Origin of the sequence: Oceanobacillus sp. FSL K6-0118 (assembly GCF_038006665.1) — a bacterium.
In the GTDB taxonomy this organism is placed as follows: domain Bacteria; phylum Bacillota; class Bacilli; order Bacillales; family Amphibacillaceae; genus Oceanobacillus; species Oceanobacillus caeni.
Genome location: NZ_JBBOVR010000001.1, coordinates 2,677,299 through 2,734,969, shown reverse-complemented (window position 1 = coordinate 2,734,969; position 57,671 = coordinate 2,677,299). Strand labels below are relative to the sequence as shown.

The following is a 57,671-nucleotide window of genomic DNA, read 5'->3' as shown; positions in this document are numbered from 1 at the left end:
AAAAAGGCTGAATGGATTGGCTGGTGGGGAGCATTAGTTGCATTTGTAATTGGAACCTATTATTCCGTAATCATTGCTTGGGCTATGTCTTATTCTGTATTCTCACTCAATTTAAATTGGGGATCAGATACAGAAGCGTTCTTATTTAATGATTATTTAGGATTAACAGTTGATCTGGGTAAAACAGGGAGTTTTGTCCCAAGTGTACTTATCCCACTTATTATTGTTTGGGCGATTGTATTTGTCATTTTATTTAGAGGTGTGAAGAAAGGCATTGAAATTGCTAACCGAATTTTTATTCCTTTATTAGTGGTATTATTCTTCATTCTTGTTGTGCGTGCAATTACCTTACCTGGAGCGCTTACAGGGCTTAATGCATTCTTCCAACCCGATTTTAGTGCCATTATGTCATCTGATGTTTGGGTTGCAGCTTATGGACAAATTTTCTTTAGTTTATCGATTGCATTTGCGATCATGATTGCTTATTCAAGTTATTTGCCTAAAAGATCCGACATTACGAATAATGCCTTTATTGTCGGCTTTGGAAATTCTGGTTTTGAGTTATTAGCCGGTATTGGGGTCTTCTCCATTCTAGGATTTATGGCCGGTCAAGCTGGGGTAGGAATTGATGAAGTTGTTGCGGGTGGAGTTGGTCTAGCATTTGTAGTATTCCCGCAGATTATTAATGAAATTCCGGCGTTCAGTGAATTCTTTGGTGTGTTGTTCTTCGTGTCATTAGTTCTAGCTGGTTTGACCTCCTTAATTTCTATTTGTGAAGCTTATATTTCTGCTATAATCGATAAATTTAACCTAACTAGAACGAAAGCTGTTACGTTTGCCGGGGGACTTTCAGCCATCATATCCCTTCTATATGCTACACAAGGTGGATTATTCTTCTTAGATACGGTGGATTACTTTATTAACCAATTTGGCGTTGCGTTTATCGGCTTAGTTGAAGTAATCGCAGTGAGTTGGGTTATGAAACAATTGAAAGATTTAAAAGAGCATGCAAATGGTATTTCTGATATTCGTCTAGGTTCCTGGTGGACGTTTAGTTTAGGTGTGATTACACCAATTGTTCTTGGTTATATGATGTTTGATTTGTTTAGACTTAACCTATTAAGATTATTCCCAACAGATACAGGAAACTATGAAGGATATCCAGATATATTTATTGCCACAGCAGGTTGGGGTGTTGCTGCAGGTGCTTTAATAATCGGTATCCTGTTTACATTTACTAAATGGAAGAACGAAGAACCTTCTGAAGATCTAAAACAATCGGAGGAGGCTAAATAAATGACCGGTGGGGCTATTGTCGTAATGATTATTGGTATTGTAATTATCTGGGGGGGCCTTGGCTTAAGTATTGCTCATGCTATGAAAAGTTCAAAAAAAGTTGATTAGAAGACTCGGTATATCGCTAGGTTTCTGGGCGGATGCCTCAGTTGCACTTATGTAAATCTTTACGGCGGGCGATTAATCGGAGCTCCGCCGTAAAGATTTTTATGCTTTCTACCTGCAGGAATACGGAAAAGGGCGCTTTTCTTTTAATCTTTCGCCATCCGTTCCCATTTTCTTAAAAAAGGATAAGGGTCGAAAGAAAATTCATTTACTCCGTTATCTTTGTACATACCATAATGTAAATGTGGAGGGAATTTTCCTGAAGTCCCGGGAGGTCCATATCCAGTTGATCCTACACTGCCAAGTACATCACCTGGTTGTACGACTTGTCCAATTTTTACATCGTCATTAAAACCGCTCATATGTGCGTAATAGTGGTAAATATTGTAAATATCACGAATACCAATACGCCAACCACCATATAAATTCCAACCCATCATTTCAACAACACCATAAGTTGTTGATTTTACAGGTGTTCCATAATCGGCAAATATATCCGTACCTTCATGGATACGTAAACCTCCAAAACCTCTTCTATCTCCCCAGGTGCTACGATAACTATAATTGTAATTTGTTGCTACAGGGAAATCTCTATTGGTTAAGTTAATGTCTTGAAACTTTCGAAACACTTTCGCTGTATTCTTGATGGTTTGTACGGTTAAGTCGCGTTGATAGTAATTCCACAATCCAATTTTAATATCGTCTTCCGTTGGTCCGGATTCAAGAAGTATATTTCCCATCGTGTATAAAATATCTTCCGGATCATTAGGGTCAGCTTGGCCATCCCCATTTCCATCTTTTCCTTTTCCATCGTGCATTTCAACTATTCCAATGTCTTTGTTTTTCCCTATATTCCCAATTCCAAACCAAATTTCATCTGGTATATCAATGGAAACAACTTGTTCAGGCTCATTGCTATCTAATATATTTCGCTCAAAGTTATCAATAGCAGCAAAATAATACCAAGGTATTTGAGTTAATGCTTCTGTTTTTTTAAATAAGCCCATTCTTTCTTCATAAATGGTATTTTTATCTTCTTCCTCTTCTGCTGCTGCACTAATCGTTGAAACGGAAACGATGAGCACTATCAAATAGAGCATTGGAATGATTCGTTTCTTCAAGTATTTTTCACCTCCTAAAAATACAGGTTCAAAAGAAGGATAAAAAGGATCGACTCGGCTAAAGTCGAACATCCTGAGATTTCGATTACTCATTTCACCCCACCGTAAAGATTTGTTTGAACATCATCTAAAATAGACATTAGCTATCGCCAGGTATTATGGCGATAGCAAAATAAAATGAATTATTCATGTTCGTATGGTTTTTCCATGTCATTAATTAACTTTTGAATCAACTTATCGTAATTACGATTCGTATTTGAGTTATGAAGACTTTGGATATCATACATTAAAGATTTGTTATCACTTACATATACCTTGTAAAAACGTGGCATGACAGATTCAGCAGTTTTTTGGGCAACCTCTTTTGTTAACTTGGAATCACTATTGTTATCTCTATCATAAGCAATAAGCACTTCTTGATCTGTAACAAGTGTTGCCACTTCATTAAATCCATTATTGTTTAAAATTAAACGAGTAATCATGTCAGCCATTTCTCTTCTATCAATTCTAGCTTCATGATTGTCCAGATTTTGTGTATCGATTTCATCTTTTGAATATCGGACATATCCTAATTGATGATTAATATCTTGATTGGATGGGGTTTGAATTTTATGATTTGGATTCAGCTGGTCTTGAATTTGATTTCTATTTTGCATATCTTGTGTCGCGTTGTCTGTATCATCGTTTGTGTTACATGCACTTATTACGATCAACATATATATTGCAATAATGGAAGCGAAGACTTTTTTCATGGTAAACCACCTTTTTTCATATAGTTCGTGTTCAAAAAGGAGGATGAAAAGGACCGATGTTGGCTAAATGCGCAACATCCTAATGTAACGCTGTCTCTATACAGGGGAATGTCTTTTTCACCGGACTTTTTGAACAATCTCATATATCTCAATTATAGTGTGGTAATAAAATAGGAAATAATGCACTGAATTAGGTGGTTTCTATTCAGCAAGATATGGTAAAATATATTCAATTAGGTGAGGTGACTGATACATTGATCGAGTTACATGGAAAGCATTATGAGATCGTAGAAAATATTAAGAATGGTTTTGAAGAAAATGCAATAAAGGAACGGTATTCGGATATCTTGAGTAAATATGATTACATTGTTGGGGATTGGGGATATAACCAGCTTCGTTTAAAAGGTTTTTATCACGATCGAAACGCAAAAGCGCAGGTAGATACTAAAATCAGTGCGTTAGATGATTACATTTACGAATACTGTAATTTTGGTTGTGCTTATTTCGTATTGAAAAAGGTGAAAAAATAGGAGCAGTAATCCTAACACTGCTCCAATTCATTCAAGTCTAGCTCCAGCGCCTAGCGAGACTTCCTTCACCTCTGTCCGTCATTTAAATGGGCGCTTGCGCCTTTGTTATTCATCATGTAAGGGGTGTGCTCCTGGGAATTGTCTTGGCAGATCATCATGTTGATCTTCATCAGGGTAAACATACGCACTCATTCGTTTTTGCCCTTCTTTCCATTCTGTTGATTTGCTTGATACCGTTTCTTCTTTATTTATAGCAGAACCAACAGCACCCTCAGGAAATTCCTCTGGTATTAACTCATTTTTCATTTTTTCGACATTTGAAAAGTTGGAATACTTTTTATTATGATCTTTTGGCATGTTTTTTCCTCCCTTTAGAATTAGCTTTCTCAGAAGTAAAGCATAATATGTTTAGGAGTGAAACGTGTATTCATAAAAGTTTAGGAAAGGGAGTGTAGATCGTTGAATATTTCAACTATATTGAAGTGGATAAGCGGTGGTCTTGAAGCGTTTTGGGGAATACCGTTTATCGGTGGAGTTATTATTATTAGTTATGCGTGGTTACCATTAGCGGTAATGTTTATTTTGCATTTAGTGACCCTGATTTTTTCGGTTTACGAAAAGAAAAAAATCCACGGAAGTATTCTTGGAATTATAACATCATGTATCGGATGGATTCCGATTGTTGGTATGATTATGCATATTATTACAGCAGTATTTCTCCTTATCGATGCCTATAAATCATCACAAATAACAGGCTTTGAAGAGAATTAAATGAACAAGAAGCAACCTTTTGAGGCGAAGGTTGCTTCTTTAAATTTAGTGTAAAGGATAAAACTTTCTTCTTATTAAATGCCAAGGTTTTAATCATAATAAGAACAACGGGCATATCCTCTAAACCGTTTTTCAATTAATCTTCCAAGGCGGAATATGGCATCTTCATTTCCTATACTACTCATAATTTGGATGCTAATCGGCATCTGTTTATCATCCACCCCAATTGGTATGGTTAATGAGGGGAGCCCCCAAACATTAGCATAAGTTACATATGGCATATATTGTAAAAAGGTCTTACGTATCGAAAAAATATCATGATATACTTTTCCATGTTCCTTGGCAGCTTGATAATACACAGGAAAAATAAGTAGACGGTTTTTCAAATACTCCGCTAATCTTTTATCTCCCTTTTCAATTATTTCCTTCACTTCTAATGTTCGTTTACCATTTGGCTTAAATAATTTCGAACCAAAAATTCCCCAGGACAACGAAGGGCGAATGGAGGTTCTTTCTGTTAATTTTTCTCTAAAAAAGGCTTTGAAAACTCCTGAACGATCATTGTTATATGCCTCTTGTTCTAAGATATGATTATGATCACTTGCAAGAATATCTTGCCAAAGTTTAGCACTATCTTCAAAGAAAGGGGGAACGGTACGTTTTATAGAGAAGAACTTTTCTAAGTAGGTCTCTACGGTATCAAGCATTTCTTTCATGTTTTCCGAAAGAGGGTATTCGATTGTTCCAGGTAGGATTTCGACTTTATAATTTTGTAAATGTTTAGTTTTTAAACTTTTATTAGATATGATTTCATATAAAAATCGCATATCCTGCACAGATTTACCCATTGGGCCAATCGATAGCATTCTTTCTGCGAATGTATTCAAAACTGATGGAAAATGACCTTCTTGTGAGACTTGATTCATTCCTGGTTTAAAACCGATAACACCATTAAAGTGAGCTGGAATGCGAATGGACCCACCAATATCCGAGCCAATTCCTGCTGCTGCACCGCCTACAGCAAGTAAAGCTCCTTCTCCACCACTTGAACCACCCGCTGTTTTTGTGAGATCCCAAGGGTTGTTCGTTCTGCCATATAATTTATTTTCCGTCTCTTGGCTAAAACAAAGAGCAGGTGTATTTGTTTTCCCTAAAATGATTGCCCCTGCTGCTTTTAATTTAGTAATTACCTCTGCGTCCTGCCTAGCTATTAAATCTTGTCGATGTTGCAGTCCACCTGTAGTTTTCATGTTAGAAACATTGATTGATTCTTTTACACTAATAGGAACCCCATATAAAGCACCTTTATTGTTATTATGTAATGATTGTTCATCTAATTCCTTCGCTTCTTTTAAAGCCTCTTCAAAACGTTTTTCAATCATTGCATTGATACTTAGATTTGCCACATTAATATGCTTTATGTATGCCGTAACTGCTTCCGTACTAGTTAGTTCCCCTTTTCTAATCGCAGAAGCAGTTGATGATGCATCCATTTTAATTATTGCTGTAGTATCCATACCTAGTTCCCTCTTTATTTTTGTGATGTTTTTTTCAGTTTTCCCACTTATGATATAAATATAATGATATGGTAAAATGGAGGAAAGTCAATTAGGGGGAGACGAAAACAATGTATTTTGTTGATAGAAATAATATAGAAATTACTTTAAAAAATATGGATCAATTACTAAATGAGCTATCTAATAATAAAATTGAAAATTATATAAGTCAATTAGCCCAGGAAAGAATTGCGCATATCTTAATTGAATCTATCCTCGACGTTGGAAACATGATGATTGATGGATTTATTATGAGAGATCCTGGGAGCTATGATGATATCATTGACATATTAGTAGATGAGAAAGTGATACCTCAATTGGAAGAAAAAGGATATAAAGAAGTAATCAGCTTACGTAAGATGCTTGTCAATGATTATCAAAATGTAGACCATGAACAATTAAACGCTGTTCTTTCAAAAAATAAAGCGCTATTAGAACAGTTCAGTACTCATATTAGAACATACCTAAAAAATGAATTAGGGGTTGCTAATGCTTTTTCTAATCATGTCTAACTTCAGCGCCCAGCGACTAGCGAGACTTCCTTCACCTCCGTACGATAAAGAAGACTTGCCGATTGGTGAAACCAGAGGCTTAGTCGCACTTATACCCTTGTGGTGAAAGTCAACATCGGCTCGCTTACGCTCACCGTGTTTCCTTTATCTCCTACGGCTCAGTCCAGTCCGTACGTCGCTAAACGGGCGCTTATGTTTTTCTAATCATAAATAAGGGTGATGTAAATGGGTAAAAAGATGCCTCCAAAACAAAGAATTTTACATCTTTTAAAGAAGAATCATTCCATGGCGATAGGGGAAATCATGGAATATTTTACGATTTCAGAAGTAGCAGTTCGAAAGCATATTCATGAACTAGAAAAACAAGGACTCCTTACTAAAAAAGCCTATAGTCAAAGTATTGGAAGACCTTACTATCAATATACATTAACTAAAGCAGGTCATGAAACTTTTCCAAATCAGTTAAAAACATTGCCATTAGATTTATTAAAGGATTTAGAGGAACTTCAAGGTTCAGAAATTGTCAATGATTTGTTTAAAAAACGGATGCAAAGAGAAACGGATTATTATGAATCATGCATTACTTCTGAAACGCTGCCCGATAGAATCAATCAAGTCGTCCAAGTTCAAAATGACAATGGTTATTTAGTAGAAGTGGAAAAGACAGAAAAGGGTGATTATGAAATTAGAAATTATAATTGTCCAATACTAAATATCGCATCGGAGTACCATCAAGTATGTGAAAATGAAATTACCATGCTTGAGAAATTGTTTTCTGATGGAACCGTTTCTGTTCATTCACTAATTACAAAAGGGTCACACGTTTGCAAATGGACCATTAAAACATCTTAAAATAATTTGATCATGAAATGAGGAAGAAAATGAAGCAATATAACGGATATTTAATCGATTTAGATGGCACCATGTATCTAGGCAAAGAACCAATTCAAGAAGCAACTCTATTTATTGATAAATTAGTGGAGAAAAATATACCTTTCTTATTCGTAACGAACAACTCGACAAAAACGGGGGAAGATGTTGCGGGCAAGCTAAATAATATGGGAATACAGGCAAAGGCAGACCAAGTTGTGACAACAAGTTTAGCAACTGCCAAATATATTAAACAACAAAAACCTAATGCGACCTGCTATGTCATTGGTGAAGCAGGTCTGTATCATGCATTAGAAGAAAATGGACTTAAAGTTGTGGATGGAGAAGAAGCAGATTATGTTATTGTCGGGCTTGACCAAGAACTAACTTATGAAAAATTAGCAAAAGCATGCTTATCTGTCAGAAATGGAGCAACATTTATTTCAACAAATGGGGATGTAGCTTTACCGACAGAAAGAGGATTATTACCTGGGAATGGATCCATCACTTCTGTAATCACGGTGAGTACAGGAGTTGACCCTATATTTATTGGTAAACCTGAATCTATTATTATGGAAGAGGCTTTAAACATAATTGGATTAACAAAAGAGGAAACATTAATGGTCGGCGATAATTATGATACCGACATTAAAGCAGGGATAAAAGCAGGAATGGACACATTAATGGTTTTTACAGGAGTTACTCCTTTTTCCGAGTATGAACATTTAACTGAAAAACCAACTTATTATGTTCATGGTTTAAATGAATGGTTAGATAACATATAAAGAAGACTTCCATCAGTGGGGGTTTTCCTTCACTCCCACCTACCTTCTTTGTTTCACCAGAACTTTAGGTGGGATAAAATTTTTAGCGAGAAGCGGATACGTCCCAAAATAAGAAAACCTAACACATTCGCTAACAGATGTGTTAGGTTTTCTATGTTAATCATTTTCCATTTCTTCCGCATACGTATGGGCTAGTCGACTCGAAGCTGCTGCTGCAATTGCACCAATAATATCGTCTAAAAATGTATGAACTTCACCCGTTGATTTATCGTTTAATCTTTTTAGAATTCCTGGTTTTTGTTTATCGATGTATCCATAGTTTGTAAAACCAATAGAACCATAAACATTGACGATGGATAATGCAATTACCTCATCAATACCATAAAGCCCTTCATCCTTCTCAATAATTTCTTGTAAAGGTTCTTCTAATTGTTTTTTCTCCGCTAAGATATCTAATTGAATACCTGTAATGATTGCATTTTGTACCTCTCTTTTGGCAAGAACCTTTTCCACATTTTCCCTACATAGGTCTAAATCTAAATCTGAGTGGTAGGCGGATTGTAAATAATAAACTAGCTCCGCGATATGGTCAATGGTGACACCTCGATTAGATATTAAGTCTCTTGCCTTTTTTTCTAGTTCACTTGTTTTTGCCAAATTAATCACCTTTTCTTTTAGTTAAATAATCATTTTCTCTACATATAATGTTAGTAATGGAGAGGAGAGATATTAGTGCCTTTTAATGATTTTCTTTCTACCTATTATGGTATCCAAGTTGATGAAAAAATAGGCTTTGACCGAGAAGAAGGGTATAGGACTGGTAATCATATCAATTTTATCACTTCTGTTGAAAACAAGGAAATGGTTTATTTGGAACAGGCGAGTCTTGCTTACTTTTTAAGAGATAATCATATAGATCATATCACCTTACCGATTCCGAATCTTCAAGGAGAATGGTTTACCTCTTACCATAATAATAATTATATGGTGATGCAGGTAGCCAATATACAACAAATGGATAAAAACTTTGAAGGTAGAAGATTGGCGGAGTTTCATCAGATTGGATCAAGGTATCAGTATCAACCAAAGGAAATCTCAAGTTACGGTAAGTGGAAATCATTATGGATAGAGAAACTTGATTATGTTGAGGCCAAGGTTGAAAAAGAAGCAAATAAAAATCCGAATGCTTATTACCGACTCGTTATGGATGTTCTACCTTATATTATTGGTATAAGCGAAAATGCTATACAATATATTCGAGAAAGTGAAACAGAAACTAGGTTTCATGAAGTGGATCAAGGAACGATCACATTTCACCGTTATCATCATCAATTAAATGATTCCATCTTATGGATTGATAATTTGGTCTATGATCATCCGATTAGAGACATAGCAGAACATATTAGGAATTGTATAGTAAAAGGGGAAAGTAAAGAAAAAATATTCCAATTTCTAAATGAATATCAATCGGTTCGTCCGTTATCTGTTTTTAGCTTCCGTTTATTATATGGGCGCTTATTATTTCCTGCTCATATTTTAGATTTATTCATACATGGATTTACGGAAGAAAAAGATGAAATTCTATATGAAGAATTGAGGCAGCTTTTAGATAACCAAACTTATTACGAAGATATGCTACGAAACTTTTATGAGAGTTTAGATATTAATCCTAAGATTTTAAATATTCCTGTGGTAAACTGGTTATGAAACAACAACCAAAGGGCGGGGATAGCATGAATAAGCCAAGTATTTATATTACAAGAAAAATACCTAGAGAACTTGTAAATATTTATGAAAATCAATACAACATTCGTATGTGGGAAAAAGAAGAAGAGCCAGTACCAAGGGAAATATTAGTAAAAGAAATCCAACATGCTAATGGAATCATATCTATGCTCAGTGAAAAAATAGATGAAGAACTATTGTCTAAAGCACCACACTTGAAAGTAGTGGCAAATCTTGCAGTTGGATTTGATAACATCAATGTAGATGCAGCAAAAAAACGAGGAATAATCATTACCAATACACCTGATGTATTATCGGAAACCACTGCCGACCTCGGATTTGCATTGCTTATGGCAACAGCTAGAAGAGTGATTGAAGCAAATAATTACATAAAAACGGATCAATGGAAAAATTGGGCACCGTTTTTATTAGCAGGAACGGACATTCACCATAAAACGATAGGTATCGTTGGAATGGGAAGAATAGGTGAAGCAATCGCTAAACGTGCAAAGGGTTTTGAAATGGAAATTTTATATCATAATCGAAGCAGAAAGGAAGAAGCAGAGAAAGAGTTAGGAGCATCCTATGTTTCTTTTGATGAACTATTACGTTTATCGGATTATGTTGTGTCCGTTGTACCATTAACAGACGAAACGAAGAGACTGTTTAATAAGGATACTTTTCGTAAAATGAAGCCATCTTCCATTTTTATTAATATTTCCCGTGGAGGAGTAGTGGACGAAGAAGCGTTAGTAGATGCATTAAAGAATAAAGTGATTGAAGCAGCGGGATTGGATGTATTTAAAAACGAACCAATTAATAGTGAGCACCCATTATTAAAGTTAAATAACGTTGTGTGCTTACCACACATCGGTTCCTCTAGCATAGAAACAAGAACAAGAATGATTCAACTTTGTTTGGAGAATGTGGATGGGGTAATACAGGGTAGAGGTGCAAAAACACCGGTATAATATACAAAGGCGGAAGCGCCCGTTTAGTGACGTATAGACTGCGCCTGGCCATGCCAGGTGGTCCGATGTTGCCGCGCAAAGCGGCGGTTTTAATCGGACATTCCACCGCCGTAGGAGATAAAGGAAACACGGTGAGCGTAAGCGAACCGATGTTGACTTATCGTACGGAGGTGAAGGAAGTCTACTAGTCACTGGGCGCTGGAGCCGGACGTGGCTATTTCTGTATCTAAGTTATCCACAGCCATACAAATGTTATAATTTCCTAGACAAGAACAAAGGCAGGTAACGGAATGGTTCCTGCCTTTCATATGTTATTAAAATACTTGCTCGATTTCTTTTACACCAGGTACTTCCGAAGTAAGGGCGCGTTCAATACCGGCTTTTAAAGTAATAGTTGAACTTGGGCAATTTCCACAAGCTCCCATCAGACGTAGAAGAACGACTCCATCCTCGTCCACATCAACTAATTCTACATCTCCACCATCACGTAATAGGAATGGACGTAATTTATTTAACACTTCTTGAACTTGTTCATACATAGTTTTTTCTCCTTTCCCTGAATTCATTATAAAGTTTTCGACTAAAAAAATCTATTTGAATTTCTTTTTGATTAATCCATGTTTATTGTTATTTTATCTTGAATATAACATTTTGTAAAATGAAAATCACTAGGGGTATGCGTCAAGTTTTTCTCGGTGTGTCTTCCACACCAATATTTCCGGCACTCTATTTTTGTACACTTTTTCGGCTACCGCGCGACCCTTGTCGCTTGCTGTCCCCAATTTTTAGGTAACGTTCTAAAAACCAAGAACCTTACCTAAAAATCAGGGTGTTATCTAAAACTTTTTATTAACTGTCCAATAGCTGATGAATGAGCTGTATTTAGGCTTATTTTACCTTGTTTTGCTCCAATTGACGGCTGGGTTTCCTGGCGTAGAAATTCAGTCATACGAACCACTTTTTTCACGTCTCGTTGTTTTCTTACACTTCGCCTTTGGTCTCTCAAATAGACGGATCGTAATGTTTTATTTAGAATCCCTTGTTTGATCTTCACCATTGCCTCACTACCTTCTAAACTCCAATGCATTCCACGCTTTTTCATTCGGAATGAAATATGTCGTTGGTTGGATTCCATTGCACCCATGCCCCTTGCCTCTTTTGGTGGATTCTCAACTTTTTCTCTCCAATCAAAAATTCGATCCCAATTACCGCCAATATATCTACGAAAATCCTCGGCCTTTTCTAACTGCTTATCCGTTTCTAAAGTGCTCTCCAATGTATCCATCCAACGTATGAAATCATCCAGTTCGTGTTCTTTGATTGCCTTTTGTACACCTTCTTTAAACTCGCTCTTTTTAACTCCAAAAGTTCGATTCAGTGCTTTAGAAATGTGAAAGGAATCCAATTGATTTAAAACAGGATAACTAGACTGTGAGAAAGCCTCTTGAAAACGTTCTGCCGTATAACCGGGACCACCATCACTATTGGTGACAACTTGAGTGTTTTCTAAGGAATAATGATTAGCTGTATACGCCTGGACTTCTTTCCAAAAATCATTCGTTGGTTTGGTTGTCATGATGACCTGTGGATTCTTTAGGGAAATACGCTTCCCATTTTTACTCCAACCTTCATGAATGATCGCATGATGGACTTCATGACTTGTCTTTTTCTTTGTTCCACGCACAAATACACCATCTGCCTCGGCAAATAAAAAATCCAACTCATCTCCCTTTGGTAAATAAGCAGCTTCCTCTAATTCCGCTAACATTTCTTCATCAGCTCGCGCTTGTGCCTTCCCAACACGTTTCACAATACTTCCCACAGTTGTATGACTAAGAGTTACTGCGGTCCATTCACCTAATATGCGTGCCGTTTCTCGGTACGTACTCTCACTAGCCAACTCTGCCACTTTTACTTCAACTAAAGGACTATGTCGTTGATATTTTCTAAATCCAATCCATTCATCAAAAGGATAATGCGCCTTTCCATTCACATCGCGCATCAAGGTATGAGTAAAGCGAACCGCCCCAAAAATAAACTGAATCGTTTTTTCATCTTCTCGTTCAACCGTCCAACCTTTACTTTGCATTCTTCTTTTAATCGTTTGATTAAGTTGTGTAAATACGCTCCCCATTAGTGTAGTAAGTAGATCATATATACTAATTTGAATTTGTTCTTCAAACTCAATTAAGTCATTTGTATCCTTTAATAATTCGCTAATTTTTGATATAATTGTATTCATGAAAAGGCCTCTTTCTAATGTATTTGCCGGCTAAGCATACATTTATGATAGAGCGCCTTTTCTTTTTTTTCTAGAATTTTGTTTCAAATCCCCGAGAACTATTTTACACATAGTCACTAGGGATACGGTGAATCCTGAGATATGAAAAAAATAAAGAGGTAAAGAAAAAATGAATTAGTTGAAGTTGTTAATTTTACTTTGTATACTTAAAATAAAGATTAAGTAAGGAGGTCCGTGAAAAAGATGGTAATTAATTTAACCGATCAAGCAAGTACAAGAATAAAAGAAATGATGCAAGAAGAAAGTGAGAATGTACGTCTACGTTTTGGTGTAAAAGGTGGCGGATGCAGCGGATTATCTTATTCAATCGGATTTGATTACGAAATAAACGAGGAATTGGATGTACAAGAGGAAGTGAATGGTATTCCAGTTGTCATCAATTCACAGGATATTCCAATTATAGAAGGTACAACTATTGATTATAAAGAGAATATGATGGGTGGCGGATTTAGCATTGATAATCCGAAGGCCGTATATTCTTGTGGATGTGGCTCATCCTTTAGAACGAAGGAAGTTGTTGGAACACCAGGTGATTGTTAGTTTCTCTCGCTAGGATGCTTTTTTAAAGTGTTCTAGCTTTTTAACTTGAATGGAGAGTGCGAAATGGGTAAAAGGTGTCATCATGGAATTAGCAAAGATCAGCTGTGTGTTGCAAAAGTACCTTTTTTTAATCATTTAACATTCGATGAGATGGAAAAAATTGCAGATATGAGTCGCCATCTCAATTTTAAAAAAGGCGAAATTATTTTTAGTGAAGGAGATCCATTAGAATATCTATACATCATACATCAGGGGCGGGTTAAAAACTATCAATTGTTTGAGTCTGGTAAAGAACAGTTACTTCGTATATTGGAGTCTGGTGAATTCATGGGGGAGTTAGCTTTATTTACTGAGAAAACGTTAGATAGTTACGCCGAGACAATCGAAAAAACAGAAATATGTGCCATTCATCGTAGTGACATGCAGCAGCTTTTGAAGCAATATCCGACAATAGCTATAAAAATATTAGAGCAATTTAGTAATAGGTTAGATGAAACAGAAAAGTTAGTTGGAAATCTAAGTTCAAAGGATGTAGAAACACGAACGGCAAGTTATTTATTAGAGTTAGTTGACAAATACAATACAACGAGTGTCGAGTTACCTATAAGCAAAAAGGATCTCGCATCTTATTTAGGGACAACTTCGGAAACGCTAAGTAGACGTTTGTCTAGTTTCCAAACAAATGGATGGATTGAGCAAAGAGGTCAACGCAAAATTCAAATATTAGATAGAGAAGCGTTAAGGGAAATGAGTATTCATAAATAAAGAAGCTATAATCAGAAGAACTCTATTATTATAGCTTCTTTATCTATTTTGTCCGGCTCCAGCGCCCAGCGACTAGCGAGACTTCCTTCACCTCCGTGCGATAAGTCAACATCGACTCACTCCGTTCGTCGTGTTTCCTTTATCTCCTACGGCTCAGTCCAGTCCGTACGTCGCTAAACGGGCGCTTCCGCCTTTGTTCTTTTAAAACAAATCTAAATCAGATGAGTGTTTAGGTTGTACGCGTGCTTTTGGATCAATATAACGTTTAGCGTTATTAATTGCTGTTGGTCCTTCACCGAATCCAGTAGCAATCAATTTTACTTTGCCATCATACGTACAAACATCTCCAGCCGCATAAATTCCTGGAATATTTGTTTCCATTTTAGAGTTAACAACAATACTGTTCTTTTCAATTGTTAAGCCCCAATCTTTGATAGGACCTAATTTAGAAACAAAACCATAATTACAAATAATAGAATCGGGTTCTAATGTAATTTGATTCTCTCCTTTTACCTCTTGTAAAATCAATTGGTCAATTTTGTTGGAAGAAACAATATCAGCCGCAACATAAGGAGTTAGAATATCAACATTAGAGGCATGGAGTTTCTCTACAGTATGTTCATGAGCCCTAAATTCATCACGCCGATGAACTAAGGTAACTTTTTTGGCAATAGGTTCTAACATTAGAGCCCAATCCACTGCGGAATCTCCACCACCTAGTAAAACAACGTGTTGGTCTTTGAATATACTCATATCTCTTACATAATAATGCAGATTTACTCCCTCGAATTGTTCACTATCTCCAATATTTAAGCGGCGCGGTTGAAATGCACCATTACCTGCTGTAATGATCATTGTTTTTGTTAAATGAACATCACCGGTATTAGAAGTAAGCTTCAGAACGTTTTCATCTATTCGATCCACTGTTTCAATAGACTGACTAAGCACAATTTCTGGGTCAAATAAACGAGCTTGTTTTTCTAAATTATCTACTAATTCCTGAGCTCTTACTTTTGGAAAGCCGGCAACATCATATATATATTTCTCTGGATACAGGGCTGTTAATTGCCCACCAGTATGCGGTAAACTCTCAATGATTTTAACACTTGCTTGTCTCATTCCACCGTAAAACGCAGTGAACAATCCGACAGGGCCTGCTCCAATAATCGTAATATCATAGATTTTTTCTGACATGGATATTACCCTCATTTCTACTATTTTAAATTACAACATAGTATTTATAGTATCATAAACAGGGTGGTAGTGGTATGAAAAGACTTTGAATATTGATAAATATAGTAGCGTATACATGGTATCATTCGAATTCAGAAAATAAATAATTAGGAAATTAGATATTAGGGGTTGAAAAAGAAAACAATACACGCTATGATTACATGTGAATTATGTTACAATTTTGTAACAAAATGGTTAAATTTATATTACCAATAAATGTTAATGTACTAGGAAGAGAACAAAGGCGCTGGAGTCTGACGTGGCTATTTCTGTATCTAAGTTATCCACAGCCGTACAAATTTTATAATTTCCTAGGCAATTAGGAAACTTGACATTCACCAAGCTTTTTAAGTGAATGCTAAGTCTATTAAAGTAATAACGAGGTTAGGAGATGGAAGTGAAATTATGCATAGACCACATATCGTCATACTTGGAGCGGGATATGGGGGAATAGTAACTGCATTAAATCTACAAAAGAAATTAAATGCAAATGAGGCACAAATAACACTTGTGAATAAAGAAGATTACCATTATCAAGCTGCTTGGCTACATGAAAATGCGGCTGGATCTTTACATCATGACCAGCTAAGAATTCCTATTAGGGATATTATTAATGAAAAGAAAATAAATTTTATTTTAGATAAAGTGGTTTCCATTAAACCTGAAGAAAAAAAGATAAAACTAGAAGACCAGACAATAGCATACGATATTCTTATTATTGCTTTGGGTTTTGAATCGGAAATGCCAGAGAATCATGGATTAGAGGAAAATGCCTTTTTTATAGGGGATATAAATAGTGCAAGGCTTATAAGGGAGCATTTAGAATATAATTTTGCTTGTTACCATAATGAAGATGTAAAGAATAAAGGAAGATTGAACATCGTAATTGGCGGTGGCGGTCCAACAGGAGTAGAATTTGCTGGTGAATTAGTTGATCGTATTCCAGAAATCTGTAAAGAATATGATATTGAAAAAGCATTGGTTCGTATAATTATGTTAGAGTCAGAAGCAACGATTTTACCTGCTGTTGATGAATCGTTACAACAATATGCAACGAACTCCTTGGTTTCTCGTGGTGTGGAGATAATAACAGGGGCAACGATTAAGGAATGTCATGCAGATACAATAACTTATGAAAAAGATGGGATACTAGAGGAAATACCTACCGTTACCAAAATATGGACAGCGGGGGTAAGAGCTAATTCTTTAGTTAAAAAGTCTGGATTACAAACCAAAGATGGAAAAGTAGCAGTAACTGGAGAGATGAAGGCACCTGACTTTCAAGATATCTTTGTTGTAGGTGATTGTGCAAATGTTATAGATCAAAAAAGTGGAAAAGCCTTTAACCCTACAGCGCAAATTACTGTTCAACAAGCAGCATTAGTTGCTTATAATGTTGTAGCAATGATAAAAGGAAATAAATTAAGAACGTTTGAACCTAAAATTAAAGGCATGGTTGTTTGTTTAGGGAGCCATGATGGAATCGGCCAAATTTTTAATAAACGTAAATTATTCGGGTGGAAGGCTCCACTCGCTAAACGATTAGTCGATACACAATACCTTTTAAAACTAGGAGGATTAAGCTTAGTGCTGAAAAAGGGAAAGTTCAAATTTTTAAATAGTTAATGAAAAGCAAAGGAGTGAACTGTTCCTTTGCTTTTTGTTTGAATTCATATAAAATGAAAATGATATCTTTGTATATGGGGAAAGGAGTATCTCGATTGGTTCAATTATTAGTTATGATCATTTTATATTTTGTCATGTTTTTTGGAATTGCATTTATTGTAAATATGCTTATACGTAAAACATGGCTTATGGCGTATTTATATCCATTTATTCTAATTATTATGATCGATAATTTAGCAACTTGGGAATATATTGTGAGGCCTGGACAAGCTTTTTCAGCTCTAGGTACTAAATTAGTAAATTTAACTGGATTTGACATTATTTTATTTGTGTTTGGTTTCTTAGGAACCATTACAGCTGGATATGTTATGAAACTACTAAGAAAGAATGGTTATCAAATGTTTTAATAGTTTTATATGAAAAAAATGAATAAAATCTAATGTGATTGGAAATGATGACACCCAGAGAGGTGTTATTCATGAAAATCAAAAATTTTATTCGAAGGACGACTTTGACTTTCTTATTTTTAGTAGCATTATACGTGACAATATCTACTATATCTAATATTACCATTGCAGATATGAAAATTTGGGCAGATAATTTACAGATACAACGCACAGATGAAAACTCATTAGATTACAGAAATCTAGAAAAGAAAGAGGAAAGACTTAAGAAAGTTAAACCTACTGAACGATTAATATCTAATAATGAAGTTGATGGATCTAAGACTTTAGAAGATATAGTTGATGTGGAAGGTTATCCCTCTAAGGTTGTAATGGCGACGGGTTATACAGCGGGTTATGAATCAACAGGTAAGACGGAAGCTCATCCTTCTTTTGGAATTACGTTCTCGGGAGTAAAAGTGAAGAGAGATCTATATTCTACTATCGCTGCAGATACGAGTGTATTTCCGATTGGTACTATTCTGTTTATTCCGGAGTATGGTTATGGTGTCGTAGCTGATACTGGTAGCGCTATTGTTGGGAATAAAATTGATTTGTATTTTAATACAGTGGAAGATGTTTTTAATGAGTGGGGAAAAAAAGAAGTAGAAGTGTTTATTATTCAAGAAGGTAATGGAAGTATAACGGAAGAAGAACTAGTAGCATTAAATGAAGAAAATGAAGCATTACAAGTGTTTAGACAGCAATTTATATCAGAGGATTAAAAAAGATTTTTCTTCTTCCAGTTTAAAATTGTGGAAAAATAATAATAAATGAAAAAGCATACCATATCGAAATCGGTATGCTTTTTATATTGGCGGTTAAGAAAGCATAAAATCTTTCCCGTCCGCATAAGTGCAACTAAGGCATCCGCCTACCCTAAAGCGGATGCCAAGATTTTTAAGAGAAACGTGGAGTCTAGAACAATGGATATAAAGCCAAAGCGACGATGATTCCAGTCAGTCCACCGAAAAAGACTTCGCTAGGTTCATGACCAAGTAATTCCTTTAATTCTTGACGTTTTTCATAATCTTTTTTTCTATTCCAGTCTTTTGCGTGTTCAAAGAATAATTGAAAATCATTAATTAACCGATTTAATACAACAGCGTGCCTTCCTGCATGTCTACGAACACCTGAAGCATCGTACATGGTGATTACACTAAATATGGCGGATATTGCAAACATAGACGAAGATAAGCCTTCAACTATACCAATCGCTGTGGTGAGGGCGGCTACTGCTGCTGAATGACTACTTGGCATGCCACCAGTACTAAATGCAATACTCGGCGTAAATTGCTTAGTTACTAAAAACTTTATTGGGATTTTTATGAATTGGGCAAAAACGATTGCTGATAATGCCGCCCAAATAGGGAAATTAGAAAATATCTCCATCTAAGTTTCAACACCTACCTAATTATTTTAGTGGTTAGGAAATTTAAAGTTTCCCAACTATATTACCTGCTTAGTAAAGAAAAAGCTTTTAAATATAGATTATGTAATTGTAGTAATTTTAACATAGGTGAAAACTAGGTAAAAGAATTAGCTAAATAAAAGAGAACCTAAACGTGCAGTAGACTCCCATCTCAAGCTTCTTGAGAAACAAAGAAGGTAGGTGGTAGATCAACAGCCCGTAAAGGTCCGATAAGTTCGACTAACCATCAGTGAGGGATGAAGGAAAACCCCCATTGATGGAAGTCTTCTTTATTGAATGATGGTATCTAAAGCGATTTCCATCATGTCATTAAATGTTGTTTGTCTTTCCTCAGAAGTCGTTTCTTCGCCTGTTAAGATATGATCTGAAACGGTTAAGACAGATAATGCTTTTCGGCTATACTTTGCAGCAAGCGTATACAGTGCCGTCGTTTCCATCTCAACAGCTAATACTTGATAGCTTGCAAGCAGTTCATTAATTTCCTGTGCATTTTCACGATAAAAAGAATCGCTCGTAAAGACATTACCTACTTTTAAGTTCAAACCTTTTTGGACCCCATTATCGTAGGCGGCTTTTAATAAATGGAAATCTGCTAATGGTGCATAATCAATTTGATTAAAAATCATTCGATTCGTTTGGGAATCAGTAGTTGCCCCTTGTGCTAAAATGACATCTCTTACTTTTACATCTTTTTGAAGAGCACCACAGGTTCCAACACGAATTAGTTTCTGTACATCATATTCTCGGATTAATTCATTTACGTAAATGGATATGGAAGGGACACCCATACCTGTACCTTGAACAGATACACGTTCCCCCTTATAAGTTCCAGTAAATCCTAACATTCCCCTAATTTCATTATATGGATTTACATTTTCAAGGAAATTCTCTGCAATAAATTTTGCACGCAATGGATCGCCCGGTAATAAAATTTTATCTGCAATTTCTCCCTTTTTTGCGCCAATATGGACACTCATTATTTTATCCTCCCTTAACGAATGGTGTAAAATAACGGTATCATATTATAAAAAGGAAGACAAATGTCATTTACAAACGGAACAAGGCTTAAATGGGGAGGTGAGTATGACACTTTAATGAGTTGTCTTCACAGCAAACTTCTTTTACGAATGATGTCGTTTCGTTTGATAAATATATAAAATTGTATATAATAAACATAGTTAACTCGTACAGCTTAAATAGTGTTCGAGTGAATTATAGGAAGAAGGGTGAAAAAATGAAATCACAAACATTTAAAATCACAGCTGAGTCTGGAGTGCATGCAAGACCAGCTACATTATTAGTTAATAAAGCTGGACAGTTCGAATCCGAAGTAAACATTAATTACAAGGGTAAATCCGTTAATTTAAAATCCATTATGGGTGTTATGTCTTTAGGAATCCCTGGTGGAGCAGAGATCGAAATTTCTACTGAAGGAAATGATGAAGAAGAAGCATTAAATGCATTAGCTGACGTAGTTAAAGAGCATTTAGGGGAATAAATAATATTATAAAAAGCTAGAGGGAGACAAATTTTCCTCTAGCTTTTTATGTTATAATATCGCTTTTTATAGTTGTTTTCTTCCAAACGGTTTAAAGTTAGTATTGCTTGTTGGTTATAAGGGGTATCCTCTTGTAAAAGCTTTTCTTTATATGTATGAACCGCGACTTTTAAAGAATCCCCATACGAAGGTACTTCTGCATCGTAAGGATGAACAGCAGGTTTTTTTACATTCATTTTTTCTTGATAGAATAAAGCTTTTCGTTCATGAAAAAATACACCCTCCACTTGTCCAGGATTATGCAGATCCCCTTGCATTGGATGCTTTAGCACAGCTAACACTTCTATTAGATAGTTTTTACCTCTATCTTCCTTGACTTTTCCAATGTAAGTTCCTGAATGGTAATGAGCTTTTACAATATCTCCAATGTTTACTTCAGCCATAACATATCACCTCTAAGTACATTGTGCCAAAAAAAGTAAAATTAAGCGAATAATATGGAAATAGGTTTAGTAAATAAGCTTATTTTGCTATAATGAACATTGGAAGGAAGGCGATAGAATGAATTTATATATATTAATGCCATTTTTATATTTTCCAGAAGATAAGACTGAATATATTCCAGCTGTCATCTCGTTAATCATTTTTATGACATTAGCATGTGTTGCAATGTATATCTTTTATAAGAAGTCGAAGAAGGATGAAAAGGAATTCAATAAAAAATATAGTGAACAGTTGCAACAGGTTGCTAAGAATAATAACGAAAAGTAACATCAAAAGGAGCATTACATAAGTTGCTTCTTTTTTGTTTGATGCAAATGGGTCTAAGTTGATTTAACGTTTGTATATTTTACTACAAGAAGTGAATAATAACGCAAAATGCACTAAAAAGGGGAAAGCTACATGCGTTTATTATTCATAATCTTTTTTACTTTGGTCTTGGCATCGTGCGGTAATGGGGAAACTGAGTCCACAAGAACAGTTGATATGTATAATGCTGAAGGTGATATGGTTGGAACAGCGACATTAAATGAAATGCCGGATGGGGTTCAAGTGAAATTAAAACTAGAAGGACTGACACCGGGATTTCACGGTATTCATGTTCATGAGTATCCCCAATGCAAGGGTCCTGATTTTAAAAGCGCTGGAAGTCACCTCAATCCTGAAGGGAATGAACATGGCTTAATGCATCCAGAAGGGGCCCATTTGGGTGATTTACCAAATATAGAGGCGGATAGTGACGGGTTAGTAGATGCGGAACTAATGTTGAGTGGAGCTACACTAAGAGAAGGGAAAAATTCCATTCTCAAAGGGGACGGTACTTCACTAGTTATACATGAATCACAAGATGATGGAGTTAGCCAGCCTGCAGGGAATTCCGGGGCTCGAATTATGTGTGGGACAATTAAAGCGGAACCTAAGAAAAATACGGAAACTCCTACAGATCCAACCGAGACAAATGAAGAGCAAGAAGAAGAAGGATGAACAAAATAACCACGTCCCTTTGCTGACGTGGTTATTATTTTATTATCTATTTTTTATTGCTTCGATAATTCGTTTTGTCCCTTCTGCAATAGTAGCACGGGGACAAGCTAAATTCATACGCATATATTGTTTACCTTCTTCGCCATAATCAACACCTGCGTTCAGCCCAACCCTAGCCTTATGAATCATAAATTCCTTTAATTCTTTCGCATCAAGACCTAGTGAGCTACAATCAATCCAGAGTAGATAGGTCCCTTCAGAAGGCGTAACGCGTAAGTCTGTGTTATGTTCAAGTTCTTTCGTAACATAATCTCTATGACCTTCTAAGACGGTGAGAAGTTCATTTAGCCATGGCGATCCATAATTATATGCCGCTTCTAAAGCAGTATTTGCCATCGTATTTAATCCGTTGCCATGACCTTGTTTTTGAAATTCTTCTATTAATTTTTTACGTTTTTCCTTATTTGTAGTAATAACGTAAGATGCCTCTAGTCCTGCTAAATTAAATGTTTTGGAAGGAGCCATACAAGTTATCGTATGATTTGCAATCTCTTCAGACAAAGAAGCAATAGGAATGTGTTTCTTTCCAGAAAACACAAGATCGGCATGAATTTCATCAGAAATGATAAGCACATTATATTTCAAACATAGTCTAGCCATTTCCTCTAATTCCGCTTTCTTCCAAACTCTTCCTACAGGATTGTGAGGGGAACAAAGTATAAAAGCTTTTACTCCAGATTTTAACTTTTCTTCAAAGTCATTAAAGTTAATTGTATAATAATTATTTTCTTCTATTAATGGGTTTTTAACAATTTCTCGATCATGGGCTTGTATAACATTGTAGAACGGTGTATAAACGGGTGTTTGTATTAAAATCTTATCTTGAGGCTCCGTAAATGCCCTAATAGCCATATGTAAGCTTGTAACAACGCCTTTACTGAAAGAAAGCCATTCACGATTTATTTCCCAATCATGTCGAGTTTTTACCCAATTTACGATAGAATCTTTCACGGCATTATCTACAACTGTATATCCATAGATTCCATGTTCTGCACGTTTAATAAGTGCTTCATTTACTTCACGTGGAGCCTGAAAATCCATATCAGCTACCCACATAGGCAGAATATCTTCATTTTGAAAGATAAACTCTCTTAAGTCCCACTTCATTGAACGTGTGTTTAAACGATTATGTACTCTATCAAAAATACTCACTATGATTAACCTCCTATCTTCATTATTGTTATTATATCAAATTAGCAGAAATATAAAGGAAAAATGGCAAAAAAAAAGCAAAGCGTTGTAACGCCTTGCATACAGGGGGAATACGAGAAAGTCTTACAATATTAGTTATTCCCCGGTATAAAAAATATAAACTTCTTTTTTTAAAAAAGTAAAATAAATTTTTTATCATTCTTTCTCATTGAATTCTAATCGTTTTCTTAGTACAATTTTCATTCAGACATTTATTATAAAAATGGAAATAAAGAATAAAGGAGAAGGAAATGTATGAAAAAAATAATAGTATTTCTAATGATTTTGGGAGTTTTAAGTGCCTGTGGTAATGCGAGTTCTCAAGACGCAGAACAGCCGAATACAGATGTAAAAGATGAAACTATTACCACTCAGAAGGATACGGAAGCGAATAAAGAAGAAGCCGAAACTGGAATGGAAAATAATGAAGTAAATAACGAGAACACTGAAATGGAAAATAATGAAATAAATAATGAGAAAACGGAAGTGGAAAGTGATGAAGTGAATTATGAAGAAATGGCAATTTGGGAAGAAGTAATACCTACTAATAATTATTCGCTAAGGGTTGTTGAAGATAATAATCATAAACGTATTGTACTCTTTGAAGATGAAAATGGTCATGTTTCTTATAAAAGTATTTACATAAAAGACAAGGATCGTTTAAAAGTAATAGACACAGATACTGATGATGGATTATTATATAACGATAAAATATAAAAAAGCAAAAAGCACCCCTATTGGAGGTGCTTTAAACTTATCCCACCTAAAACGGGCAGTAAGACTCCTACCCCAAGCTTTTGGAGAAACAAAGAAATCAGCTGGGAGATCAACTGCCCATAAAGGTCCGATAAGTGTGACTAACCATCAGTGGGGAATGAAGGAACTCCCTACTGATGGAGTCTTCTATAAGCGTTTTTCTAATTCTTCTTTTTGACTTTCAAAACCAGGTTTACCAAGTAAGGCAAACATGTTTTTCTTATATGCTTCCACACCTGGCTGGTCGAATGGGTTAACACCTAATAGATATCCACTCATACCACAAGCTTTTTCAAAGAAGTACACAAGATAACCGAACGTATAAGCATTTATCTCTGGGATTTCTAAAATTAAATTAGGTACGCCTCCATCTGTATGAGCAAGCATGGTACCTTGGAATGCTTTGTCGTTGATTTCTTGAATGGTTTTACCAGCTAAGTAGTTCAATCCGTCTAAATCATTTTCTTCAGCTTCTAACGTTAAGTCAATTTTAGATTTATTAACATGAAGAACCGTTTCAAAAATGTTACGACGACCTTCTTGAATATATTGACCTAAAGAGTGTAGGTCTGTCGTAAAGTTTGCTGAAGAAGGATAAATACCTTTTTGGTCCTTTCCTTCACTTTCTCCAAATAATTGTTTCCACCATTCAGAGAAGTATTGTAGGTTAGGTTCGTAGTTGATTAATAACTCTGTAACCTTTCCTTTATTGTAAAGGATATTACGGACAGCAGCATATTGATATGCCGCATTATTTTCTAGAGACGGATCTGAAAAATCATTCATTGCGTCTCTCGCACCCTGCATCATTTCATCCGTGTTAACACCACTTACGGCGATAGGGAGTAACCCAACTGCGGTCAGTACAGAATAACGACCACCGACATCATCAGGGATCACAAATGTTTCATATCCAGCTGCATCTGCAGAAGTCTTTAAGGCACCTCTTGCTTTGTCAGTAGTTGCAAAAATACGACCTTTTGCTTCTTCTACACCATATTTTTCTTCCAAATACTTTTTAAATATACGGAAAGCAACAGCAGGTTCAGTTGTAGTACCTGATTTTGAAATAACGTTAATGGAGAAATCTTTATTTTTTAATACATCAAATAATTCACTCATATAAGTGGAGCTTAAATGATTACCAACAAAAATAATTTGTGGTGCTTTTCTTTCTTCTTTAGAAAGAATATTTTGGAATGAGTGATTCAACATTTCTATAGCTGCACGAGCGCCTAGATAAGAGCCGCCAATACCTATAACCAAAAGAACATCGGAATCATTTCTAATTTTTTCTGCAGCTTTTTGAATGCGTGCATATTCTTCTTTATCATAATTTTCTGGAAGGTCAACCCATCCTAAAAAGTCTTTTCCAGCTCCAGTTTTATTATGTAACATATGATGAGCAGTTTTGACAAAGTCACTAAGGTTGTCTATTTCGCTTTGATTAAAGAATGACAAAGCTTTATCATATTTAAAAGATACATGTGTCATGCTGTAATTCCTCCTAATAAATAAAGATATGATTATACTTTAACTAATTAAATATTTTACATCAAGATTGAAACTTTTAGAAGTAATAGACTTTTCAAAAGGGCTGTATATGAAAAGGGCATGTCCAGTTCGCCTGTTCATGCCCCATCCCTAGCTAGTTTTTAAATGTTCCTTCACGTTCCTCTGATTGTTCAATCCACTCTTGTAGTTTATCTTTAAGCGTATTAAATCCTGATGTTGCTTCTTCTTGTTGTTGTTTTGGTTTTTGCATCTTTTGGGGTTTAGTAGTTTCTTTTTTTGGTGCTTCCTCAGTTGCTCTGATGGAAAGTGATACTTTGTTATTTTCTTCATTTACGTTCAAAACTTTAACTTTTACTTCATCGCCAACGGATAAATGATCATTAATATCTTTAACAAAACCGTGAGTGATTTCAGAGATATGAACCAAACCTTGAGTTTCATCATCTAATGCAACAAAGGCACCATATGGTTGAATCCCTGTAACTTTACCTTCTAATACTTGACCAGCCTCAAATTTATTTGTCATGCCGAACATCTCCTATTTTTTCAATTCTTATTAGTACGTGTACAAAAAGGAGGATGAAAAGAACGGAGCATTTCACGTGAAGAACGGAAAAGCAAATCAACGAGTTACCACAGGATGTGGGTGACTTCCACGTTCGTCACAGGACGTGACAGAACCTAGTCGAAGATCCCTAAAACTGAAGCGTCTTTTTCACCGGACTTTTTGAACAACCTCTATTAGACAATAAATAATTTTATCACACATTAGTTTATCAAGCAAAGAAGTTTACCAATCTGTTATAGATAATAAGATATCTTCTTTTTTTATAATAAAATCTTGGGAGGGATGAATTTGATATTGATTATTTCGTATAATTCCAAGAAGCAGATGTCCTCTTTTTAATAGTTTTTGCGATACGTCGAGAAAAGACAGTTCTGTTAATTCCACTGGACATTTGGAATGAGAAAATTGCTTTTGTTTTAAGAGGTTAGTAATGTCTTCAAATGGAGTAGCTGTTTTTTTATGTGACAATTCATGAAAAAATAGGATACTCATAAAGTTATTGGAACGAATAATGGTTGTAGCTCCAGCTCTTAATGCATTCTCAATTTGTACTTTTGATAAAATTTCCGCGACGATAGGGACATCTTTGTTATTACCTCTAATAGCTAGTGTTGCTAGGATGGTCCAGTTATCCGAATGTCTTTCACTTTTTAAGTCATTTGCTGAAATTAATACCCTTGATGCATGCTTGATATTAGCCATGTGTAACACATAATCTTCGGTTGCATCTCCATTTATAAAATGGACGGGATAATTTTGATACGATATCTTTTTTTCCGAATGGTCAATTAGAACAATTTCCAAATTGGGAAAAATATCTGTAACAATTTCAATAAGTTGTCTAGTTCTTTCATTCCATCCAATAAAGATAAGATGATTTTGTCCTTTGAATTTTAGTTTCCCCCTTATAAGGTCTTGTTCTTTTCTAACGGCACGAGAAGAAACGGCTGACACATAAAGAGCAATAAAACTTCCGCCGGTTAACATTAATAATATACCTACTATTCGACCTTCTGTAGTTAGGGGAGTATAGTCTCCATATCCAACGGTTGCTGCTGTAACAAATGCCCACCAGATCCCATCGAAAATAGTCGGAAACTGCTTAGGTTCAATAAAATGGATAAGGATTCCGTAAAATAACATGACAATGATAACAAGTAAAAGCAATTTAATCAGTAAGGGAAGACGTAAATAAAGATATTTTATAAATTTGATAGTCATACGAATCACCTATTAAGGTTTTTCTTTCTAGCTTCAGCGCTCAACTCTTAATAGTATGGACGAAATGTCCGCATTATAATACATGCAAAATAGAAGAAAAAATGGCATTGATTAATCAATACCATTTTTTCTTCTATTATTTATTTAATGCATTTTTGATGCTTTGGTAAACTTCAGGGCGGAACTCTGTTTTTTCTTGGAATGCTTGATGCATAGATTTATACAGTTCTTTTGATTTTTCTTCAAAATCTTCCGCATCTTTTGATGGTAAACTAGCTCTCTTCTCATCCACAAATTGTTGAACTACATCCGCACGTGGTCCCCATTTAGCGAATTCGTTTCCATCTTTATCAATAAAAATAAATATAGGAATTGATCTTGACTTACCATTTGTTAAATACTGATCCATTAAGTCTAAATTAGAGTCTCGAAGAAGCATACGAACATCAATATTTGCTTTTTTAGATAATCTTAATAGAATCGGGATGTTAAGCATTGCGTCGCCACACCAATCCTCTGTAAGTACGATAGCACGGAGACTTTTTTCTTTTATTTTTTCATAAAACGCTGTATCCTCAGGTGCTTGAAAGCTTTCATAAATATCAAGAAAACCTTCTTTGTTTTTTTCCATACCCTTTATGTACTCTTCCGGTGACATTGCCTTTTCAAACCATTGATTTAAATCCATGTCATCCCCTCCATTTTTTTCTTTATTTTACCTATTAAATCAGAATGGGTAAACTTAAGTGCTCTATACTTTTATTTTTGCTATGATAAATCTATTAAAAGGTTGTCATTAGGAGGAATGCTTGGATGAATTGTAATAAAGAATTTCTATTGGAGCTATTAACAACACCATCACCTTCTAGTATGGAGATGGAAATTCAAAAGAAATGGATTAACTATGTAAAAGAATTTGCGGATGAAGTCATAACAGATAATGCAGGAAATGCAGTTGGTGTTTTAAATCCAAATGCTGAATTTAAAATATTGCTAGCAGGGCATTGTGATGAAATAGCACTTGTTGTTAATCGAATTGATGATGGGGGATTTTTATACTTTGATAAAATGGGTGGTATTAATCCGAAAGCAGCAGTAGGAATGCAGGTAACTGTTTTAGGTTATGAAAAAACAATCACTGGAGTAATTGGAGTTAATGCCCAACATCATGGCGGTTTAAAAAGTGATTTTGATTTGGGCGATTTATTTATAGATTGTGGTTATCAATCAAAAGAGGAAGCGGAAAAGGAAGTACAAATTGGTGATTTATGTGTATATAAAGTGAATCCCGAAATTTTAAAGGATCGTTATATTACAGGTAGGGGATTAGATAATCGGACTGGGTTATTTATCGTTGCAGAAGTATTAAAACGATTATCAGAAAAGGATATAAATGTCGGTGTTTATGCGGCAAGTACGGTAAATGAAGAAACGAATATGGGTGGTGCGTATTTTGCTGCTTCAGGAATTAATCCTACAATGGCCATTGCCTGTGATGTGACATTCGCAACCGATTACCCTGGGGTAAATAAAAATAAATATGGAGATGTAAGATTAGAGAAAGGTCCTGTTTTAGCTAAAGGTGCGCCGATTAACATTAAAATGAACAAATTATTAGAAAACGCCGCTAAAAAACTGGATATAAATGTTCAATACGAGTTAACGCCAAGAATGACTGGGACGGATGCTGATAAAATGAGATTTACCGGTAAGGGAGTTCCGATTGCATTAGTATCATTACCGTTACGTTATATGCATTCGCCTGTTGAAACAGCTAGTTTTATCGATATGGAACAGGAAATGGAGTTATTAGTAACGATGATTGAAAATATGACAGGAAAAGAGAGTCTTAATCCTTTGGAAGATTAGTAAATAACTCTTTTCAAATTAAAAAATAAGATGTATACTATACATAAATAATTTAATAATCGATTTCAATCTTCGGGGCAGGGTGTAATTCCCGACCGGCGGTAAATAGCTGTTCGCTATAAGTCCGCGACCCACAGTTTATTTAGATTGTGGTTGACCTGGTGGAAACCCAGGACCGACAGTTAAAGTCTGGATGAGAGAAGATGTCGAGCCTGATTAGGTACTTTTTTTGTACCATAATTTTGCTATACTTTTGTATATTAAACCCTAAAGCGCCCCAATTAGGCCTTTAGGGTTTTTATGTGTAAATATAGCATTTTTATCAGATTTAGGCTTCTCCTTCACGACAAGATAGAAATCGATCATATTGAAGGAGGATAACAAATGGGAAAATCAACTAAGCAATCATTAAGTTTAGTTAAATTAATTATTTTGGCATTATTAGGGACAATTTCATTAGTATTATTTTTCTTAAACTTTCCTTTGCCATTTCTACCACCTTACTTAAAAATAGATTTTAGCGAAGTTCCGGCTTTAATGGCGGGCCTAATTTTTTCTCCAGTCGCTGGTGTTATCGTCGTAGCAGTGAAGAACTTATTGTATCTTGCAGTTTCAGGTGCAGGTGATCCAATTGGAGTTGCGGCAAACTTTTTAGCAGGTCTTATGTTTGTTTTACCGGTATCCATTTTTTATCATCGATTTAAAAAAGGTGTGAAAAGTGTTGTTTCCGGACTAGTAACAGGAACAATCATTATGACAATTGGAATGAGTGTTCTAAATTACTTTATTGTTTTACCAGCGTATGGTTGGTTTATGGGTTGGGAAATGACACCAGAAGTAATTTGGTCCTCTGTTTTAATAGGGGTACTTCCATTTAATGCAATTAAAGGAATTATAGTGGGAATCTTATTCGTTCCTTTATTTATCAAGATGAAGAACTGGGTAGAACAACAACAAGCAAAATTTATATAAATAAAATTCACAGCTAGCCTCTAGGGGTTAGCTTTTTATGTAAATAAAAAAGAAGCAGCAAGTAAACTGCTTCTCCGTCCTTCATCTATTTTTTCTTTGAAACAATTCCTATTGTACATCTTGATATACATATTAAAGCATCTTCTTCGTCCGTTAGGCGTACTTCCCAAACGGCGGTTGTTTTACCACTGTGGATAGGTTTTCCTTTTGCGGTAACTATTCCCTCTCTTTTACTTTTAATATGATTGGCGTTAATCTCAATACCGAAGACATTACATTCATTGAGATCGACATTCATTGCTGCTCCCATACTTGCAACAGTTTCAGCGAGTGCGACAGATGCGCCACCGTGTAAAAAACCATATGGTTGACGAGTTCGTTTATCTACTGGCATAGTCATAATTATTTCATTTTTATCTAAAGAAACGATTTCAATCCCTAGATTTTCGATCAATGTATCATTTAATAAATCTTCCATCTCTATCCCCTTAAATAAAATGACTTATTAGTAATGATATACCTAAAAGTAATCCATATATCGTATTCGTTTTTCCAGTTTCCTTCATTGCTGGCATCATTTCTAGAGGTTCTGTTTTACCACGGAAATTTTTAATTACTTTAATCGCTATAGGTATGCTTGCAAATGTTATGATAGACCATAATGGTAATATATTAAAAATAATATAAACAGCAGTTAGAAGGTAAGCAATAAAAAATAAAAATGCCATAACCGTTATGGATTTTTCCCTACCTAAAAGAACTGGTATTGTCTTTCGTCCGCCTTTCTTATCTCCATCTCTATCGCGAATATTATTTGCCATATTGATACTTCCAATAAGAATCATGACGGGAAGTGATATAAATACGACTCGTCCTGTTAATACATCCGTTTGAATAAAGTAGCTTATACCAATAATAACGGATCCCATCATTAGACCGGATGCTAGCTCACCAAAAGGTGTAGACGAAATTGGAAGAGGACCACCAGTATATAAATATCCAATTGCCATACATGCAAGTCCAATTACCATGATCCACCAACTAGATACATAACAAATATAGGCCCCAATAAACATAGCTAAAATATAAAGGATAATGGCGAGGTTTTTTATTGTTTTTGGCTTAATTCCATCACGTACGATGGAACCGCTAATTCCAACAGATTCAGTTGTGTCTAAGCCTCTTTTAAAGTCGTAGTACTCATTAAAAAGGTTTGTGGCCGTTTGTATAAGTATGGAAGCTACGAGCATAGCAAAAAATAATAGCCAATCTATCTTACCATCAACGTAAGCAAGCATCGTTCCTACGAATACAGGAACAAAAGAAGCGGTTAACGTATGTGGACGAGTCATTCGCCACCATACATGGAAGCCGTCTTTTTCATTTAAGGCATGCTTTATATTATTATTAGTCGACTGCATTCAAGTCTTCCCCCTGACGTCATTCAATATGATAATTTGTTAGATAAAGAAGTATTTCTTAGAACATCATTCTAATTTTAGGTGAATCAGTATAGGGTGTCAATGTTTTATCCTATTCTAAGAAAGTTCTCAAAATCATCTTTTCATCAGTTTCCTAAATGAAAGAAAAGGGCTTTTCTTGAGAAAGATAGCAAAAGGGCATAAAATATATATGGACGTTTTTGCCATATCGGAGGTTTACGTAAAATGATTGAATTAAAAGAAGAACAAGTTGAAACCATTCTTGAAAAAGCGATTGAAGGCATAAATAGTGATGATGACTATCAACTTGTTAGCATGACTAAAAAGATAAAATATAATAATGCTCTTTCATTTTTTGAAGCAGCGAAATATATAAAAAAGAACCGTACGTTTTGGATGAGCTCGGAGGAAGATTTTTATTTAGTCGGGATTGGTCAGGCGTACGAAATTATAGCAGAGGAGTCGCGCTTTGAAGAAACAAAAAAGGCGTGGAATCAGTTGTTGGAGAAAGCGACAATCTATAATCCTTATGAACAGCCCGGGACAGGGATTGTTGCATTAGGTGGATTGTCTTTTGATCCCAAAAAGCCAACCACACCGCTATGGGAAAATTTTAAACCTAGCCATTTTACAGTTCCCGAATTTTTAATGACAAAACACAATAGAGAGTGTTATCTCACGGTAAATATTTTAGTAAGGAAAAATGATCATCCCCGTCAACTTGCCAATGAATGGAGGGATTTGGAAAACTCACTTTTTCAAAAGGCAAGCATAGAAAAGCAAATGTTAACAATTACAGAAAAAAAAGAAATAGAACCGACGGAATGGAAAGAAACCGTTCGGAAAGCTAAAGAAAAAATTAACCATTCAGATATAGAAAAAATTGTTTTAGCTCGTGAAATGTATTTACGGTTTAATGAAAATGCAAATATAGGATCTATTTTACAGAAATTATTAGATACCCATCCAAGCAGTTATATTTTTGCTATTGAAAAGGATGAAGATTGTTTTCTCGGTGCTACACCGGAAAGACTTGTCAAATTAGAGAAGGATCATTTACTTTCTACATGTTTGGCAGGGACCGCGCCAAGAGGGAAGACGAAAGAAGAAGATCAAGCAATTAGTGAAGGTTTATTACATGATCAAAAGAATCGAGAAGAACATGATTTTGTTGTGAAAATGATAAAAAATGCAATAAAAGATTGTTGTACACATCTTGATGTGCCTAATGAACCAATCATTTATCCTTTAACAAACTTACAACATTTATATACACCTGTAACTGCAACACTAAAAAAGGAGTATAGTTTATTTGATATCATTGAGAAACTTCATCCAACACCTGCTCTAGGCGGTACACCAAAGGAAGCTTCTCTTCAGTTTATAAGAGAATATGAACGTTTAGATCGCGGGTGGTATGGGGCGCCAATTGGATGGCTAGATAGTAATCAGAATGGAGAATTTGCTGTAGCTATTCGTTCAGCTTTAATTAAAGATACAGAAGCTTCATTATTTGCAGGTTGTGGTGTTGTAAAAGACTCCAATCCTGATGAAGAATATGAAGAAACCAACATCAAATTTTTGCCGATGTTATCTGTTTTAGGAGGTTAAGTAAATAATGGAGCGCATTGAAATACTAACGAGATATACTGCTAATTTTGTAGACGGAATTGTACAAAGTGGAGTGACGGACGTAGTTATTTCACCTGGGTCAAGGTCAACACCTCTAGCATTAACATTCACGGAACATCCAGACATTAAAGAATGGGTTTTAGTCGATGAACGTTCTGCAGCATTTTTTGCGTTGGGAATGGCGAAAGAACAAAGTAAGCCAGTTGTACTAGTTTGTACTTCTGGAACAGCCACAGCAAATTACTTTCCTGCAATTATAGAAGCATATTATAGCAGGGTGCCACTTATCGTATTAACAGCTGATCGTCCGCATGAGCTGCGGGACACTGGAGCACCACAAGCGATTGAGCAAATTAAAATGTACGGTGATTATGTGAAATGGTTTCACGAAATGGCGTTACCTGAGGCGACACCAGAAATGTTAGAATACGTCCGTAATAAAGCCAGTCGTGCAGTTTATACGGCAAATGAGGGGAATCCTGGTGTTATTCATTTGAATTTTCCGTTTCGTGAACCATTAACACCAGATTTTGCGATTGATAAACTATGGGAGCCTATTGGTTTACCACATTGGAAACAGATTGATCAATTAGTATATGATGGGGAGAAACAACTTAGCTCCCGTGATTTAAAATCGATTGTAACCCAGTTAAAGAATTTAAAACGAGGTTTAATTGTATGTGGTCCACAAATGGAACCTCGTTTAGCTGAGTCAGTAGCTAATTTGGCACTAAAGTGGGGAGTACCGGTTTTAGCAGATCCATTATCACAAGTTCGTTCAGGTCATCATCCTCTAGATAATATTATAGAAGGATACGATGCCATACTAAAAAATAAAACTATCCGAGACTTACTAAAGCCTGACTTCATTATTCGTTTTGGGGCTATGCCAGTATCGAAACCCTTTTTATTTTTTATGAAGGAAAATAAAGATGCAGTACAGTTTGTCGTGGAAAATCATGCCGGTTACAGGGAATTTACAGGAAATAGAACGCAATTTATTTTTGCTAATTCTTCGCAGCTATGTGAAAGACTATTTCAAGTAACTGATTTTAAAATGGATCCATCATGGTTAAGAAAATGGAAAAATATGAACCATATTGCTAAAAAACATATCCTATCTAGTCAGGAAGAAAAAATGACTGAAGGAGAGGCGGTACGTAGTCTATTCGAAGTTACTCCAAATGATAGCTATGTTTATGTTGCGAATAGTATGCCTATCCGCGATGTTGACAGTTTTATGCTGAATACAGAAAAAAATATAACTGTCTTGGCGAATAGAGGAGCTAATGGTATCGATGGACTTATTTCAAGTGGAATGGGTGCCGCAACTTCGAAAAAGCCCGTTACTATTATTGCTGGTGACCTATCTTTCTACCATGACATGAACGGTCTATTAGCCGCTAAGTTCTTTCAATTAAATGTTACGATACTTTTAATCAATAACAATGGTGGAGGTATTTTTTCCTTTTTACCACAGTCCAATAGTAATAATAAACATTTTGAAGCTATATTTGGCACTCCACTTGATATAGATTTCAGATATGCCGCTTTTATGTATGGTGGTAAATATGCAATAGCAAATACAAATGATGAATTAAAAGAACTATTGCAAACTAGCCATAATCAAAAAGGCTTACATGTTATTGAAATTAAGACAGATCGAGCGGAAAATGTTGTTTGGCATCAAAAAATTTGGAAAGTTATTGAGAAAGAAATTATAGAACGTTGGGGATGATGAAGTGTACATTTCATTAGAGGACGGTCATTATTGGTATGAGATCCACGGTCAAGGGATTCCTGTTGTGTTATTACATGGGTTTACCGGAAGTACTGAAACTTGGAATCATTTCTGCCATTCTGTGGAAGGGCTAAAAGTAATTACAATAGATTTACCAGGTCATGGAAAAACGAAACTGAAAAATCCACGCTTAATGGAAGACTGCTGTAAAGACCTAGATACTATATTTGAAACTTTAGAGCTAGATTCCTTTCATCTTTTAGGTTATTCCATGGGGGGTAGAACAGCGTTATCCTATGCGTGCCTATATCCTCGGCGATTACAATCATTAATATTAGAAAGTGCGTCCCCGGGTTTATTAAGTAATGAAGAACGGACAAATCGAATGGAAAAGGACGGGCGTTTAGCTGAAAAGTTAGAAAAAGTGGGAATAGAGTCTTTTGTGGATTTTTGGGAGGATATCCCTCTTTTTGCTACCCAAAAAAGTCTTCCTCAATCGGTTAGAAAAGCAATACGAAAAGAACGCCTTAATCAGGATGCATTTGGTTTAGCGTCGTCACTTCGATACATGGGCACTGGAAAGCAACCATCATGGTGGAATCATCTTTCGAGTATTCAACTACCAGTTTTCTTATTAACCGGTGGAAAAGATGAGAAATTTGTTCGCATTAATAAAAAGATGCAAAAATTATTTTTTTCATGTAAGCTTAAAGTATGCGAAAATGCAGGACATGCAGTTCACGTGGAAAATCCTCAAATTTTTGATAAACTAGTAACGGAATTTGTAAAAGAGGTACATAATAGTAGATGATGAAGGAGGAGTAAAATGGCTGCTGAATGGAAGAAGTCAAAAGAGTATTCAGAAATTATTTATGAAAAATATAATGGAGTTGCAAAAGTTACGATTAATCGCCCCGAAAAACGTAACGCATTTACACCGCTTACGGTAAATGAAATGATTGATGCGTTTACGGATGCTAGAGATGATTCTGAAATTGGTGTAATTATTCTAGCTGGAGAAGGGGATAAAGCATTTTGTTCTGGTGGAGATCAAACCGTAAGAGGACATGGTGGATATGTTGGGAGCGACCAAGTTCCACGATTAAACGTACTTGATTTGCAAAGATTAATCCGTACGATTCCAAAACCAGTTATTGCAATGGTATCTGGTTATGCCATTGGTGGTGGACATGTCCTTCACGTTGTTTGTGATTTAACAATCGCAGCGGACAATGCCATTTTTGGACAAACAGGACCAAAAGTGGGTAGCTTTGATGCGGGATATGGTGCAGGCTATTTAGCCCGTCATATTGGTCATAAACGTGCAAGAGAGATTTGGTACTTATGTCGTCAATATAATGCGGATGAAGCATACGAAATGGGAATGGTAAATAAAGTAGTACCACTTGAACAATTGGAAGAAGAAACATTACAGTGGTGTGAAGAAATTCTAGAAAAATCACCTACTGCAATTCGTTTCCTAAAAGCATCATTCAATGCAGATACAGATGGATTAGCTGGTTTACAACAGCTTGGCGGAGATGCAACATTGCTTTATTACACAACAGATGAAGCAAAAGAAGGTAGAGATGCCTTCAAAGAGAAAAGAAAACCGAACTTTAAAAAGTTCCCGCGTTTTCCTTGATTCATTGAAAAAAATTACTATGATGAACCCTTTGCTTGTAATAGCGAGGGTTTTTCCTTTGTATCGTTAATTAATAGAAAGGAGCATAATCATGTCGGAAACAATTCCACATTGGCTGACGAAACAAGCTGACATTAACCCAAACCAAACCGCAATTGAATTAGAGAACGGGGAAACTTATACGTTTAAACAATTAAAAGAAGCTAGTCAATGTTTTGCTAGGAAATTGGCTGCACTAAATGTACATGAAGGGACGCATGTCGGAATTTTATCCGGCAATAGCATAGAAATGATTGTTGCTATTCATGCGTTAAGTTATTTAGGAGCGGTTGGAGTACTTTTAAATGTGAGACTTTCACGACCGGAATTAGAGTTTCAATTAAAAGACGCAAATGTTTCTATCGTTTTAACCTCGGATAAGTACAAAATGAGTGCAAGCCAAATTCAGGTTTCGATGGTGAAGAGTTTTTCGGAAATAAATGTATTGCAAGAAAAATACAATATACCTTTAAAAACGGAGCTTAATTTGGAAGATGTTTTTACAGTTATTTATACCTCTGGTACTACAGGTTTTCCAAAGGGGGTACTCCATACGTACGGTAATCATTGGTGGAGTGCGATTGGCTCTGCTCTGAATCTAGGCTTGAATAAAGATGATAAGTGGCTTATTCCTTTACCGATTTTTCATGTAAGTGGTCTATCCACCTCTATAAAAAGCCTAATTTATGGCATGCCTATTTACGTATTAGAGAAATTTGACGTGAAAAAAGTTCATGATGCTATCATGTCCAAGGGTATTACAATTGTTTCTGTCGTTACGGTTATGGTACAAAAATTATTAAATGAATTAGGGAACAATCGCTATCCTAATACATTACGATGCATGTTGCTTGGTGGTGGTCCAGCACCAAAGCCATTATTAGAAAAAGCGAAAGAAAAGGGAATTCCTGTTTTTCAATCCTATGGAATGACGGAAACTTCATCACAAATCGTTACATTAAGTCCGCAAGACGCTTTAAAAAAATTAGGATCAGCGGGAAAAGCCCTTTTTCCAGCGCAGCTTCGAATTGATGGAGGCAATGAAGACTCTATAGGAGAGATTATCGTCAAAGGTCCGATGGTAACAAAAGGTTATTATAGAAATGAAGAAGCAAATAAAAAATCCTTTCATAATGGTTGGCTTAGGACAGGTGATATGGGATATTTAGATGATGATGGATTTTTATATGTAGTGGATCGTAGGAAAGATCTTATCATTTCTGGGGGAGAAAACATCTATCCTTCCGAGATTGAAAGTGTATTGTCTGGAATGGAACAAATTAAGGAAGTGGGGGTAACAGGTTTAGCAGACGAAACATGGGGGCAGGTTCCAATTGCTTTTGTCGTAAAGATAAAAGATGTAACGGCATCTGAGGTTTTCTCATTTTTGCGACAAAGATTAGCGAAATATAAAATTCCGAAAGAAATTCACTTTGTAGAAGAATTACCGAGGAATGCTTCGAATAAACTAGTAAGAAGTAAGCTACTTGAATTGCGGAGATAATAAAAATTGGCCTTTACTTTGAGAACAACCAATCTTTTAGAATACTTTCCTAACAGGAAGCCAAATTAGTATTAGGAGGTGTTCCTGATGGAAAAAAACAAATATTATGTAAGCTTGGTGGAGGGTGAGATTTCACATCGTCCACATGATCGAAATGGTTATTTAGAGATAAGTGCTACGGAAACAGAGTTAAGTAATCTACGTAGAAAATTCGAAAATATGCATGATGCTGGAGTAGTTACATTTTTTCGTGCACATTTACCGTTTGTAGAATATCATCATGATGATTCAAACGACAAATACGACTCCAATATGCTAGAGGTGTATCAAATGCTTTATGAATTAGGAAATAAAAAAACACGTGAGCATATTGAAAGTATGGGAATTTTAAATGAAAATGATATGTAAAAGACAGAGAAAATATGTTATTGTTTAATAACAGACTTATCTGTTAATTTATCCCACCTAAATTGGCAGTAAGTCTCCCGCCCCAAGCTTCTGGAGAATAAAGAAGATAGGTGGGAAGAACAATACCCGTAAAGATACGATAAGCGTGACTAACATCAGTGGGAGATGAAGGAACCCCCCACTTATGGAAGTCTTCTTTATGATTCCTGCATCTTCATTTGTGTTTAACCCCTTAGATAAAAAGGAATAGTAAAAATAATAATGCTAAGGGGGATACAATATGAAGAAAATAGCTATATTTATAGGTGTTTTAATCACGGGGATAATTGTGCTTCTTCTGAGTATTACGAACGAAAACCTTTTACCTGTTTCAGCTGAAGGTCGGCAATTTACTCTGTCTTCTGAGTATATGGAAACAGGAGATAAAATGGAGAATAAACAATTAACACATGAAGATATAGTTTTTTTAACGAATGAGTTTATGGATATATTAGTACAACCAACAGATATAAATGGAAGAGTAATTGACTTTCATACTAAAGAGGAATTGTTAAAAGAATTTGAAGGAATCACAACAAAAGAAGTTGCAATGCCGTATGTTGATTTTTACTACAAGGAAAAAGGGGATGGGCTTTATATAGTACCTACAGAAACCCCACCTTGGTTTGTTGCTAAAAATGAATATAAAATCGATCAAATAAATGAAACAAAGGTAATACTAACTCAGAAAAATCAGGTGGATTTGTATGGGGATTACACGATTGAAATAGAATTCACTTATAATGGGGATTGGAAAATTAGTAGTATTACACATCGTTAGTAGGTTATGAAAAAAGGCAGTTGAAGTTTTTGAAAACATTTAGAGATTTTTATAATAATGAAGTTACCTTTTCCTATGAAGACCATCCATTTTCTAAAAATCCCAAGCACGTTTGGATTATATGTCGTTATAATGACCAATGGCTTTTAACTAGACATAAAGAAAGAGGGCTAGAGTTCCCAGGTGGCAAGGTTGAAAAAGGAGAAAATGCACAAGAAGCTGCTATTCGTGAAATTAAAGAAGAAACAGGCGGAATTGTGAAACATATAAGTTATGTCGGTCAATATTATGTGGATGGTAAAAGTGATTACGTGATAAAGAATGTGTATTTTGCTACTATAGAAAACCTAGTTGAACAAAATCATTATTTTGAAACAGAAGGACCTGTACTTTTAAATGAAATTCCTTCAGATGTTAGAAAGAATAAAGAGTATAGTTTCATTATGAAAGATTCTGTGCTGGATTCTAGCTTAAAATGGATTCAGAATCATTTTTAACTCACCTAAACGGGCAGCAAGACTCCCACCCCGAGCCTCTTGGGAAACAAAGAAGGTAGGTGGGAGATCACCTGCCCGTAAAGATCCGATACGTGCGACTAACCATCAGGGTGGAGAAGGTAAACCTTGCACCGATGGTTAGTATTTTTTAAAAGATAGGAAAAATTTAGCTTATTAAATCTTGTCATAGGGAAGACAACATCCAGCTCCAGCGCCCAGCGACTAGCGAGACTTCCTTCACCTCCGTACGATAAGTCAACATCGACTCACTCCGCTCGTCGTGTTTCCTTTATCTCCTGCGGTTCAGTCCAGTCCGTACGTCGCTAAACGGGCGCTTCCGCTTTTGTTCAGTGGGCATGTTTTATTAACCATCTTTCTATTCCTTCCACTACTTTGTACATGATTGCTGCAAGAATAGCGATAAGCACAAGGCTAGACATTACAAGGGTGAAGTCAAATACTTGGAATCCATAAATGATTAAATAACCGAGTCCTTGCTTCGAAACTAAATATTCACCAACAATTACTCCGACCCATGATAATCCTACATTAACTTTTAGCGTTGAGATCATAGTTGGCATGGTGGCTGGAAATACAGCTTCTTTAAAACATTGCCATCTCGTTGCACCGAAGCTTTTTAATACTTTGGAATAATTTGGATCTACTTCATTGTAAGCCGAGAAGATGTTTATGGTGGTTATAATTACGGATACAAGGAACCCCATTGCTATGATGGATAAATATCCTGGTCCAAGCGCTACGATAATGATTGGCCCCAGCGCAACTTTAGGCATTGCGTTTAGTACCACTATATAAGGATCCATAATTTTAGAAAAGCGTGTAAAAGACCATAGTAATGTTGCCAGTAAAATTCCGCCAAGAGTACCAATGATGAAACCTAATATAGTCTCAAATAACGTTACTGATAAATGGGAAAACATTGATCCATTTGCAAATCTACCTATTAATGAGGTGAAAATCCGACTTGGTGAGCTAAATAGTAATGGATCAATCCAATACAAACGACTTGCAATTTCCCATAATGCAAAGAACATGATGAGAATGAAAAATTGCCATATCAACACAATTTTCTTTTCCTTTTTTCTTTCCTTCAGATAGCTATCGAATAATTGTTGATCGCTTTTCATTTCTTATCACCTTCTCTACTGTCAAGCTCCTCCCATATTTTATCAAAAAGTGGCTGATATTTAGGATGTTTTCTAGCGTCGAGTGGGGGATTTTGACGAATTTCAATTGGGACTTCAAATACTTTAGCAATACTTCCTGGGTTCGCATTCATTACTAAAATTCGGTCACTCATTGCTATTGCTTCACCGATATCGTGAGTAACAAGAATAGCTGTTTTATGATAATTTTTTAGAAGTTTGCCAACTAAATCCTCTAATTTAAGCTTGGTTTGGTAATCTAACGCCGAAAATGGCTCATCTAGAAGGAGGATTTTAGGGTCATAGATAAGCGTTCTAACAAGTGCTACACGTTGTCTCATACCACCGGATAATGAAGTTGGGTATTGATCTTGAACTCCTTTTAAGCCAACTTCTTGTAAAAGTTGAATAGCGGTTTCCTTTAATTCAACTGTTGGTTTATTATGGATTTTAGGACCGAGCAACACGTTGTCAATAATATTTTTCCACGGGAAGAGATAATCTTGTTGCAACATGTATCCAATAGCAAGTTCTGATTCTTGAATATCTTTATTTTCAAGTAGGACTTTACCTTGTGTTTGTTTCATAATGCCAGCTATAATGGATAGTATGGTTGATTTTCCACAACCACTCGGTCCAAGCAAGGAAACAAACTCACCTTCCTTTAAGGAAAATGATATGTCATGAAGTGCTTTAGTATAGCCGTCTTTAGAAAAGTAGTGGTGTGATACATGATCCAATGTTAGAAATGACACGCTAATTTCCTCCTTAGTCGTTTATTACTTTTTCCGCAAATTCCGTATTCACCAACTCTTCATAAGGGACATCTTCGGGTAGCTCACCTGCTTCGTCCATAATTGTTTTCAGTTGTTCCCATTCTTCTTTATCCAAAAGTGGGTCTGTTGCAAAAGAATCTTGGTTTTTATAACGTTCAATAGATGAAGCTAATAATTCGATATCGGTATCTTCAAAATATGGCGAAACAATTTCTGCGAGGGTCATTGCATCTGTTTCTTGGACCCAGGCCTGAGCTTTATACAATGCTTTCGTGAATTTTAATACCGTTTCTTCATTTTTGTCCATATAACTTTGCTTAGCCATGAATCCTGTATAAGGGACAGTGCCAGATTCTTCACCAAAGGAAGCTACAATATGTCCGGTTCCTTCCCGTTCAAAAACACTTGCTGTTGGTTCAAATAACTGTACATACTCGTAATCACCAGAAGCAAAAGCACTTGGTATGTTTGCAAAATCGACACTTTGGTCTAAATTAACGTCTGCATGCGGATCCACACCGTGTTTTTTTAACACATATTCTCCAACCATCTGAGGCATTCCACCAACTCGCTGTCCGAGAAAGTTTTCTCCTCTTAAATCTTCCCACGTAAAGTCAGGTTTTACCTCTTTTGCTACTAAAAATGTACCATCTGTTTGTGTGAGTTGGGCAAAGTTAATCGCATAATCCTTTGAATCTTGTGCATATACATAAATGGACGTTTCGGCACCCACTAAAGCTATATCGATTCCATCAGATAATAACGTGGTCATAGTCGTGTCTCCGCCCCATGTAGTTTGCAGGTCAATTTCTAGACCTTCTTCTTCAAAAAAACCTTCTTCTACCGCTACATACATAGGTGTATAGAAAACAGATCTCGTTACTTCACCGATACTGATTTTGGATGTTCCACCTGTACCACAAGCCGAAAGAAAGATAAGTAAACCGATGGACAACAAAATAAAGCCTTTAATCTTTCTCATAGTTCTCGACCCTTTCATTTAAATTATCTTCCTTCCACAGTTTATGCCTAGGAGAAAATTGTGTGATTGCCTATTGATTTAAAGTTTTTTTCAAACGAAAAAAGCCGATCTCCTAAAAGAGACCGACTTTTTGAATTTTATTATTTAAATAGTGGACCCGCATTCTTAATTTCATCGGATGCATGAGTGAATTTCTTGAAGTTTTCGTGGAATTTCAAAGCTAATTCTTTTGCCGCTTTGTCATAAGCTGCTTTATCACCCCAAGTTTGTTTTGGAACTAACACTTCATCAGGAACCCCAGGAATATGAAGTGGAATATTTAATCCGAATACTTCATCTTGAACGGTTTCTACATTATTAAGTTCACCTTCTAGTGCAGAGTGAATCATTGCACGAGTATAAGAAAGTTTCATACGGTTTCCTACCCCGTAGGAACCACCTGTCCAGCCAGTATTAACTAAAAACACTTTGGCATTGAATTGATCTATTTTATCTCCTAGCATTTCAGCGTATTTAGATGGAGCTAATGGTAAGAATGGGGAACCAAAGCACGCTGAGAAAGTTGCTTGCGGTTCTGTCACACCACGTTCTGTACCAGCAAGTTTACTAGTATATCCACTTAAGAAATGATACATAGCTTGCTCTTTCGTTAATTTACTAATAGGTGGTAACGTGCCGGAAGCATCAGCTGTTAGGAAAATAATTGCATTTGGATGGCCCGCAACACTTGGTGTAACAATATTATCGATATTCTCTAAAGAATACGCTGCCCTAGTATTCTCAGTAAGAGAGGTATCGTCATATTCTGGTGTTCTTGTATTTTCATCTAATATTACATTCTCGAGTACAGATCCGAAGCGAATCGCGTTGTATATTTGTGGCTCTTTTTCTTCTGAGAGGTTAATACATTTTGCATAACAGCCACCTTCTATATTAAATACCCCATTCGGACTCCAACCATGTTCATCATCCCCAATTAATCGGCGGTACGGATCCGCAGAAAGCGTAGTCTTACCTGTACCAGACAGACCAAAGAATAAAGCAACGTCACCTTCTTTACCTACGTTAGCAGAGCAATGCATGGATAATACATCCTGTTGTGGAAGAAGGTAGTTCATAACAGAGAATATAGATTTCTTAATCTCTCCGGCATACTCCGTTCCACCAATAAGAACAATTCTCTTTTTAAAAGAAATAATGATAAAGGTTTCGGAATTTGTTCCATCAACACTAGGGTCAGCTTTAAAATTAGGTGCAGAAATAACAGTGAATTCACTTTGATGGTTCTCTAATTCGTCTTGTTGTGGCTTAATGAATAATTGACGAGAAAAAAGATTGTGCCATGCAAATTCATTAATTACTTGAATTGGTAAGCGATATTTTTTATCTGCTCCAGCAAATCCTTTGAAAGAATAAATTTCATCTTTTTCTTTTAAATAATCAATCACTTTCTCATATAGACTATCAAAATACTTCTCTTCAATGGGTTGATTTACTGCTCCCCAATTAATAGTAGCTTCACACACTTCATCACGAACAATAAATTTATCACCAGGGGATCTTCCTGTATATTTTCCAGTTGTTGCTCGAACCGCCCCAGTTTCACTTAATGCTGCTTCTCCCCTGCCCAATATACGTTCCACTAATTGTGGTTCGGATAAATTCTCTTTGATGTTTTCATGTTGATGAAGTAAATCTTTCCATAATGTTCTTTCCACCATTTTCATAAAAAAAATCCCCCGCTTTATAATAAATTACTGATGAAGATAATTAGAAAACTTGGCATTCACTATAGGATAGGTTTAGCGAATGCGTTAGTTGCACTTAGCAGATTTATACAGTGGGGCGGGTAATCGGTACCCCAAACGAGAAAGAATCTATACTTTCCTAACTGCTAAAAATTGTACTTTTCATTACATTCGATTATTAGTATAACACATATACAAAAATAATCCATACTATTTATGTTTCAATTTAGTAAAATTTGCTATTTGTTAAATTAACGGAAATAACTACAATATTTCTATCCCACTCAAGCCTCTAAGGAAACAAAGAAGGTAGGTGGGAGATCAACTGCCCGTAAAGATCCGATCAGTGCGACTAACCATCAGTGGAGAATGAAGGAAAACCCCCAATGATGGAAGTATTCTTTATTTGCTTCAACCATCATATGTAGAGGAAAAGTTATTGACATTACTCACACATTTCGTTACGATAACAATGGACGGAAACTATCTTATTCCGAGTTGGCGGAGGGACAGACCCTATGAAGCCCAGCAACCTCACACGCTTGTGAAAAGGTGCTTACCTGAAGCAAGGATCATTCCTTGAACAATAAGAGTGAAAGGACCGAACCCTTTCCTCAATGTAGGATAGGGATTTTTTTGCTTTTAAAGAAGAAACAGTTCCTTTTATCCCACCTAAATGGGCAGTAAGACTCCCTCCTCAAGCTTCTGAAGAACAAAGAAGGTAAGTGGGAGATCAACTACCCGCAAAGGTCCGATAAGTACGACAGTGGGGAATGAAGGAAAATCCCCACTGATGGAAGTCTTCTTTATTATATAAAAAGCAATGGTTTCTTCAATGCTTTTATATATAGAATATACAAAGATCTTTAATCGAAATAATGAAAAGAGTTCCGTAACACCAATTAAAGGAGAGAATGAGCCTTATGGCTGAAAAACGTCGTTTATTCACATCTGAGTCTGTAACAGAAGGGCATCCAGATAAAATGTCAGATCAAATATCAGATGCCATTTTAGATGAAATTATAAAAAATGATCCCAATGCAAGAGTTGCTTGTGAGACTACAGTAACTACTGGTCTTGTTTTAGTAGCTGGTGAAATTACTACTAGTACGTATGTAGATATTCCTGCAATTGTCAGGAAAACGGTGAAAGAGATTGGCTATACAAGAGCTAAATATGGATTTGATGCAGATACCTGCGCTGTCTTAACAGCAATAGATGAACAATCTCCAGATATTGCGATGGGAGTAGATAAAGCGCTAGAAGCACGTGAAGGCAAAATGAGTGACGAAGCAATCGCTGCAATTGGAGCGGGAGACCAAGGATTAATGTTTGGTTTTGCTTGTGACGAGACAGAAGAGCTTATGCCTTTACCAATCTCATTAGCACATAAATTATCTAAACGATTAGCAGATATTCGTAAAGAAAATATAGTAGATTATTTACGTCCAGATGGAAAAACACAAGTAACTGTCGAATATGATGAAAATAATAATCCGGTTCGTATTGACACTATTGTTATTTCTACTCAACATCATCCAGAAGTATCTCAAGAACAGATTGAAAAAGACATGAAAGAACAAGTAATTCTTCCTATAGTGCCTAAAGAATTACTAGATGACCATACGAAATATTTTATAAATCCAACTGGTAGATTCGTTGTTGGGGGACCACAAGGCGATGTTGGTTTAACTGGTCGTAAAATTATAGTAGATACGTATGGCGGATATGCAAGACATGGCGGAGGGGCATTTAGTGGTAAAGATTCCACAAAAGTAGACCGCTCTGCTGCTTATGCAGCCCGTTATGTTGCAAAAAATATTGTTGCAGCAGGACTTGCGAAGTCTTGTGAAGTTCAGTTAGCTTATGCAATTGGTGTAGCGGAACCCGTTTCTATATCTATTGATACATTTGGAACTGGTACAGTACATGAAACTAAATTAGTGGATGCTGTTCGTAAAGTGTTTGATTTAAGGCCTGCAGGGATAATTAATATGTTAGACCTAAGAAAACCAATCTTTAAAAACACAGCGGCATATGGCCATTTTGGTAGAACAGATGTTCAGTTCCCGTGGGAGAAATTGGATAGGGTAGATGAATTAAAGGATTTAATAAAATAAAATAAAGTAACACCATGAAAGCTGCCAGCACGGAGATGTGGCAGTTTTTTTGATTTTATCACTGAAGTATTACAATTATGTTACAATATGATTTTTTTGTGATATAATTATCCTAGATTTCGAATCACTTATTAAAGATTCCAATAAAAAGGTGCTCCAGACTTTGGTAGAAAATTAAACAAAAAGCCTGTAGATAATTAGTGGAATTATCCCAATTCGAAACGCAGTCTTTACTTTGTAATTGCTAATGAATTATTTTAATAGAAAGAGGTAACTATCATGTGTGGTTTTATTGGAATGGTATACGATTATCCAACTGATGTAGATGAAAAAGACATGGATTCATTAAGAAGGAAAAATAATATTATTGCTCATCGTGGTCCAGATGATGAAGGTTATTTTGTCGATGAGTACATATCTTTTGGTTTTAGGCGTTTAAGTATAATTGATATTGAAAGTGGAGTTCAACCATTAAGTTATGATAATGATAAAATTTGGCTTGTTTTTAATGGAGAAATCTATAATTATGTAGAACTTCGTGACGAATTAAAACAAGATGGTTATTCATTTTCAACAGAATCTGATACAGAAGTGATTGCCGCTTTATTTTCTAAATACAAAGAAGATGCATTTCAATATTTAAGAGGAATGTACTCTATTCTAGTGTGGGATAAAGATGATAAGACACTATATGGTGCACGAGATCCATTTGGAATTAAGCCATTATATTATTATCGTACGGAAGACGGAATTGCTTTTGCTTCGGAGAAAAAAAGTCTTGGACTAATGCTTGAAAAAGAAGAAGTAAATGTTGATGCATTACAGCACTATTTAAGCTTTCAATATGCGCCAGAACCAATGACATTGGCTCAAGGGATTGAAAAGGTAGAACCAGGACATTATTTTGTTAAAAAAATAGGCGAAGATATAACATTTACTAGATATTGGCATGCAACCTTCCAACCTATTTTTAATAAAGATAAAAAAGATTGGATAAATAAAATTCAAGAAGTAATGTATGATTCTGTAAAAGTTCATATGCGAAGTGATGTACCTGTAGGATCATTTTTATCCGGTGGTATTGATTCTACTCTTATTGTTTCCATTGCTAAGGAATTTAATCCAAATATCAAAACTTTTTCTGTTGGTTTCGCGAGAGATGGCTTCTCAGAAGTAGATGTTGCTAAAGAAACAGCTGATAAATTAAAAGTAGAAAATATTTCTTACACCATTACTCCTGAAGAGTACGTAGAAAATTTACCTAAAATTATGTGGCATATGGATGACCCATTGGCTGACCCAGCTTGTGTACCATTATACTTTGTTGCTAGAGAAGCTAGAAAACATGTAAAGGTTGCCCTTTCTGGTGAAGGTTCTGACGAATTATTTGGTGGATATAATATATATCGAGAACCAGAATCTCTTAAATTATTTAATGCCATTCCTCGGCCAATAAAGGGATTATTAGCCAATGTAGCAAAAGCACTTCCAGAAGGTATGAAGGGGAAAAGCTTCTTGGAACGTGGGACAACCCCGCTTAGGGAACGTTATATAGGAAATGCAAAGATGTTTGAAGAGAATGAGAAACGTGAACTTTTGACTCATTATATTGAAAATAACAATTATCAACAAATCACAGATGAGTTGTATGATTTTGTAAAGGATTATCCATTAGTGAACCAAATGCAGTATATAGACATTCATACTTGGCTACGTGGTGATATTCTATTAAAAGCAGACAGGGTGACAATGGCTAATTCATTAGAACTACGTGTTCCTTTCTTAGATAAAGAGGTCTTTCGTGTTGCTAGCGGTATACCTGTAGAATTAAAAATTGCAAATGGTACAACAAAGAGCATCCTTAGAGAAGCTGCAAAAGGAATCATTCCTGAACATGTCTTAGATCGTAAAAAATTAGGATTTCCTGTTCCTATTCGCCATTGGCTTAAAAAGGAACTAAATGGCTGGGCAAAACAACTTATTGCCGAAAGTGAAACGGACTATCTTCTTAATAAGAAATATGTACTAGATTTACTTGATTCCCATTGTAAAGGTAATGGGGATTATAGTAGAAAAATCTGGACAGTCCTTATGTTTATGCTATGGCATCAAATATTTGTGGAACATAAATATGATTTTGACAACTTTACAATTGATAAGAATAAGAAAGGCTCTGAGTTAGTAGGAGCATAAATGAAAAACAGGCACTTCTATCAAATGGATAGTAAGTGCCTGTTTTGTAGAAATTGTACCATCTTTTCTTTGAACAACTTTTTAAAGATTGGTGTGGTTTTTATAATATTTTCCTTTATCTACATAAGATTTTCTAACGCGTTCCATCTCTTGGTAATCTTCTTCCGTTAATTTGCGGACAACTTTCGCAGGGCGTCCCATAACGAGAGTATGGGGTGGAATCTTTTTTCCAGGTGGAACAAGGCTACCCGCACCTACAAACGCGCTTTCACCAATTTCTGCTTTATCTAGAATAATAGAACCCATTCCAATTAGAGCATTCTTTCGAACAATAGCGGAATGTAATGTTACTTGATGGCCGACCGTAACATCATCTTCAACAATTAAGGGATTATTAGGGCTCTGATGTAGCATGGATAAATCTTGAATACTTACTCGTTTACCAATATAGGTTGGTGCAACATCTCCCCTGATTACTGTTTTAAACCATATATTAGATTCCTTATCAATTGTAACATCACCAACAATGACAGCATCACTAGCAATAAAAGCTGAATCATGGATGTTTGGTTTACTCCCCATATATTCTCCAATCATAAACTTTCCCCCATAAGTTATTATTTTTATATTGTTTGTCCATGTTGATATAATAAGTATAACAAAGAATGAATGGAAAAGTGAACGGAGGAAATGTAATGTCTCGCATACCAACAAATTCATTAAGATTAATGACCATTGTGTTTCTGAAAATATTTCCAGCTGTAAATACGGAGTTACAAAAATGGGAAGCAAAGGCAGAGCAAATTCCGAATAAAGAGTTAAGAACACAAGCACTTAATAGTATTCATTCTAAACAATTTCATTGCCTTGGCGGAGCGGTTTTTTCTCTTCTTGCTAAAGATAAATGGAGAGAGGCTCTTCGATTTATTGTCGCTTATCAAACCATTAGTGACTACCTTGATAATCTATGTGATCGAAGTACCTCACTTGATCCGAATGATTTTGAACTTTTGCATAAGGCAATGGAAGATGCTTTATCCCCTGAGAATGAGTGTGAGAATTATTATCAATTGCGAAAAGAACAAGATGATGGAAGTTATTTAAAAGACCTTGTGCGTACATGCCAGGATGTTCTGGCTAAAGTAGAAGAGCCTACTTTAATAAATGTACAATTAGAGGAATTGGAGACAATGTATCAAGCATTACAAATACATAAACATGTTAAGGTGAATGAACGTATACCAAGACTTACTACATGGTTTAATGAAAATAGAGAAAAAACACCTACACTAAGGTGGTATGAATTTGCTGCTGCAACAGGTTCAACGTTAGGGATATTTTGCCTTATTTCCTATGCTTTATCAGATTGTATGACAAAGGAATTAGCAGAAGAAATTTATCAAAGTTATTTTCCGTATATGCAAGGGTTACATATTTTATTAGATTATTATATTGATCAAAAGGAAGATCAAGAGGAAGGGGATTTAAACTTTTGTAGTTTTTATGAAAATGAGCAAGAGTTGAAGGAACGTCTTGTATATTTTATAAAACAAACAGATGAAAAAATTCAAACCTTACCTCATTTATCATTCCATAAAATGGTATACCGTGGATTAGTTGGACTCTATTTAGGAGACGATAAGATAAAGACATTGCAAGATGAAGAAAAAATAAAAAAAACATTGTTAGATTATAGCGGAATGACAGCACGGTTCTTTCATTGGAATACAAAAATGTACTATAGATTTAACAAAAATCATCAAGCGGGATAACTAAATGGGGAAATATAGAAAATGAGATGTAACATAACATCTCATTTTTTCTGTATTGCAATAATAAATGGAGGGGAGTTTTTTTGATTAATAAAACCGTATTGTAAAACGTTATATTCTTTCTGATCCAGTCTAATAACGTGTTTCAATATCGCCTCTTTTTCTTCTTTGCCACCGTCATGTCCGTGATAAACGACTAAAACAATAAGACCATTTTGTTTTAAACGATTTAAAATAGTATCAATAGCTGTAATGGTTGATTCTGGTTTTGTTATAATCTTTTTATCACTTCTAGGTAAATAGCCAAGATTAAAAATAGCACCACCTATTGTTTGATTTTCTTCTTTCGATAAATAGTCCTCCAAATTAGCGTGACTATCATGAATAAGGGAGACATTAGAGATTCCATTATTTATTAATGTTTCTCTAGTAGATACAATAGCCTTTTCCTGAATATCGAAAGCAAGGACATGGCCATTTTTTCCAACTATTTCACTCAAAAAAATCGTATCATTTCCATTCCCACATGTTGCGTCAATCACTAATTCGCCAACGTTAACGGATTCTTCTAATAAATGATGAGAAAATTGAAGAACTCCTTTTAACATATAATCACCTCACCGTAACTCATTAATTTCGATTCCTAATAAAAACTACCATATATTTTAGCATAAAAGTATATATTTTGAATGTATTGACAAAGATGGTAGTATTCTTTATAATTTCGATATAATATGACAATAACTAAAAGAGTGTGTTCAAAAAAGAGGATAAAAAGGACCGAGAAGTTCGAGGCGGCGAAGCTTTGAGTACCGGAACGTATGCAATTAATACGTGAGGAACGGAAAAGCAAGCCAACGAAGAAATTCGAAGTGTCATTTTTACCGGACTTTTTGAACTACCTCTAAAAGAAGGATTAGTAGTAACTGTTTTTAAGGCGTAGAGAGGTAGTGGTTGGTGAAAACTATCGCTTAAAACTTTATGAACTCGCCTTCTTTGTTGTGGGTGCGAATGAAGTAGTAGTCCCTGCCGTAACTCTGCGTTAAAGACTAAAGTGAACGTTAAACCATTTATACGTTAATTTGGGTGGTACCGCGGGAAAGCCGAGCTTCTCGTCCCTGATTTAAGGGATGAGTGGCTTTTTTTATTGTATATATAAGGAGGAATGGATTTTGAGTTTTGATCATCGGACCATTGAAAAGAAATGGCAAACCTATTGGGAAGAAAATAAAACATTTAAAACAGATACATATTCTAAAAAAGAAAAGTTTTATGCATTAGATATGTTTCCGTATCCATCGGGAGCTGGACTTCATGTAGGACACCCTGAAGGATATACAGCGACAGACATATTATCACGAATGAAGCGTATGCAAGGGTATGAAGTACTTCATCCGATGGGGTGGGACGCGTTTGGGCTTCCAGCTGAGCAATATGCGATTGACACTGGAAATAGCCCAGCAGAATTCACAGAGAAGAACATTCAAACATTTAAGCGACAAATTCAAGAACTTGGTTTCTCTTATGATTGGGATCGAGAAATTAATACGACAGATCCCAACTATTATAAATGGACTCAGTGGATTTTCCTTAAATTATACGAAAAGGGTCTCGCTTATATCGATGAAGTACCAGTAAACTGGTGTCCAGCTCTAGGAACGGTACTTGCAAATGAAGAAGTGATTGATGGTAAAAGTGAACGAGGTGGACACCCAGTTATTCGTAAGCCGATGAAACAGTGGATGCTTCGAATCACCGCTTATGCTGACCGTTTATTGGAAGACTTGGATGATCTAGATTGGCCGGAAAGTCTAAAAGAAATGCAGCGCAATTGGATTGGAAAATCGGAAGGTGCCGAAGTAACATTTAAGATTGATGGTCATACTGAAAAAGATTTTGTTGTATTTACTACTCGACCGGATACATTGTTCGGAGCAACATATGCTGTACTAGCACCAGAGCATCCATATGTTAAAGAAATCACTACAACCGAACAAAAAGAGCAGGTTGAAGCGTATTTAGAAGAAGTTCAAAAAAAATCAGATTTAGAACGAACAGATTTAGCTAAAGACAAGACTGGTGTTTTTACCGGTGCATATGCGATTAATCCAGTGAATAATAAAAAAATTCCTATATGGGTAGCGGATTATGTATTAATGTCTTATGGTACAGGTGCTATTATGGCGGTTCCAGCTCATGATGAACGAGACTACGATTTTGCCAAAAAATTTGATCTGCCAATAATAGAAGTAGTTGCTGGAGGCGACATCACAAAAGAAGTATACACTGGTGATGGAGAACATGTGAATTCTGATTTCTTGAATGGGTTACATCAAGACGAAGCGATTACAAAAGCAATTGAATGGCTGGAGGAAAATGGTAAAGGTGAAAAGAAAATAACGTATCGTCTACGTGATTGGTTATTTGCTAGACAACGTTACTGGGGTGAACCAATTCCTATTATTCATTGGGAAGATGGGACAACGACAGCTGTTCCGGAAGAAGAATTACCATTGGAATTACCGAAAATGTCCGAAATTAAACCATCAGGAACTGGAGAATCTCCACTTGCTAATAATGAAGAGTGGGTCAATGTAGTTGATCCAGAAACAGGTAAAAAAGGTAGACGTGAAACGAATACAATGCCACAGTGGGCTGGAAGCTCATGGTACTTCTTACGATACATTGACCCTAATAACTCAGAAAAATTAGCTGACTACGAGGCTCTAAAACAATGGATGCCAGTAGATGTTTACATTGGCGGAGCGGAACATGCTGTGCTTCATTTACTATATGCTCGTTTCTGGCATAAATTCCTTTATGATATTGGTGTGGTACCTACTAAAGAACCTTTCCAGAAGTTATATAACCAAGGAATGATCCTTGGTGAAGGAAACGAAAAAATGAGTAAATCAAAAGGAAATGTAGTTAACCCAGATGATATCGTAGGTTCCCATGGAGCAGACACATTAAGATTATATGAAATGTTTATGGGGCCGTTGGATGCTTCTGTAGCGTGGTCTACAAATGGTTTGGATGGAGCAAGACGTTTCTTAGATCGGGTATGGCGTTTATTTGTAAATGATGATGGTACATTATCAGAGAAAATTGTGGATGATGAAAGTAATGTTAACTTAGATAAAGTCTATAATGAAACTGTAAAAAAAGTGACAGTGGACTTTGAAAATTTACATTTTAATACTGCCATTTCACAAATGATGGTTTTCGTTAACGAGGGATATAAAGCGGATAAATTGCCAAAAAAATATGTGGAAGGTTTTATCAAGCTTCTTTCACCAATCGCACCGCATATAACAGAAGAACTATGGGAGAAATTAGGTAATAACGACACTATTGCTTATGCAGAGTGGCCTACCTATGATGAGTCTAAATTGGTAGAGGAAGAGGTAGAGGTCGCACTTCAAGTAATGGGGAAAGTTCGTTCTAAGATCCAAGTTTCTAAAGATATTTCTAAAGATGATCTTGAAAAACAAGCACTTGAAGATGAAACAATCCAAAAATGGCTAGAAGGAAAAACAATTCGAAAAGTAATCGTAGTTCCTGGAAAGCTAGTTAACATTGTAGCTAACTAATAAAATAAAAAGGATTTCTTCCATTTGGGAAGGAATCCTTTTTATTTTTCTTAGTAGGCGGGGAAGTATTTTACATATTTTCCATATAAGTACAATGGAGTATTCGAGCAAAGTTAATCGAACGAAAAGTTAACGATTTGAATCTTTCCATTCCGTTTGTAAGACTACCCATTTTCCGTCAGTATAATACCATAAGGATTCTATTGTACCTAAATGATCTTCGTTAGAAATACCACCTACCTGCTTATAGCTACGTAAACCATAGCCCTTATTATCTGTTAATTTTACAGGCACATAGTAGTCTGGAGTGTTTAATAATAATGATTTAGATTTTTTTAATTTACCGTCTTTACCATATACACCGGACTGAATATAAGCATCTGAACGGTTTTGTAGATTTATTTGTATTGGTTTTGCATTAGGAGTTATTTTAAGATCTGCTTTGTAATCATCTATAAATTTACCAGAAATATATTTAAGTTTAGGAAGCGAAATCTCTAATTGTTTATTGGAAGCAAAGGTATGCAGTTTTTGTTTACCTAGCCCTTTTTTGTTAGAAGAACTCTGGTACAAAATATCTTGCACATTATCATGGTTTGCGTCAATAAACTGAATCTGTGGTTCATAGCCATCGCCATAGTCAACTCTCCATCTTTCGTCATCCTGGTCTTTACTTCTAATTTCGGCCCATATATTATGATAATAGTCTCCATCTTGGGAAAATGGAACTCCCATTAAATCGATATCCTCTAATAGACCATCACCAGTAACATCCGCTTGATATGTGTTTATAAGCACGGCATCCTTTTCTTTTGCTAATCCATTAGCAGTAAAGGTTGGTTGAATGGTTAACATCGTGATTAATACTAACTTTAAGAATGTCATTTCAGTTCTCCTCTTTCTATCATAATTAGGTGAGAGGACCCCATCCTCAAGGAATGTGTAGGGTGTAACTATGAGTACATGGGGGTGAATCGTCTTTTTATATTGATGAACACGGTTGGTGTGGTGATATATTTTTGAAAAATGATCATTGAAAATTAAACATGCTAGGTTGTGGCGAGAATCGTTGATTTGCCACGTAAAATGTTATGTTAGTCAAACATGTCGGCTGAGCCACATAAATGTGTGAAAAGCTGAAAAGTAGTCCCAAAGGCATAAAGATAAGACCAATGGATAGTGAGGGTGGGTGTTTACGGTACACCACTGTGTCAACTACGCTATCGTTTAGTGTTCATTAATGCTTAAAAGTTAGAATCCCCTACTTTAAATCTTTGTCAGCAATTATTGGCAGGAGTATTTATTCTTATATTAGATTGTGCTTAGATTTACAATCCTATACACATGGTCTTTTTATAATATAATTTGTTGTTTTTACCAGTATAAATTTATTCCACCTAAACGAGCGGTAAGACTCCACCTTAAGCTTCTGGGGAACAAAGAAGGTAGATGGGAGATAACTGCCCGTAAAAGTTCGATAAGTACAACTGACTATCAGTGGGGGATGAAGTAAAGCCCTCATTGATGGAAGTTTTCTCTATTGACTTTATTTAAGGGGAATAGTATTATTGTTTTACAGTCACTTTGAGCGACTAAATACTTCATAATAAACAGTAAAAATATAAAAGTTTTAAGCTATTGACTTTTTTTCGACAAAGTGATAAGATATATTACCTAGTATGAGTGACCTATTAATTCTGCTTAATAAATAGTGTTTGACATTAGTTGGTTATCATGCTATACTTTAAAAGTTGCTCTTTGAAAACTGAATTAAACAACCAGTATGTTAAGAAAAAGGAAACTCGTTTTTCTTTTAAAAAATAGAGGTTTTTCCTCTAAAAGCTAAGAACTTCAAATGAATTTTATTTATTTGAAACAAACTTTTTTGGAGAGTTTGATCTTGGCTCAGGACGAACGCTGGCGGCGTGCCTAATACATGCAAGTCGAGCGCGGGAATCTCTTCTGATCCCTTCGGGGTGAAGAGAGTGGAACGAGCGGCGGACGGGTGAGTAACACGTGGGCAACCTACCTATAAGACTGGGATAACTCGCGGAAACGTGAGCTAATACCGGATAATACTTTTTATTGCATAATAAGAAGTTTGAAAGGCGGCGTAAGCTGTCACTTATAGATGGGCCCGCGGCGCATTAGCTAGTTGGTGAGGTAAAGGCTCACCAAGGCAACGATGCGTAGCCGACCTGAGAGGGTGATCGGCCACACTGGGACTGAGACACGGCCCAGACTCCTACGGGAGGCAGCAGTAGGGAATCTTCCGCAATGGACGAAAGTCTGACGGAGCAACGCCGCGTGAGTGAAGAAGGTTTTCGGATCGTAAAACTCTGTTGTTAGGGAAGAACAAGTCAGGTAGTAACTGACCTGACCTTGACGGTACCTAACCAGAAAGCCACGGCTAACTACGTGCCAGCAGCCGCGGTAATACGTAGGTGGCAAGCGTTGTCCGGATTTATTGGGCGTAAAGCGCTCGCAGGCGGTCTTTTAAGTCTGATGTGAAAGCCCACGGCTTAACCGTGGAGGGTCATTGGAAACTGGAGGACTTGAGTGCAGAAGAGGAGAGTGGAATTCCATGTGTAGCGGTGAAATGCGTAGAGATATGGAGGAACACCAGTGGCGAAGGCGACTCTCTGGTCTGTAACTGACGCTGAGGAGCGAAAGCGTGGGTAGCGAACAGGATTAGATACCCTGGTAGTCCACGCCGTAAACGATGAGTGCTAGGTGTTAGGGGGTTTCCGCCCCTTAGTGCTGAAGTTAACGCATTAAGCACTCCGCCTGGGGAGTACGGCCGCAAGGCTGAAACTCAAAAGAATTGACGGGGACCCGCACAAGCGGTGGAGCATGTGGTTTAATTCGAAGCAACGCGAAGAACCTTACCAGGTCTTGACATCCTTTCGCCCTCCCTAGAGATAGGGATTTCCCTTCGGGGACGAAAGTGACAGGTGGTGCATGGTTGTCGTCAGCTCGTGTCGTGAGATGTTGGGTTAAGTCCCGCAACGAGCGCAACCCTTGATCTTAGTTGCCAGCATTAAGTTGGGCACTCTAAGGTGACTGCCGGTGACAAACCGGAGGAAGGTGGGGATGACGTCAAATCATCATGCCCCTTATGAC

General features: G+C 36.0%; 57 protein-coding genes, 1 rRNA gene, 2 riboswitches and 1 other annotated feature (2 of these 61 cut by a window edge). Of the genes, 33 read left to right on the top strand and 25 right to left on the bottom strand.

Going from position 1 to position 57,671, the window contains the following annotated elements:
- Both MHI02_RS14000 and MHI02_RS13995 read left to right on the top strand, forming a co-directional pair.
- Window positions 1-1,296, top strand: partial view of a sodium-dependent transporter gene (locus tag MHI02_RS14000; RefSeq protein ID WP_341165991.1) — the 3' portion only. Its footprint begins 240 nt before the window's first position; the window shows 1,296 of its 1,536 coding nt (coding positions 241-1,536); its start codon lies off the left edge, out of view; it ends in the stop codon at window positions 1,294-1,296.
- The gene (locus tag MHI02_RS13995; RefSeq protein WP_111014431.1) at window positions 1,297-1,404 is read left to right on the top strand and encodes a MetS family NSS transporter small subunit; all 108 of its coding nucleotides are present in this window, start codon (window positions 1,297-1,299) and stop codon (window positions 1,402-1,404) included.
- A gap of 143 nt (window positions 1,405-1,547) precedes the next feature.
- On the opposite strand, the gene MHI02_RS13990 is transcribed toward MHI02_RS13995, so the two are convergent.
- On the bottom strand, window positions 1,548-2,501 hold the full coding sequence (locus tag MHI02_RS13990) for a M23 family metallopeptidase (RefSeq protein ID WP_060667577.1): 954 nt from the start codon (window positions 2,499-2,501) through the stop codon (window positions 1,548-1,550).
- 203 nt (window positions 2,502-2,704) lie between these two features.
- Complete coding sequence (locus tag MHI02_RS13985; protein WP_047184627.1) at window positions 2,705-3,274, bottom strand: YhcN/YlaJ family sporulation lipoprotein; 570 nt, start codon at window positions 3,272-3,274, stop codon at window positions 2,705-2,707.
- Between the two features lie 254 nt (window positions 3,275-3,528).
- On the opposite strand from MHI02_RS13985, the gene MHI02_RS13980 reads away from it, so the two are divergent.
- Complete coding sequence (locus MHI02_RS13980; protein WP_047184894.1) at window positions 3,529-3,804, top strand: YutD family protein; 276 nt, start codon at window positions 3,529-3,531, stop codon at window positions 3,802-3,804.
- A gap of 105 nt (window positions 3,805-3,909) precedes the next feature.
- Here MHI02_RS13980 and MHI02_RS13975 read toward each other — a convergent pair whose 3' ends face one another.
- Window positions 3,910-4,161: a hypothetical protein gene (locus tag MHI02_RS13975; RefSeq protein ID WP_047184626.1), complete on the bottom strand. Its 252-nt coding sequence runs from the start codon at window positions 4,159-4,161 to the stop codon at window positions 3,910-3,912.
- A 102-nt stretch (window positions 4,162-4,263) separates the two neighbouring features.
- Here MHI02_RS13975 and MHI02_RS13970 point away from each other — a divergent pair, with 102 nt between their 5' ends.
- A complete protein-coding gene (locus MHI02_RS13970) occupies window positions 4,264-4,575 on the top strand; it encodes a hypothetical protein (RefSeq protein ID WP_047184625.1) in 312 nt (103 codons plus the stop codon).
- An 89-nt stretch (window positions 4,576-4,664) separates the two neighbouring features.
- Here MHI02_RS13970 and MHI02_RS13965 read toward each other — a convergent pair whose 3' ends face one another.
- Window positions 4,665-6,092, bottom strand: coding sequence for an amidase (locus tag MHI02_RS13965; protein ID WP_341165990.1), 1,428 nt, complete (start codon window positions 6,090-6,092; stop codon window positions 4,665-4,667).
- 110 nt (window positions 6,093-6,202) lie between these two features.
- On the opposite strand from MHI02_RS13965, the gene MHI02_RS13960 reads away from it, so the two are divergent.
- From MHI02_RS13960 to MHI02_RS13950, 3 genes are all read left to right on the top strand, one after another.
- On the top strand, window positions 6,203-6,643 hold the full coding sequence (locus MHI02_RS13960; RefSeq protein ID WP_060667536.1) for a DUF86 domain-containing protein: 441 nt from the start codon (window positions 6,203-6,205) through the stop codon (window positions 6,641-6,643).
- Between the two features lie 225 nt (window positions 6,644-6,868).
- The gene (locus MHI02_RS13955; RefSeq protein ID WP_047184622.1) at window positions 6,869-7,495 is read left to right on the top strand and encodes a helix-turn-helix transcriptional regulator; all 627 of its coding nucleotides are present in this window, start codon (window positions 6,869-6,871) and stop codon (window positions 7,493-7,495) included.
- 29 nt (window positions 7,496-7,524) lie between these two features.
- A complete protein-coding gene (locus tag MHI02_RS13950; protein ID WP_341165989.1) occupies window positions 7,525-8,298 on the top strand; it encodes a TIGR01457 family HAD-type hydrolase in 774 nt (257 codons plus the stop codon).
- A 156-nt stretch (window positions 8,299-8,454) separates the two neighbouring features.
- On the opposite strand, the gene MHI02_RS13945 is transcribed toward MHI02_RS13950, so the two are convergent.
- Window positions 8,455-8,961, bottom strand: coding sequence for a phosphatidylglycerophosphatase A family protein (locus MHI02_RS13945; protein ID WP_370447403.1), 507 nt, complete (start codon window positions 8,959-8,961; stop codon window positions 8,455-8,457).
- A 69-nt stretch (window positions 8,962-9,030) separates the two neighbouring features.
- Between MHI02_RS13945 and MHI02_RS13940 the strand changes: the two genes are divergently transcribed.
- The gene (locus MHI02_RS13940) at window positions 9,031-10,005 is read left to right on the top strand and encodes a hypothetical protein (RefSeq protein ID WP_341165988.1); all 975 of its coding nucleotides are present in this window, start codon (window positions 9,031-9,033) and stop codon (window positions 10,003-10,005) included.
- A 26-nt stretch (window positions 10,006-10,031) separates the two neighbouring features.
- Entirely contained in the window at window positions 10,032-10,994 is a 963-nt protein-coding gene (locus MHI02_RS13935; RefSeq protein ID WP_341165987.1) for a 2-hydroxyacid dehydrogenase, read from the top strand.
- Between the two features lie 314 nt (window positions 10,995-11,308).
- On the opposite strand, the gene MHI02_RS13930 is transcribed toward MHI02_RS13935, so the two are convergent.
- On the bottom strand, window positions 11,309-11,533 hold the full coding sequence (locus MHI02_RS13930; RefSeq protein WP_047184618.1) for a NifU family protein: 225 nt from the start codon (window positions 11,531-11,533) through the stop codon (window positions 11,309-11,311).
- A 293-nt stretch (window positions 11,534-11,826) separates the two neighbouring features.
- Window positions 11,827-13,236 (bottom strand): ISLre2 family transposase, encoded by a 1,410-nt coding sequence (locus MHI02_RS13925; RefSeq protein WP_047184960.1) that lies wholly within the window; start codon window positions 13,234-13,236, stop codon window positions 11,827-11,829.
- A gap of 243 nt (window positions 13,237-13,479) precedes the next feature.
- Here MHI02_RS13925 and MHI02_RS13920 point away from each other — a divergent pair, with 243 nt between their 5' ends.
- Complete coding sequence (locus MHI02_RS13920) at window positions 13,480-13,836, top strand: HesB/IscA family protein (RefSeq protein WP_047184617.1); 357 nt, start codon at window positions 13,480-13,482, stop codon at window positions 13,834-13,836.
- A gap of 63 nt (window positions 13,837-13,899) precedes the next feature.
- Complete coding sequence (locus MHI02_RS13915; protein WP_047184616.1) at window positions 13,900-14,601, top strand: Crp/Fnr family transcriptional regulator; 702 nt, start codon at window positions 13,900-13,902, stop codon at window positions 14,599-14,601.
- Between the two features lie 201 nt (window positions 14,602-14,802).
- Here the strand turns inward: MHI02_RS13915 and MHI02_RS13910 are convergent, their stop codons facing one another.
- A complete protein-coding gene (locus tag MHI02_RS13910; protein WP_341165986.1) occupies window positions 14,803-15,795 on the bottom strand; it encodes an NAD(P)/FAD-dependent oxidoreductase in 993 nt (330 codons plus the stop codon).
- Window positions 15,796-16,239: 444 nt separating this feature from the next.
- Here MHI02_RS13910 and MHI02_RS13905 point away from each other — a divergent pair, with 444 nt between their 5' ends.
- From MHI02_RS13905 to MHI02_RS13895, 3 genes are all read left to right on the top strand, one after another.
- Window positions 16,240-17,460, top strand: coding sequence for an NAD(P)/FAD-dependent oxidoreductase (locus MHI02_RS13905; RefSeq protein ID WP_047184614.1), 1,221 nt, complete (start codon window positions 16,240-16,242; stop codon window positions 17,458-17,460).
- A gap of 95 nt (window positions 17,461-17,555) precedes the next feature.
- On the top strand, window positions 17,556-17,867 hold the full coding sequence (locus MHI02_RS13900) for a YuiB family protein (RefSeq protein WP_186301035.1): 312 nt from the start codon (window positions 17,556-17,558) through the stop codon (window positions 17,865-17,867).
- Between the two features lie 71 nt (window positions 17,868-17,938).
- Window positions 17,939-18,628 (top strand): 3D domain-containing protein, encoded by a 690-nt coding sequence (locus MHI02_RS13895; RefSeq protein ID WP_047184613.1) that lies wholly within the window; start codon window positions 17,939-17,941, stop codon window positions 18,626-18,628.
- Between the two features lie 193 nt (window positions 18,629-18,821).
- Here MHI02_RS13895 and MHI02_RS13890 read toward each other — a convergent pair whose 3' ends face one another.
- Together MHI02_RS13890 and deoD are read right to left on the bottom strand one after the other, a co-directional pair.
- Window positions 18,822-19,295: a divergent PAP2 family protein gene (locus tag MHI02_RS13890; protein WP_047184612.1), complete on the bottom strand. Its 474-nt coding sequence runs from the start codon at window positions 19,293-19,295 to the stop codon at window positions 18,822-18,824.
- Between the two features lie 309 nt (window positions 19,296-19,604).
- Entirely contained in the window at window positions 19,605-20,312 is a 708-nt protein-coding gene (deoD, locus tag MHI02_RS13885; protein WP_060667526.1) for a purine-nucleoside phosphorylase, read from the bottom strand.
- 257 nt (window positions 20,313-20,569) lie between these two features.
- Here deoD and MHI02_RS13880 point away from each other — a divergent pair, with 257 nt between their 5' ends.
- Window positions 20,570-20,833: a phosphocarrier protein HPr gene (locus tag MHI02_RS13880; protein ID WP_047184610.1), complete on the top strand. Its 264-nt coding sequence runs from the start codon at window positions 20,570-20,572 to the stop codon at window positions 20,831-20,833.
- 38 nt (window positions 20,834-20,871) lie between these two features.
- Here MHI02_RS13880 and MHI02_RS13875 read toward each other — a convergent pair whose 3' ends face one another.
- Window positions 20,872-21,276 carry a kinase-associated lipoprotein B gene (locus MHI02_RS13875; protein WP_047184609.1) on the bottom strand — a complete coding sequence of 135 codons (405 nt, stop codon included), beginning with the start codon at window positions 21,274-21,276 and terminating at the stop codon, window positions 20,872-20,874.
- A gap of 118 nt (window positions 21,277-21,394) precedes the next feature.
- Here MHI02_RS13875 and MHI02_RS13870 point away from each other — a divergent pair, with 118 nt between their 5' ends.
- A complete protein-coding gene (locus tag MHI02_RS13870) occupies window positions 21,395-21,604 on the top strand; it encodes a hypothetical protein (protein ID WP_047184608.1) in 210 nt (69 codons plus the stop codon).
- A gap of 132 nt (window positions 21,605-21,736) precedes the next feature.
- The gene (locus tag MHI02_RS13865; RefSeq protein WP_047184607.1) at window positions 21,737-22,318 is read left to right on the top strand and encodes a superoxide dismutase family protein; all 582 of its coding nucleotides are present in this window, start codon (window positions 21,737-21,739) and stop codon (window positions 22,316-22,318) included.
- Between the two features lie 42 nt (window positions 22,319-22,360).
- On the opposite strand, the gene MHI02_RS13860 is transcribed toward MHI02_RS13865, so the two are convergent.
- On the bottom strand, window positions 22,361-23,530 hold the full coding sequence (locus MHI02_RS13860; protein WP_047184606.1) for a MalY/PatB family protein: 1,170 nt from the start codon (window positions 23,528-23,530) through the stop codon (window positions 22,361-22,363).
- 294 nt (window positions 23,531-23,824) lie between these two features.
- On the opposite strand from MHI02_RS13860, the gene MHI02_RS13855 reads away from it, so the two are divergent.
- The gene (locus MHI02_RS13855; protein WP_204797599.1) at window positions 23,825-24,286 is read left to right on the top strand and encodes a hypothetical protein; all 462 of its coding nucleotides are present in this window, start codon (window positions 23,825-23,827) and stop codon (window positions 24,284-24,286) included.
- Between the two features lie 186 nt (window positions 24,287-24,472).
- On the opposite strand, the gene MHI02_RS13850 is transcribed toward MHI02_RS13855, so the two are convergent.
- From MHI02_RS13850 to MHI02_RS13835, 4 genes are all read right to left on the bottom strand, one after another.
- The gene (locus MHI02_RS13850) at window positions 24,473-25,819 is read right to left on the bottom strand and encodes a glucose-6-phosphate isomerase (protein WP_047184604.1); all 1,347 of its coding nucleotides are present in this window, start codon (window positions 25,817-25,819) and stop codon (window positions 24,473-24,475) included.
- Window positions 25,820-25,973: 154 nt separating this feature from the next.
- Complete coding sequence (yugI, locus tag MHI02_RS13845; protein ID WP_060669355.1) at window positions 25,974-26,366, bottom strand: S1 domain-containing post-transcriptional regulator GSP13; 393 nt, start codon at window positions 26,364-26,366, stop codon at window positions 25,974-25,976.
- Between the two features lie 264 nt (window positions 26,367-26,630).
- A complete protein-coding gene (locus MHI02_RS13840) occupies window positions 26,631-27,629 on the bottom strand; it encodes a potassium channel family protein (protein ID WP_047184602.1) in 999 nt (332 codons plus the stop codon).
- Between the two features lie 136 nt (window positions 27,630-27,765).
- Window positions 27,766-28,317 (bottom strand): thioredoxin family protein, encoded by a 552-nt coding sequence (locus MHI02_RS13835; RefSeq protein ID WP_047184601.1) that lies wholly within the window; start codon window positions 28,315-28,317, stop codon window positions 27,766-27,768.
- A 125-nt stretch (window positions 28,318-28,442) separates the two neighbouring features.
- On the opposite strand from MHI02_RS13835, the gene MHI02_RS13830 reads away from it, so the two are divergent.
- Together MHI02_RS13830 and MHI02_RS13825 are read left to right on the top strand one after the other, a co-directional pair.
- Window positions 28,443-29,498, top strand: coding sequence for a M20/M25/M40 family metallo-hydrolase (locus MHI02_RS13830; protein ID WP_047184600.1), 1,056 nt, complete (start codon window positions 28,443-28,445; stop codon window positions 29,496-29,498).
- A gap of 64 nt (window positions 29,499-29,562) precedes the next feature.
- Window positions 29,563-29,707, top strand: a riboswitch (FMN riboswitch).
- A gap of 175 nt (window positions 29,708-29,882) precedes the next feature.
- Complete coding sequence (locus tag MHI02_RS13825; RefSeq protein WP_047184599.1) at window positions 29,883-30,470, top strand: ECF transporter S component; 588 nt, start codon at window positions 29,883-29,885, stop codon at window positions 30,468-30,470.
- A gap of 85 nt (window positions 30,471-30,555) precedes the next feature.
- Here MHI02_RS13825 and MHI02_RS13820 read toward each other — a convergent pair whose 3' ends face one another.
- Both MHI02_RS13820 and MHI02_RS13815 read right to left on the bottom strand, forming a co-directional pair.
- Complete coding sequence (locus MHI02_RS13820) at window positions 30,556-30,948, bottom strand: hotdog fold thioesterase (RefSeq protein WP_047184598.1); 393 nt, start codon at window positions 30,946-30,948, stop codon at window positions 30,556-30,558.
- A 10-nt stretch (window positions 30,949-30,958) separates the two neighbouring features.
- Entirely contained in the window at window positions 30,959-31,891 is a 933-nt protein-coding gene (locus MHI02_RS13815) for a 1,4-dihydroxy-2-naphthoate polyprenyltransferase (RefSeq protein ID WP_047184597.1), read from the bottom strand.
- Between the two features lie 246 nt (window positions 31,892-32,137).
- On the opposite strand from MHI02_RS13815, the gene MHI02_RS13810 reads away from it, so the two are divergent.
- From MHI02_RS13810 to ytkD, 8 genes are all read left to right on the top strand, one after another.
- Window positions 32,138-33,523: an isochorismate synthase gene (locus MHI02_RS13810; protein WP_060668740.1), complete on the top strand. Its 1,386-nt coding sequence runs from the start codon at window positions 32,138-32,140 to the stop codon at window positions 33,521-33,523.
- 7 nt (window positions 33,524-33,530) lie between these two features.
- Window positions 33,531-35,282 (top strand): 2-succinyl-5-enolpyruvyl-6-hydroxy-3-cyclohexene-1-carboxylic-acid synthase, encoded by a 1,752-nt coding sequence (gene menD / locus MHI02_RS13805; protein WP_060668739.1) that lies wholly within the window; start codon window positions 33,531-33,533, stop codon window positions 35,280-35,282.
- Window positions 35,283-35,286: 4 nt separating this feature from the next.
- Window positions 35,287-36,096 carry a 2-succinyl-6-hydroxy-2,4-cyclohexadiene-1-carboxylate synthase gene (menH, locus tag MHI02_RS13800; protein ID WP_047184594.1) on the top strand — a complete coding sequence of 270 codons (810 nt, stop codon included), beginning with the start codon at window positions 35,287-35,289 and terminating at the stop codon, window positions 36,094-36,096.
- A 15-nt stretch (window positions 36,097-36,111) separates the two neighbouring features.
- Complete coding sequence (gene menB, locus MHI02_RS13795) at window positions 36,112-36,930, top strand: 1,4-dihydroxy-2-naphthoyl-CoA synthase (protein WP_047184593.1); 819 nt, start codon at window positions 36,112-36,114, stop codon at window positions 36,928-36,930.
- A gap of 91 nt (window positions 36,931-37,021) precedes the next feature.
- Window positions 37,022-38,473 (top strand): o-succinylbenzoate--CoA ligase, encoded by a 1,452-nt coding sequence (locus MHI02_RS13790; protein ID WP_047184592.1) that lies wholly within the window; start codon window positions 37,022-37,024, stop codon window positions 38,471-38,473.
- A gap of 87 nt (window positions 38,474-38,560) precedes the next feature.
- A complete protein-coding gene (locus MHI02_RS13785) occupies window positions 38,561-38,881 on the top strand; it encodes a hypothetical protein (RefSeq protein ID WP_047184591.1) in 321 nt (106 codons plus the stop codon).
- Window positions 38,882-39,161: 280 nt separating this feature from the next.
- Entirely contained in the window at window positions 39,162-39,701 is a 540-nt protein-coding gene (locus tag MHI02_RS13780; RefSeq protein ID WP_047184590.1) for a hypothetical protein, read from the top strand.
- Between the two features lie 29 nt (window positions 39,702-39,730).
- A complete protein-coding gene (gene ytkD / locus MHI02_RS13775; protein ID WP_047184589.1) occupies window positions 39,731-40,198 on the top strand; it encodes an RNA deprotection pyrophosphohydrolase in 468 nt (155 codons plus the stop codon).
- 347 nt (window positions 40,199-40,545) lie between these two features.
- Here ytkD and MHI02_RS13770 read toward each other — a convergent pair whose 3' ends face one another.
- The 4 genes from MHI02_RS13770 to pckA form a co-directional block, all read right to left on the bottom strand.
- Complete coding sequence (locus MHI02_RS13770) at window positions 40,546-41,346, bottom strand: ABC transporter permease (RefSeq protein WP_047184588.1); 801 nt, start codon at window positions 41,344-41,346, stop codon at window positions 40,546-40,548.
- Window positions 41,343-42,119 carry an ABC transporter ATP-binding protein gene (locus tag MHI02_RS13765; RefSeq protein ID WP_047184587.1) on the bottom strand — a complete coding sequence of 259 codons (777 nt, stop codon included), beginning with the start codon at window positions 42,117-42,119 and terminating at the stop codon, window positions 41,343-41,345. The genes MHI02_RS13770 and MHI02_RS13765 overlap by 4 nt, the downstream gene beginning before the upstream one ends.
- A gap of 13 nt (window positions 42,120-42,132) precedes the next feature.
- Window positions 42,133-43,122: an ABC transporter substrate-binding protein gene (locus tag MHI02_RS13760; protein WP_204797598.1), complete on the bottom strand. Its 990-nt coding sequence runs from the start codon at window positions 43,120-43,122 to the stop codon at window positions 42,133-42,135.
- Window positions 43,123-43,262: 140 nt separating this feature from the next.
- Window positions 43,263-44,849: a phosphoenolpyruvate carboxykinase (ATP) gene (gene pckA, locus MHI02_RS13755; RefSeq protein WP_084824041.1), complete on the bottom strand. Its 1,587-nt coding sequence runs from the start codon at window positions 44,847-44,849 to the stop codon at window positions 43,263-43,265.
- A 506-nt stretch (window positions 44,850-45,355) separates the two neighbouring features.
- A riboswitch (SAM riboswitch) is annotated at window positions 45,356-45,463 on the top strand.
- Between the two features lie 330 nt (window positions 45,464-45,793).
- Here pckA and metK point away from each other — a divergent pair.
- Together metK and asnB are read left to right on the top strand one after the other, a co-directional pair.
- The gene (metK, locus tag MHI02_RS13750) at window positions 45,794-46,990 is read left to right on the top strand and encodes a methionine adenosyltransferase (protein WP_047184586.1); all 1,197 of its coding nucleotides are present in this window, start codon (window positions 45,794-45,796) and stop codon (window positions 46,988-46,990) included.
- A gap of 279 nt (window positions 46,991-47,269) precedes the next feature.
- Window positions 47,270-49,183: an asparagine synthase (glutamine-hydrolyzing) gene (gene asnB / locus MHI02_RS13745; RefSeq protein ID WP_060668735.1), complete on the top strand. Its 1,914-nt coding sequence runs from the start codon at window positions 47,270-47,272 to the stop codon at window positions 49,181-49,183.
- 81 nt (window positions 49,184-49,264) lie between these two features.
- Here asnB and MHI02_RS13740 read toward each other — a convergent pair whose 3' ends face one another.
- Window positions 49,265-49,780, bottom strand: a complete 516-nt coding sequence (locus MHI02_RS13740; protein WP_047184584.1) for a gamma carbonic anhydrase — start codon at window positions 49,778-49,780, stop codon at window positions 49,265-49,267.
- A gap of 98 nt (window positions 49,781-49,878) precedes the next feature.
- On the opposite strand from MHI02_RS13740, the gene MHI02_RS13735 reads away from it, so the two are divergent.
- The gene (locus tag MHI02_RS13735) at window positions 49,879-50,955 is read left to right on the top strand and encodes a tetraprenyl-beta-curcumene synthase family protein (protein WP_341165985.1); all 1,077 of its coding nucleotides are present in this window, start codon (window positions 49,879-49,881) and stop codon (window positions 50,953-50,955) included.
- A 41-nt stretch (window positions 50,956-50,996) separates the two neighbouring features.
- On the opposite strand, the gene MHI02_RS13730 is transcribed toward MHI02_RS13735, so the two are convergent.
- A complete protein-coding gene (locus MHI02_RS13730) occupies window positions 50,997-51,563 on the bottom strand; it encodes a tRNA (mnm(5)s(2)U34)-methyltransferase (RefSeq protein ID WP_341165984.1) in 567 nt (188 codons plus the stop codon).
- A 295-nt stretch (window positions 51,564-51,858) separates the two neighbouring features.
- Window positions 51,859-52,078 (top strand) — a binding site (T-box leader).
- Between the two features lie 49 nt (window positions 52,079-52,127).
- Here MHI02_RS13730 and leuS point away from each other — a divergent pair.
- Window positions 52,128-54,548 (top strand): leucine--tRNA ligase, encoded by a 2,421-nt coding sequence (gene leuS, locus MHI02_RS13725; RefSeq protein ID WP_060668733.1) that lies wholly within the window; start codon window positions 52,128-52,130, stop codon window positions 54,546-54,548.
- Window positions 54,549-54,677: 129 nt separating this feature from the next.
- On the opposite strand, the gene MHI02_RS13720 is transcribed toward leuS, so the two are convergent.
- A complete protein-coding gene (locus MHI02_RS13720; RefSeq protein WP_060668732.1) occupies window positions 54,678-55,433 on the bottom strand; it encodes a hypothetical protein in 756 nt (251 codons plus the stop codon).
- A gap of 997 nt (window positions 55,434-56,430) precedes the next feature.
- Between MHI02_RS13720 and MHI02_RS13715 the strand changes: the two genes are divergently transcribed.
- Window positions 56,431-57,671 (top strand): 16S ribosomal RNA (locus tag MHI02_RS13715); it runs 325 nt beyond the window's last position.

Excerpts from the sequence above, each read along its gene's own strand:
- MHI02_RS13780 (WP_047184590.1), top strand. The coding sequence starts at position 39,162 with ATGAAGAAAATAGCTATATTTATAGGTGTTTTAATCACGGGGATAATT.
- MHI02_RS13975 (WP_047184626.1), bottom strand. The coding sequence starts at position 4,161 with ATGCCAAAAGATCATAATAAAAAGTATTCCAACTTTTCAAATGTCGAA.
- menD (WP_060668739.1), top strand. The coding sequence starts at position 33,531 with ATGGAGCGCATTGAAATACTAACGAGATATACTGCTAATTTTGTAGAC.
- MHI02_RS13740 (WP_047184584.1), bottom strand. The coding sequence starts at position 49,780 with ATGATTGGAGAATATATGGGGAGTAAACCAAACATCCATGATTCAGCT.
- MHI02_RS13955 (WP_047184622.1), top strand. The coding sequence starts at position 6,869 with ATGGGTAAAAAGATGCCTCCAAAACAAAGAATTTTACATCTTTTAAAG.
- yugI (WP_060669355.1), bottom strand. The coding sequence starts at position 26,366 with ATGACAAATAAATTTGAGGCTGGTCAAGTATTAGAAGGTAAAGTTACA.
- MHI02_RS13840 (WP_047184602.1), bottom strand. The coding sequence starts at position 27,629 with ATGACTATCAAATTTATAAAATATCTTTATTTACGTCTTCCCTTACTG.
- MHI02_RS13850 (WP_047184604.1), bottom strand. The coding sequence starts at position 25,819 with ATGACACATGTATCTTTTAAATATGATAAAGCTTTGTCATTCTTTAAT.
- asnB (WP_060668735.1), top strand. The coding sequence starts at position 47,270 with ATGTGTGGTTTTATTGGAATGGTATACGATTATCCAACTGATGTAGAT.
- MHI02_RS13790 (WP_047184592.1), top strand. The coding sequence starts at position 37,022 with ATGTCGGAAACAATTCCACATTGGCTGACGAAACAAGCTGACATTAAC.
- MHI02_RS13925 (WP_047184960.1), bottom strand. The coding sequence starts at position 13,236 with ATGAATACAATTATATCAAAAATTAGCGAATTATTAAAGGATACAAAT.
- MHI02_RS13815 (WP_047184597.1), bottom strand. The coding sequence starts at position 31,891 with ATGCAGTCGACTAATAATAATATAAAGCATGCCTTAAATGAAAAAGAC.
- MHI02_RS13785 (WP_047184591.1), top strand. The coding sequence starts at position 38,561 with ATGGAAAAAAACAAATATTATGTAAGCTTGGTGGAGGGTGAGATTTCA.
- MHI02_RS13865 (WP_047184607.1), top strand. The coding sequence starts at position 21,737 with ATGCGTTTATTATTCATAATCTTTTTTACTTTGGTCTTGGCATCGTGC.
- MHI02_RS13735 (WP_341165985.1), top strand. The coding sequence starts at position 49,879 with ATGTCTCGCATACCAACAAATTCATTAAGATTAATGACCATTGTGTTT.
- MHI02_RS13880 (WP_047184610.1), top strand. The coding sequence starts at position 20,570 with ATGAAATCACAAACATTTAAAATCACAGCTGAGTCTGGAGTGCATGCA.
- MHI02_RS13990 (WP_060667577.1), bottom strand. The coding sequence starts at position 2,501 with ATGCTCTATTTGATAGTGCTCATCGTTTCCGTTTCAACGATTAGTGCA.
- MHI02_RS13720 (WP_060668732.1), bottom strand. The coding sequence starts at position 55,433 with ATGACATTCTTAAAGTTAGTATTAATCACGATGTTAACCATTCAACCA.
- MHI02_RS13825 (WP_047184599.1), top strand. The coding sequence starts at position 29,883 with ATGGGAAAATCAACTAAGCAATCATTAAGTTTAGTTAAATTAATTATT.
- pckA (WP_084824041.1), bottom strand. The coding sequence starts at position 44,849 with ATGAAAATGGTGGAAAGAACATTATGGAAAGATTTACTTCATCAACAT.
- MHI02_RS13905 (WP_047184614.1), top strand. The coding sequence starts at position 16,240 with ATGCATAGACCACATATCGTCATACTTGGAGCGGGATATGGGGGAATA.
- MHI02_RS13965 (WP_341165990.1), bottom strand. The coding sequence starts at position 6,092 with ATGGATACTACAGCAATAATTAAAATGGATGCATCATCAACTGCTTCT.
- MHI02_RS13895 (WP_047184613.1), top strand. The coding sequence starts at position 17,939 with ATGAAAATCAAAAATTTTATTCGAAGGACGACTTTGACTTTCTTATTT.
- MHI02_RS13855 (WP_204797599.1), top strand. The coding sequence starts at position 23,825 with ATGAAAAAAATAATAGTATTTCTAATGATTTTGGGAGTTTTAAGTGCC.
- MHI02_RS13760 (WP_204797598.1), bottom strand. The coding sequence starts at position 43,122 with ATGAGAAAGATTAAAGGCTTTATTTTGTTGTCCATCGGTTTACTTATC.
- menB (WP_047184593.1), top strand. The coding sequence starts at position 36,112 with ATGGCTGCTGAATGGAAGAAGTCAAAAGAGTATTCAGAAATTATTTAT.
- MHI02_RS13810 (WP_060668740.1), top strand. The coding sequence starts at position 32,138 with ATGATTGAATTAAAAGAAGAACAAGTTGAAACCATTCTTGAAAAAGCG.
- MHI02_RS13920 (WP_047184617.1), top strand. The coding sequence starts at position 13,480 with ATGGTAATTAATTTAACCGATCAAGCAAGTACAAGAATAAAAGAAATG.
- MHI02_RS13910 (WP_341165986.1), bottom strand. The coding sequence starts at position 15,795 with ATGTCAGAAAAAATCTATGATATTACGATTATTGGAGCAGGCCCTGTC.
- MHI02_RS13930 (WP_047184618.1), bottom strand. The coding sequence starts at position 11,533 with ATGTATGAACAAGTTCAAGAAGTGTTAAATAAATTACGTCCATTCCTA.
- MHI02_RS13770 (WP_047184588.1), bottom strand. The coding sequence starts at position 41,346 with ATGAAAAGCGATCAACAATTATTCGATAGCTATCTGAAGGAAAGAAAA.
- MHI02_RS13890 (WP_047184612.1), bottom strand. The coding sequence starts at position 19,295 with ATGGAGATATTTTCTAATTTCCCTATTTGGGCGGCATTATCAGCAATC.
- metK (WP_047184586.1), top strand. The coding sequence starts at position 45,794 with ATGGCTGAAAAACGTCGTTTATTCACATCTGAGTCTGTAACAGAAGGG.
- MHI02_RS13995 (WP_111014431.1), top strand. The coding sequence starts at position 1,297 with ATGACCGGTGGGGCTATTGTCGTAATGATTATTGGTATTGTAATTATC.
- MHI02_RS13915 (WP_047184616.1), top strand. The coding sequence starts at position 13,900 with ATGGGTAAAAGGTGTCATCATGGAATTAGCAAAGATCAGCTGTGTGTT.
- MHI02_RS13835 (WP_047184601.1), bottom strand. The coding sequence starts at position 28,317 with ATGGATTTAAATCAATGGTTTGAAAAGGCAATGTCACCGGAAGAGTAC.
- MHI02_RS13870 (WP_047184608.1), top strand. The coding sequence starts at position 21,395 with ATGAATTTATATATATTAATGCCATTTTTATATTTTCCAGAAGATAAG.
- MHI02_RS13730 (WP_341165984.1), bottom strand. The coding sequence starts at position 51,563 with ATGTTAAAAGGAGTTCTTCAATTTTCTCATCATTTATTAGAAGAATCC.
- deoD (WP_060667526.1), bottom strand. The coding sequence starts at position 20,312 with ATGAGTGTCCATATTGGCGCAAAAAAGGGAGAAATTGCAGATAAAATT.
- MHI02_RS13875 (WP_047184609.1), bottom strand. The coding sequence starts at position 21,276 with ATGGCTGAAGTAAACATTGGAGATATTGTAAAAGCTCATTACCATTCA.
- MHI02_RS13935 (WP_341165987.1), top strand. The coding sequence starts at position 10,032 with ATGAATAAGCCAAGTATTTATATTACAAGAAAAATACCTAGAGAACTT.
- MHI02_RS13960 (WP_060667536.1), top strand. The coding sequence starts at position 6,203 with ATGTATTTTGTTGATAGAAATAATATAGAAATTACTTTAAAAAATATG.
- MHI02_RS13830 (WP_047184600.1), top strand. The coding sequence starts at position 28,443 with ATGAATTGTAATAAAGAATTTCTATTGGAGCTATTAACAACACCATCA.
- MHI02_RS13950 (WP_341165989.1), top strand. The coding sequence starts at position 7,525 with ATGAAGCAATATAACGGATATTTAATCGATTTAGATGGCACCATGTAT.
- MHI02_RS13820 (WP_047184598.1), bottom strand. The coding sequence starts at position 30,948 with ATGGAAGATTTATTAAATGATACATTGATCGAAAATCTAGGGATTGAA.
- MHI02_RS13985 (WP_047184627.1), bottom strand. The coding sequence starts at position 3,274 with ATGAAAAAAGTCTTCGCTTCCATTATTGCAATATATATGTTGATCGTA.